Genomic DNA, 56,218 nt, shown 5'->3' with positions numbered 1-56,218 from the left:
GGGCTTTCGAAATGAAAGGCATGGCCGGATGGTGCGGAGTGGCTGCATAAGGTGCAGGCCGCAATCAGGACGGCCGCCTTGCTCCCAGTTGCACCAGCACTTCCTGCGCAGCACGGATGCGCTCGCTGGCACCGGGCAATTCCAGCAGCACCTTCAGCTTGTCCTGGCCGTCGAGCTTGTACACGCGCGGCTGGCTCTGGATCAGGCGGATGATGGCCATCGGATCGACTTCCGGCTTGTCGCGGAAGGTGATGCGGCCGCCGTTGGCGCCGAAGTCCAGCTTGCGGATGCCCAGTGGCGTGGCCATCAGCTTGAGCTGGGCCACCGCGAACAACTGCTTGGCAGGATCGGGCAGCAGGCCGAAGCGGTCGATCATCTCCACCTGCAGATCTCGCAGGTGATCCTGGTTGCGTGCGCTGGCGATGCGCTTGTAGAGCGTCAGGCGCGTGTGCACGTCCGGCAGGTAGTCGTCGGGGATCAGCGCCGGCAGGTGCAGCTCCACTTCGGTCTCGTGTTCGCTGGAAAGGTCGAAGTCGGGCACCTTGCCGGACTTCAGTGCGCGTACGGCACGCTCCAGCAATTCCGTGTAGAGGCCGAAGCCGATCTCCTGGATCTGGCCGGACTGCTCGTCACCCAGCAGTTCGCCGGCGCCGCGGATCTCCAGGTCGTGCGTGGCCAGCGTGAAGCCGGCACCCAGCTCTTCCAGCGAGGCTAGTGCTTCGAGGCGCTTCTCCGCGTCGGCCGTCATCGCCTTGCGGTCGGGCACCACGAGATACGCATAGGCGCGATGGTGCGAACGTCCCACGCGGCCGCGCAGCTGGTGCAACTGCGCGAGGCCGAAACGGTCCGCACGGTTGATGATGATGGTGTTGGCCGTCGGGATGTCGATGCCGGTCTCGATGATGGTGGTGCACACCAGCACGTTGAAGCGCTGGCGGTGGAAGTCCGCCATCACGCGTTCCAGCTCGCGCTCGGGCATCTGGCCGTGGGCGATGCCGATGCGCGCATCGGGGATCAGTTCCGCCACCTCGCGCGCCGCGCGTTCGATGGTGTCCACTTCGTTGTGCAGGAAGTACACCTGGCCGCCGCGTTGCAGCTCGCGCTGGAACGCCTCGCGGATCAGCGCGGGCTCCCAGGTGGAGATGAAAGTGCGCACGGCCATGCGATGCGCGGGCGGCGTGGCGATCAACGAAAGATCGCGCAAGCCGCTCATCGCCATGTTGAGCGTGCGCGGAATCGGCGTGGCCGTCATGGTGAGCAGGTCGACTTCGGCACGCAGCTTCTTCAGCTGTTCCTTCTGGCGCACGCCGAAACGTTGCTCCTCGTCCACCACGACCAGGCCCAGGTCCTTGAAGCGGATATCCGGCGCGAGCAGCTTGTGCGTGCCCACGATGACGTCGATCTGGCCGTCGGCGAGGCGCTTGAGCGCTTCGTTTACTTCCTTCGTCGACTTGAAGCGTGACAGCACATCCACGCGCACCGGCCAGTCGGCGAAGCGGTCCGCGAAATTGCGGTAGTGCTGCTGGGCGAGCAGGGTGGTGGGCACCAGCACGGCCACCTGCTTGCCGGCGGTGGCGGCGGCGAACGCAGCGCGCAGTGCCACTTCAGTCTTGCCAAAGCCGACGTCGCCGCAAATCACGCGATCCATCGCGCGTGGCGCGGCGAGGTCGGTGAGCACGGCGTTGATCGCTTGTTCCTGGTCAGGGGTTTCCTCGAACGGGAAGCTCGCGCCGAATTCCTCCACCAGCTGGCGGTCGATAGGCAGCGATTCGCCGCCGCGGGCTTCGCGCTGTGCATAGATCCCGAGCAATTCCGCGGCGACGTCGCGCACCTTCTCGGCAGCCTTGCGGCGTGCGCGTTCCCACGCGTCGCCACCCAGCGAGTGCAGCGGCGCAAGTTCGGGCGCGGTACCGGTGTAGCGGCTGACCAGGCCAAGCTGGGCCACCGGCACATAGAGCTTGTCGCCCTTGGCGTATTCGATGGTGAGGAACTCGCCCTCCATGCCGCCCAGTTCCATCGACACCAGGCCCTGGTAGCGGCCCACGCCATGGTCCACATGCACGATGGGCGCGCCGATGGTCAGCTCGGTGAGGTCGCGGATGATGCTTTCAGGGTCGCGCGCTGCGCCACGACGACGCTTGCGCTCGGTGCGCACGCGTTCGCCGAATAGCTCGCGCTCGGTCAGCACGGTGAGCGCGGGCTCGGTCAGCGCGAAGCCCTGTTCCAGCGAGGCGATGGTGATGGCAAAGCGCAGCTTGTCGCCGCCGGCCACAAAGGCGGCCCAGCCATCCACCGTGTCGGGCTTGAGGCCCGCACCGGCGAGTTGCTCGATCAATGCCTCGCGGCGTCCCGCCGAATCGGCGGCGATCAGCACGCGCCCCGGATAGCTGCCGAGGAAATGGCGCAGCGAGGTGCCGGGTTCCTCGCCCTTGCGGTTGAGTGGGAGCTCGAGCGCCGGTTGCGTGCCGCTGGGCTGCGCATGCTCGTGGCCACTGTCGACGAGCTCGATGCGCAGGCGCTTGTTGAGCTGCTCGCGCAGTTGTTCGGGCTGCAGGTAGAGCTCTGCCGGCGGCAGCACCGGGCGTTCGATGTCATGCGCGCGCTGGTCGTAGCGCTCGCCGGTCTGCGTCCAGAACTGCTCGGCCGATTCCATGGCGGACTCGCCCAGCAGGAACACGGCGTTGTCCGCGAGGTAGTCGAACAGCGTCGCGGTCTGCTCGAAGAACATCGGCAGGTAGTACTCGATGCCGCCCGGCGTGACGCCTTCCTTCATGTCCTGGTAGAGCGGACAGCGGCGCACGTCGATGGGGAAGCGTTCACGCAGGTGTGTGCGGAAGTCCTTGGCCGCGCTTTCGGTAAGCGGGAATTCGCGTGCCGGCAGCAGCTCGATGCGTTCCACCTGTTGCTGCGAGCGCTGCGTTTCCGGATCGAAGCTGCGGATCGATTCGATCTCGTCGTCGAACAGCTCGATGCGGTAGGGCTCCGCCGCGCCCATCGGGAAGATGTCGATCAGCGCGCCGCGCACGGCGAAGTCGCCCGGCTCGGCCACCTGCGGCACGTTGCGATAGCCGGCGGCTTCCAGACGTCGCTGCTCGGTGGCGAGGTCCAGCTTCTGGCCCTTCTTCACCATCAAGCCGCTGCCGGTGATGTGGCTGCGCGGGGCGATGCGCTGCATCAGCGTGGCGATCGGCACCACCAGCACGCCGCGCTGCGTGTTCGGCAGCTGGAACAGCGTGGCGATGCGTTGGGAGACGATGTCCGGGTGCGGACTGAAGACGTCGTAGGGCAGGGTTTCCCAATCGGGGAAGTGCAACACGGGCAGGTTGCCGGCGAAAACCCGCAGCTCCTCCTCCAGCGCGTGTGCCCGCTGGGTGTCGCGCGTGACGGCTACCAGCAGGCCCTGGTGCGTGCGGGCGGCTTCCGCCACCAGCAAGGCGCGCGAGGATCCATGGGGCGACGTCCAGAAACGGCGCTGCTTGGGGCTGGTGGGCAGGGGCGGATGCGGAATCGTCTGGGCCATGCGTACGCGTGATCGAGGGGCGGCTTCGTCGAACTGCGCCGGGAAAGCGGGCAAGTGTAACGCGAGCGCCCCGGACGAGCCGGGGCGCTGGTTCTCATCTCTTGTTGGGGCGCGTAGCTCGCGCGACAACCCTTCCGCCGTACGCGGCGAGGGTCACAGCTGCAGCGAGATCTGCGTGGTGCCGGGCTCGTCGGGGGACAGGCGGCGCACGAAGCCCAGTTCCTTGCACAGCTGCAGCATCGGGCGATTCTCCAGCAGCACGTAGCCCCAGATTTCGCTCAGGCCGCGGCGGCGGCAGTCGTCGACCAGGCGCTGCATCAGCAGGGCGCCGAGGCCCTGGCGGGCCCAGTCATGCTCCACCAGCACGGAGAACTCCGCATTGTTGGCGGCCTCATCCACAAAGATGCGGCCCACGCCGCGCAACTCGGCAGGGCGCACCGTTTCGTCCATCAGCACGTAAGCGGTTTCCATCGCCGGGTCGAGGCGACACAGGCGCTGTGCCATGGGATCGGGAAGCTCGCCCATCGAATGCAGGAATCGGCGACGGATGTCTTCTGGCGACAAGCGGGCGAACTGACGCTTGAGGGCCGCCACGTCACCCGGCTCGATAGGGCGCAGGTGCAACTCGCGTCCATCGTGGGTACGGACTACCTCGCCCTTGGGACGGGGCAGCTCAACCAGGCGCGGACGGTTGAAGCGTTCGCTGGTGCGCGGGGGAAGCGCACGCCGGGGATGGGTGAGGTCGATGGCGGGAGTCATGGCCATACTTTACCGTATTGTGTGCGCCGCAACATGAACAAAAGCCCTTGTGGACAGCCATCTTAGGCGGCTCTATGTCGCACCGCGCTGCCTGCTGGCTGCGTCCCTGGGACAGGCGCGCAGAAGGCCGTGGCCCGGAGCAGAATGCTCCATCCCGGATATCGGGGCGTCGAGGGTGGATGAAGAGCATGGCAAAAGCAGCCAAGAGCATGACGGCAGCCCAGTTGGAAGCCCTGTGCGGCCATTGGCCCGGGGTGACGCGGGACATCAAGTGGGGTGCCGACCTGGTCTTCAGCGTGGGCGGCAAGATGTTCGTGGTGACGCCGTCCGATGGCAGCGAAGGCGGACGGCTGTCCTTCAAGGTGCCGGACGAGCGCTTCCTGGAGCTGACCGACCAGCCGGGTATCATCGCCGCCCCCTACATGGCCCGCGCGCACTGGGTGTCGGTGGTCGAGCCGCAGCGCTTTGCCTCCGCCGAACTGGCTGACTTCATCCGTGCCTCCTACGGACTGGTGCGCGCGAAGCTCACCAAGAAGCTGCAGGCGGAGCTGGGTCCATGGCCCTTGCCGACGGAGAAGACGAAGTGAAGCAACATATCGGAAGCATTGCGCTGGTCGTGGCCGACTACGACGAAGCCCTGGCCTGGTACACGACGGTACTGGGTTTCCAGTTGATCGAAGACACTGACATGGGTGGCGGTAAGCGCTGGGTGGTCGTCGCTCCGCCAGGCGCCGCCGAGACGCGCCTGCTGCTGGCCAAGGCGGCCACGCCGGAGCAGTCGGCACACGTGGGCAGCCAGGCCGGTGGGCGCGTATTCCTGCTGCTGCACACGGATGACTTCTGGCGCGACTACGAGCGGATGCGCGCCGCGGGTGCGGAGTTCTGCGAAGAGCCGCGCAAGGAAAGCTATGGCACCGTGGTGGTGTTCAAGGATCTGTACGGCAACAAGTGGGATCTTTTGCAGCTCGCCGCGGCCTGAGGAGTGGGGGCTGCTTTTCCGCAGAAGCTCACTGGGCGGTCTGCATCCCGGGCGTAGCGGTCGCGCACAGCGGCCGGGCAGGGCCCAGTCAGCAACGTTGGCAAAGCCCGCGCCGAGGGCGAGCAGAGTCGCCTTCAGCGAATTGGGGACCGCTGGCTGCGGGCGCGGCTAGTGGACCACGCCCACGCCGATGCCGAAGCTCACGTTGGACTTGCCGCTTTCCATTTCGGCGGACGTCCATACGTGCGATTGCGCCACGCTCACCGTGGGAAACACGTAACTTGCTTCGCCCACGGTGCCGCTACGGCTGCCGGTGATATGGCCGGTGAGCGTGATCAGCGAGCCGGACGGGTAGTCGAATGACTCGACATAGCCCGGGACCACGGCGACGAAGCGTCCCCAGCCGCCACCATTGTCAGCCTTGGGCCGCTGCGAGCTGTCCAGCGGATAGCCGAGGATCTCGATCTCGCTGTGGTCGTGGAAGTTGTTCACCTGCACGATGCGGCCGCCCCAGATCACATCCGCGTTCATGAATCGGTCTGGCGACTGCGCGACCCCGTTGGGCGGGACCGCGATCGTGTTGGTCGAAGGTTTGTAGATCGGTGCCGGGGCGCATGCGGCCAGTGCCGCCAGGCCGGCGATTGCCATACCGCGAAGCAGATAGGAAGCGAGACGGGCGGGCATGGCGGACTCCGGCGTTCCAGACTGGGTTGCCATGAGCTTAGCCGGCTGGCGGCAAGGGTGGTAGGCGACCGCGCTGCGTGTCGCCCGGCGTTCAGTCCTTGGCTTCTTCCACCAGCCAGTCCAGGCGCCACTCGGCCGGCCGTTCCTGCGACAGCAACGGTGCCATCGCACGCAGCGAGTCGCGCAGCGCTTCGTCGAGCTTCCACGGGGCATTGAGGATGACCATGCCCGAGCCGTTGAGGCGCAACGGCGAATCGTCGGGGTGCACCAGCAACTCCGCGCGCAGCACGCGGCGTGAACCGCAACGCTGCAACCAGCGGTGGAACGGCTGTACCTGGCTGCGCAACTTGATCGGATACCACACGGCATAGACGCCGGTAGGCCAACGCTGCAATGCGGCCTTGAGCGCCTGCTCGATCACCCGGTACTCGGCATCCTGCGCCTCGTAAGGAGGATCGATCAGCACCAGACCACGCTTTTCCTTGGGCGGCAACAGCGCCTTCAGCGCTTCATAGCCGTTACGCTCATGCACGTGGACGCGATGGTCGTGATGAAACAGATCGCGCAGGCGCGAGGCCTCTTCGGGATGCAATTCGCAGAGCTGGGCGCTGTCGCTGTCACGCATGGCGTTCGCCACCTGCAGCGGCGACCCGGGGTAGAGCCGCAATCCGTGTTCATTGCCGGGCATGCGGACGATGGTGTCCAGCCAGCGGCGCAGCAGCGACGGCAAGGGCTGGGTACGCGCGCTGCCGGCATGGAGGTCGGGGAACAGCAGGCGGTTGATGCCGTCCTTGTACTCCCCCGTCTTGCCTGCCTCGACACCGTCCAGCGCATAGCAGCCACTGCCGGCATGCGTGTCGACGAAGGCGAACGGCGTGGCCTTGGCCTGCAGCGCCTCGATCAGCGCGAACAGCACCGAGTGCTTGAGGACATCGGCGAAGTTGCCAGCGTGGTAGGCGTGACGATAGTTCATGGTCGGGAATGCGCCGGACGGCAGGCGATTATACGGCCCAGGCGGCTTCCCTGTAGGAGCGCACCCAGTGCGCGATGGGCGCTGATTCACCCATCATCGCGCACTGGGTGCGCTCCTACAGGGGTATGGCATAGCCGATGGAGCCATCTCCAGAGTTGAGCCCGCGGCACGCTCGTGGCTATGCTCCGGTCATGACCCGCCACCTGTTCCGCCATCTGCGTCGTTGCCGCGCCCTGTTCGCGCTGGCTTTGTGCGCGTGGTTGGCGCTGGCCAGCGTGGTCTGGGCGCAGCCTGTGGACTGCTGCGCGCCGATGGCGGCCTCAATGGATATGTCCATGCCGCATGCGCCCGCGCCGCACGACCACGGTGCGGATCACAGCATCAGCATGCTTCCCGATGGCTGCTGCGCGCATGCCACCATGACCGTGCCGCCTTCGATGTCGGGCCACGTGATGCGCGTGAAACCCTCCAGCGAGGCTTGGTTGGCACGCCGCGAGGCAGCGCCGCAGCCGGTCTACGAACCGCCTTTGCGGCCGCCGGTCGCCTGATTCTCCGTTCGATGCAAGGGGCCGAGCGATCGGCCGATGTGACGCGCCCGCCTCGCGGGCACGACTGACGGAGCAGGACCATGAGCAAGCAGGTACCGCGCGGCTTTCAGCTGCCGCGTCGGCGTTTCGTCCAGGGGCTGGCGCTGGGAGGCGTGGCCGCTGGCCTGGGGTTGTGGCGCGGCAACGCGCTGGCACAGATCGCCACGCCGCGCGCCGAGCTGCGCGGCAATCATTTCGAACTGGAGATCGGCGAACTGCCGGTCGACTTCACCGGGCGCAAGCGCATCGCGACCGTGGTGAATGGGCAACTGCCCGCGCCACTGCTGCGCTGGCGTCAGGGCGACACGGTGACCCTGCGCGTGCGCAATCGTCTGCGTGAGACGAGCTCCATCCACTGGCACGGCATCGTGTTGCCGGCGGACATGGATGGCGTGCCCGGCCTGAGTTTCGATGGCATTCCTCCTGGCGGCGAATACGTCTATCGCTTCACGGTGAACCAGGCCGGCACTTACTGGTACCACAGCCATTCACGCTTCCAGGAGCAGACCGGGTTGTATGGCCCCATCGTGATCGAGCCGCGCGACGGCGAGCGCCATCCTGCCGAACGCGACTACGTGGTGCTGCTCAACGACTGGACCGATCTCGATCCGGAAACCATCTACGCCAACCTGAAGAAGCAGGGTGGCTATTACAACGTTGGCAAGCGCACGGTGGGCGACTTCCTGCGCGATGCGGGGCGCGACGGACTTTCGGGTGCGCTTGCCGAGCGGCGCATGTGGAACCAGATGCGCATGGATCCCACCGACCTGGCCGACGTTTCTTCCGTGGCCTACACCTACCTGGTGAACGGGCAGACGCCCGCCGCCAATTGGACGGGCCTGTTCGATGCGGGCGAGAAGATCCGGCTGCGCTTCATCAATGGCTCGTCGATGACGTTCTTCGACGTACGCATACCGGGGCTGAAGATGACCGTGGTCGCGGCCGACGGGCAGGCGATCGAGCCGGTGAGCGTGGACGAATTCCGCATCGGTACGGCCGAAACCTACGACGTGATCGTGCAGCCATCGGCCGACCGCGCCTGGACCATCTTTGCGCAGAGCATGGATCGCACGGGCTATGCGCGAGCCACGCTCGCGCCGCGCATCGGCATGACGGCCGACGTGCCGCTGATCGATCCGCGTCCGTTGCTGAGCATGGGCGACATGATGGGCGCGATGGATCACGGCAGCATGGGGCACGACATGTCGGGCATGGACATGATGGCGATGCCTGGCATGGCCATGTCCATGCACCACGAGCCTGCGCCGTCGCTGAAAACCGGTCCGGAAGTCGACATGCGCGTGGCGACGCCGCGACGCAATCTCGACGATCCGGGCGTGGGGCTGCGTGACAACGGGCGTCGCGTGCTCAGCTATGCAGACCTGCATGCCGTCGATGCGCCGATTTCGCCGCGCATCGATCGCGAACTGACCCTGCGCCTCACCGGCAACATGGAGCGCTACCTGTGGTCGTTCGATGGCAAGCGGGCTTCCGCCGCGGAGCCGCTGCATCTGCACCACGGCGAGCGCGTGCGGGTGACCCTGGTGAACGACACCATGATGACGCACCCCATCCACCTTCATGGCATGTGGAGCGAGCTGGAGGCGCCGGACGGGTCGTTCCAGGTACGCAAGCACACGGTGATGGTGCAGCCGGCGCAGCAGCTCAGCTATCGCGTGAGCGCCGATGCTCCGGGCCGTTGGGCATACCACTGTCATTTGCTCTACCACATGGAAGCGGGCATGTTCCGCGAGGTGGTGGTGGCATGAGGCTGCAGAGGATTTCAGCAATCGCGCTGGCGCTTGGTTCATGCGCGCCAACAATGCTGCTGGCGCAGAGCGCCGACATGGAGGGCATGCCTGGTATGTCCATGCAGCATGCGGAACACGGTGTCCCTGCCGATCCCCATGCGGTTCATCACGCGGTAACGGAGCCGGCCCGCAGCGATCAGGCGCATGACGGTATGGACCACACCGGTCACGACATGTCATCCATCGACACAGCGGCGCTTCCGCCCAATGACCACGTGCCGCCATCTCCACCGCAACACGTGATGCCGGCGATGACGGCAGAGCAGATGCATAAGCTGATGCAGATGAACGATGCGTCGGTGACGGGCATGCTGCTGATCGATCGGCTGGAACGATCGCGCAGCACCTCAGGCGACTACGCCACGAGCTGGGAGGCGGAAGGATGGCTGGGTAATCCCATCGATCGGTTATGGGTGAAGACCGAAGGTGAGCGCGGCAGCGATGGCACCGAAGGGCGCGTCGCGGCGTTGTGGAGCCACGCCTGGACCAGCTTCTGGGATGCGCAGCTCGGCGCGCGGCAGGACTTCGGCCAGGGGCCGAACCGCCAATGGGCTGCATTTGGCGTACAGGGCCTGGCGCCGTACTGGTTCGAAACACAGGCGACGTTCTACGCGGGCGAGCAGGGGCGCACGGCGCTACGGCTCGAGGCCAGTTACGAGCTGTTGTTCACGCAGCGACTGGTGCTGGAGCCCAAGCTCGAACTCAACTTCTATGACAAGGATGACCCGCAACGCGGCGTATCGTCAGGGCTGTCGGATCTGGAAACCGGGCTACGCCTGCGCTACGAGTTCAGCCGCAAGTTCGCGCCCTATGTCGGCGTGAACTGGACGCGACGCTACGGCGATGCCCAGGCGCCTGGCGCGCCGATGTTCCATGCACGTGAAACGACCTGGGTGGCCGGCGTGCGCTGGTGGTTGTGACGCGGGTCCATCCGTAGGAAGCAACGACGGGCGGCCGAAGCCGCCCGTCCAAGCGATCAGTAAGCCACCGTGATGCGCTTGCGGCTGGCGTCGCCCTTTTCGACGCGGTCGAGCAGGGCGACCGCATAGTCGGGCACGCTGATATGGCTCTTGCCATTGGCGTCCACCAGCAGCTGGTCGCCGCCCACGCGGTACTTGCCGGTGCGCGGGCCATCCTCGATCAGGGCGGCTGGACTGATAAACGTCCAATCGATGGTGGAAGGGCTGGCGCGGAACACCGCAAGCGCCTTGCCCTGGCCAGCCGCTTCGGGCTTCCAGGCCTCGGGGAAGTGCGGATCGTCCATCACGAGCACGCCCGGCGCGGTCTCCAGCGAGCCGGCGCCGCCGACCCATGCGAGGCGCTTGACGCCTGCGCCGGGCAGGTTGTCCAGCAGCACGGCGGCATTGGCCGGAATGCTGTCGTTATTGCCGTCGCGGCGCGCGGAGAGGCTGGCTACCACTGCGTCGGCGCCGCGCACCGCACCCAGCCAGGTGTCGGGCTTGCCGACGTCGCCGGTAACGACGGTGAGGCGGGGGTTCTGTGTGGACAGGCGCGAGGGATCGCGGACGATGGCGGTGACGTCGTAGCCGCGAGCCAGCGCTTCGTCGAGGATGGCGTGGCCGATATGGCCGGTGGCGCCGAACAGGGCAATCTTCATGGATGGGGACTCCAGCAGGGTGGGCGAGGTATCGACGGACGATGGCGCGGGTTTCGTGAACGTGTCGCCAGCATCGGGTTGAGGCAAAGCATGCGCTCTTGATCGATACGGATAAACGCATCAAACGGGAATTCACTGTAAAGTTTGACTTGACAGTGAGGTGGCCATGTCCAGCGAAGTGAATCTCAACCGGTTGTCGGTATTCGTGGCGCTGGTGAATGCCGGCTCGTTCACGGCCGCTGCCGAGACGCTGGGCATGACCAAGGCGATGGTCAGCCAGCATCTGGCGAAGCTGGAGCAGGAGCTCGGCGTCACCCTGGTCCTGCGCAGCACGCGGCGCATGACGCTCACCGAAGCGGGTATCGCCTTTCATACGGCCTGCGTGCGCATTCTTGCCGAGGCTGAAGCGGCCATCGAGCAGGTTGGCAGCAATCAGGAAAAGCCCACTGGTACCTTGCGCCTCACGGCCACCACCGACTACGGCACCTCGGTCGTGGCGCCCGCTTTGGCCGATTTCATGCGGGCCCATCCGCAATTGCAGACCGACCTCGTACTGACCGATCACGTGAGCGACCTGATTGCGGAGCGGTTCGATCTTGCGATCCGCATGGGTTCGCTGCGCGACTCGAATCTGCGTTCGACGCGCCTGGGCAGCTTCCGACAGCTGCTGGTGGCGGCGCCAGGTTATCTCGCTGGCCGCGGGGAACCTCGTAGCCTGGCGGAATTGCCGTCACTGGGCTGGGTGGCCCTGGCGTTGCTGTCGTCGCCGTTGCGCTGGACGTTCACCGCGCCCGACGGCTCACGCCGCACCGTGCGCATGAAGCAGGTGGCGCAGGCCAACAACGTGACGGCGGCGCACGCGCTGGTACGCCATGGCGCGGGTATCAGCGTGCTGCCGGATTATCTGGTTACCGACGACATCCGCGAAGGAAGGCTCGTGCCGCTGCTGGCGCAGTACCGGCTGCCGGAGTGCGGTATCTATGCGGTGTATCCGGGGCGCCAGCCGCCAGCCAAGGTGCGCGTCTTCATCGAGCACCTGCGCGCATGGCTGGCCGCGCAGGCATAAGCCTTATTCCACGACGTTGTGGCTTTCCGCCGTGCCCAGCAGTTCGGGCTGCGTGGTCTTGCCTTGCCGGCGGCTGAGCAGCGGATGCATGAAGACGGCAGCGAGAATCACCGCCACGCCTGCATAGAACCAGCCGTCCAGCTGGCGTTGTTCGCCAAGCATGAGCATGGCCAGCACGATGGCGTAGACCGGCTCCAGGTTCGTCACCATCTGCGTACCGAACGCGCTCATGTGGCGCAGGGCTACCAGGGCAAGCGCAAACGGCAGCAGCGTGCAGCCGAACGAGAGCAGCACCAGCAACGCGGCATCGTGCAGGCTGGGCAACACGAAGGCCGGGCCGACGTGTGGCAGCAGGGGTGCCAACAGGGTAAGGAACAGCGTGCCGGTGCCCAGTTCGATGCAGGTCACCGTGAGCGGGTCGCCGTGTTCCACCAGGCGCTTGTTGTAGGAACCGAACAGCGCCACCAGCAATGCGGAGAACGCGCCCACGGCGATGCCAACGCGCATGTCGACCGGAACGCCCCCCACGACCATCGCCACGCCGGGCACGACGGCCACGCCGATCAGCAGCTCGCGCGGATCGAACTTGCGCTTGGCGATCCAGGGTTCCACCAGCGCCAGGAACACGGGACCCAGCGCAATGCAGGTGGCGGCCACCGAGGCGTTGGCGAGCTTGATGGCGGCATAGAAGGTCAGCCAGTGCAGCGACACCAGTACGCCGATACCGGCGTAGGACCAGCGCAACCGCGCGGGCATGGCCTTGAGGCCGCGCCGGACGCGGGGCATGAGCAGAAGCGAGCCGGACACCAGCAGCATGCGCCACCACACCAGTGGCAGGGCGGGCAGGGTGATCAGCTTGCCCAGGATGGCGGTGAAGCCCCACAGCAGGACGCAGAAGTGGATCTGCCAGCGGGCCTTGGTGACGGAATGCATGGACGTACATCAACGGGAACAGGGCGGCGCATTCTAGCGTCGCCCGCGTACCGGTTGTGCAGAATCAATGGGTTTGTGCCGGTTTCGGCGCGTTTTTGGTGGAAGCCGGCTGCTTGGCCTGCGACGGACTGCGCATCTGGTCCAGCACGGTGGCGCAGGTATTGTCCGGCTCGCCCTTGCTGGTGGCCACCAGCGGCAGCAGTGCCGCCACCGGCGTGGCGAGCACGCCCAGCGCCAGGGCGCCGCCGCCACGGAGAATCAACGGGCCTGGCTGGACACCAACGTCGGGATTCTTCAGTGTGCCCTTCACGTAGAGCGGTGAGCGTAGCGACAGCAAGCGCAAGCCCTTCGAGTTCGGATGGACGTCCAGGTCCAGCTTTTCGTTGGCGAAATTGACCGTGCCGTCGATGCGTATCGTGGCGTCCTCGGTGTCGAACACGAACAGGCGCGTCTGGAACAGGCCATGGGTGGCGGTGAGATCCGACGCCGCGCAATTGATCTTCACCGTCTTGTCGCCGAACAGCTTGCTGATGATGATGTTGCCTACGTTGAGGCCGGCCGTTTCCAGCAGCGCCTTGCTGATCGCGCCATCGTTCATCAGCAGCTTCACCTCGCCGCTTGAAGTGCCCAGCAGCTCGCTCACCGAATTGCCGCGCGCATCGAGAGCGGCATCGCCATTGATTTCGCCGAAGCTGGTCTGCATCGGTTCGAAGGTCGGGAACAGCTGCTTGAGCTTGAGATGGCGCGCACCAAGCCGGATGGTACCCTGCATCGGCGTGCGGCTGCCGTCGAGACGAAGATTGCTGTTGACCTTGCCGCCGGCCAGGTCAAAGGCCAGCGGATCCAGCCGAAGCACGCCGTTGTCCATGATCACATGAGTGGAAAGCCCATCGATGGGCAGCGACTTTTCGCGCACGATGTGCGCGGCGCTGAACGTGACATCGGCATCCATCGCGCGCCAGCGGTCCGTGCGGAACGGTTCGACCGGGAGCACCTTGTCCGCGGGTTGCGGCGTGGCATCGCCGCGCTGTTGTTTCTCCGCATTGCTGTCGGCACCGATCAACGGGGCGAGATCGGCGAAGCGCAGCACCTGTGATTTCACGTCACCGCTCAGCTTCGGCCGAGCGCCGCCGGTGTCGAAGGTGACATCGCCCGCGATGTCGCTGCCGCCGACGCGCCCGCGGAAGTTCTCGTAGGAGAAGTGGCTGCTGCCGCGCCTGAGGTTGGCTTTCAGGTGACCCTGCGTGGCGAAGGGTGGCGTATTGGGCAGGGTGACGCCGATCAGCGGGTAGAGCTTGGCCATGCTGGTGCCGGAGAACCACAGCCGAATATCGAGGGCGGCCAGGTGCAGCGGGTCGGTGAGCGTGCCCACCAGGGCGATATGGCTGTCACCGACGTGTACGTTGGCCTGCAACGGGAAGGGCTGGTCCGCCTGCTGCAGCGCGAGCACGCCGCCGATCTTGCCGCTGCCTGTCGCAGGCGCCCCTTGGTAACGGCCGTCGGCCTGCCAGGAGAACTGATAGGTCGCGTTCGTGCTGCCGGGCTGGCTTTCGTTCTTGGCGTTGGCCTTGGCGAGGGCCTGGCGCGCGCCGGCGCCTGCGGTCCTGCCGGCCTGTTCCAGCGCATCGGCGGACTGCTGCGCCACGATCTGGTCATAAGGGATCGACTGCTGCAGCGGTTCCACGGTGATCTTCAGGTTCGCCTTGCTCATGGCATCGTCGAACGTGATCTCCGAATGATCGAAGCCGATGGCGCGCAGGTCGAGCGTCCAGCTGGAGGGCTGGTCGTTGTTGGCCAGATTGAAATCCCAGGTGGCACGTCCCTGCGCATCACGCTCGAGATCGATCCTCGGACGCACCACATAGAGCGTGGGGATCTCGACGCGATGGAACAGCAGGCGCAGCGGCGCGAGGCGAAAGCGAACGGCGTCCAGTTGGGCGAATTGCAGCTGCTTGGCCCAATCCGGATTGCCGATGACGATGTCGCGTGCTTCCAGCGTGGGCCATGGAACGAGGGCTGCCATGCCACCTTGCCCCGGTTCGCGCGCCCAGCCGACGCTGATGTCGCCCTGGACAATGAACGGACGGCCAATCGCCTGGCTCACGCGCTCATTGATGGTTGGCTTGAGGCGGTTCCAGTCGAAGGTGAGGACAATGAAGACCGCCACGGCAAACAACAGCAGCACGAACGCCACCGGTGCATACACAAACCACCTGAGCCTGCGGCTGCGCCAGGACATCATTGCCTCCTGCAATGACCGGCCGGTGCCGGTCGACGCTGCCACTCATAACCGTGTCAACGGCAAATTTTCGTAGTGATGATGCTTTTGCGCTCAGCGGCAGTTCATGCCATTCACGCTTCCTCGTCGCTTCCGCCAGCTTTCCAGTAGCCTGTGGCACGCACCCATTCCTTCGGAACGCCGCGATCATCGGATAGGTGCTGGCGCATGCGGCGTGCGCGGGAAGACTCCGCTGCAATCCACCAGAAGGTGTCGCCGGCCGGTGTGGGCAAGCGCTCCAGCGCATGTTCCAGCAACTGGCTTGTCGCGGCGTCCTGGTTGTTGCGTTCGAACCAGGTGAGCTCGACCTGTGCACGCGATTCCAGCATCTGCCGGTCCGCGCTGCCGGGGATTTCCACCAGCACGGTCGCTCGTACGCCGTATGGCAGTTCTTCCAGCCAGCGACCGATCGCCGGCAATGCCGTTTCGTCGCCGATCATCACGTAATGGTCGAAGTCATTCGCCACCACGAACGAGCCGCGCGGGCCACCGGCACCGATATGTTGCCCAGGCTTTGCCTGCTCGGCCCACGCCGAGGCAGGGCCGTCACCGTGCAGCACGAAATCCACCGTGAGTTCGTTGAATTCATCGTCGTAGCGGCGAGGCGTGTAGTCGCGCATCGGCGAGGGCTCGACACCCTCCGGAAATTCGAGGCGCCCCTGGCCGGACGTGGGAAGCGCGAGCTGGCCCTGGGGATTGGGGAAGAACAGCTTCACGTGGTCGTCTGGCGAGGCGCTGAGGAAACCGCGCAGCGCGGCACCGCCGAAGACGACGCGTTGCATGTGCGGCGTCAGGCGTTCGGAGCGAAGCACTTCGATCTCGCGCAGCACCACGGTGTGTCGCTGCATCTGGTGGGCATGTCGGGTCATGGGGATCATCTCGACGGGGGATTCAATCGTTGGATTCGTTGGCTATCTCGCGGGCGGCGTGTTCCAGCAACGCGGCAACGCGTCGTGCTTCCGCTGCATTCCAGGCCGAGCCGCGCGCCATCAATGCGTGCTTGATCTCGTGCATCGCATGTCGCACGGCAGGGGGAAGCGCCATCTTGGCCGCCGTGCGAGCGGCATGCCGCGTGCGCAGGGTCATCGCATCGACGGCTTCCTGGTTGTCCGACAGGAAGCGGCGACCCGCAGCCGTGACGGCATAGAGCTTGCGCCCGCCGTGCTCCTGCTCGACCTGCAGCAATCCCAGCTCTTCCAGCATGGTCAGGGTGGGATAGATCGCGCCGGGGCTTGGCGTGTAGTGGCCATGGAACATGTCGGCGATGCGTCGGATCAATTCATAGCCGTGGCTGGATTGCTGTTCGACCAGGGCGAGCAACAAGAGCTTCAGGTCGCCATGTCCCAGCAGGCGCTGGCTGCCGCGGCGGTCCTGGTCGCCACGTGCGGCAGGCTTGGAGGGATGTGTCCGGTCTCGCATGCTTGGGCTAATTTCGATATATCTAAATAAAACGATATATCGAAATGAGATGCGTGGCAAGTCGAGGCCATGTCCTATGGCAGACTCAACCCAAACCAGGGTCCAGGAAGGGATACCATGACTGTGCGCAAGTGGATGTTTGCGGTGTTTGCCGTGCTGCTGCTGGCCGGCTGCTCGAAGAAGCAGGAAGTGGGGCCGGGGACGTTGACCGGCGAGAAGGCCAAGGCGGGCGCGAAGCTCGCGTACGAACACAGCGTCAACGTGGAGCTGCCGGAGGCACAGATTGCCGGCAGGATGGCTGCCATGCGCGATGCGTGCGAGTTACAGCGTTTTGGCGCCTGCAATGTCCTGCGCATGCAGCAGGGCGAGTGGCGTTCATCGCTGGTGGTGCGCGCGGTACCCGGCGCCATCGAACCCCTGGTAAGCATGGCTGGACAGGGCGGGCGACTTTCCTCGCGTGAAACGCACGCGGAGGACCTTGCCGATGTGGTCAGCGACAACCAGCGCAAGCAGGTGCAACTGGATGCCTACGCGAAGCGGCTGGACGAGCTGGCCTCGCGCAAGGACCTGGCGGTTGCCGATCTGATCACGCTGAGCCACGAGCAGGCGCAGGTGCAGCAGCAGCGCGAGTCATTGCAGGGCGAGGCCGTCATGCAGCAGCGTCGGCTCGACACCAATGTGCTGACGCTCGATTTCCACGATGCCGAGGCTGGTTCGCGCGCGCATCGGCTCGGAGAGTCGTTCCGCGGCTTGCTCGATCGCCTGATCGATGGCCTCGGCGATGCGCTTTCCGCATTGGCTTACGGCCTGCCGTTCCTGCTGCTTGCGTTGCCGTTGGCATGGGCCTGGCGATGGGCGTGGCGCCGCATCACCAGGCGGGTAATCAAGGCTCCGGCGTGAATCACGCGAAGACGCAGCTCAAGGCTGCGTCTTCGCCTCGCGTGCGGGGACGCTGATGCTGCACAGGTCGATCTTGCCGGCGGGATTGCGATAGAAGTCGTCGCGGCGGTTGCGCTTGGCTTCGATCAACGCGGCAAAGGTAGCGCTGTCGGTACGCAGTACTTCAATCTTCGGGCGTTGTTCCGGCGGCAGTTCGGAGGCGAGCTGGATGGCGCTGATGCCCAGGCGCTGCTCGGGCTTCTCGTAGAAGCCCAGCGGGCCCGTGCCGCGCGGCAAGCCGGACAGGTATTCCATGCCCTGCAGCACGCGGCCAACGACGGCGAGGTTGCGATCGAGTCCGCGCGGTGCCTGGCCGATCGCCACGTACAGGGAGGTGCCGCTACCGGTCTCCGGATCGACATCACGTGCCACGCCGACCATGCCGTAGCAGTGCGTGAGCCATTCCTGTCCGTGCGCCTTGTCGCGACCCACCGGGAAGCCTTCGGAGAAGCCGACCTCCGGCGCGTAGACGTCGCCGTCGGGCAGTCGCGTGAACGGCAGCCTGGTGTCGAACGGGCGGGTGTATTCCGGCGGCAGCTTGGCCTTGGCGCTGCCCAGCGGCTTGAGCTTGCTCTTGTCGCCGTTGTCGTCGTCTTCCGGATCGCCCCACTGGGTCACGAAGTTGTCCTGCACGCGCACGATGGCGAGTCCGTCGAAGTAGTGCTCATGCACCAGCGTGCGGATGTTGACGACATGCTGCGGGGTGAAGTCCGGGGCCAGCTCGATCAATACCTGGCCCTGCGGCAGCTTCATGATCAGCAGGTTCTGCGGATCGGGCGTGCGCCACTCCTGCGGTTGCGACTTGCTCAGCAGTTCCTTCGGCGTCGGCGTGTGCGCCGGTGTCTGGTCAGCGGCCAGGCTGATGGCAGGAAGGGTGGTGGCGAGTGCGATGGCAGCAGCAAGGCAATGGCGCAGCATGGGGTCCCCCGACGTTGGAAAGACCTCACGTTAACAGAGCGATGACGAGTCCATAAAGCACACGAAGCGAGCAATGCATCGGTCGCGCGTAATTGTTGCGTTGCATGATCGCTTTCGAGTGCCGGGTGTCACGCGCGGAATGCCGACTCAGGCGGCGTTACTCGATGAAGGTAGCAAGGGCTCAAGGCGATCCAGCGATCCTCCGCTCGCATAAGCCACGGCATCGTGCGGGTGCAGGCTTTCGTGATGCGCGACGCGTACCTTGAACCCCGTAATGGCGGCATCGTTTTCGAGTGCGCGCTGTATGCGACGTGCGGCGTCTTCGCAGAACATCAGGTTGCCGCCGTTGGCGAGGGCGAAGGCCTGTTCGTCCTCGCGTTTCACGGCTGTCTGTACCGGCGTGCCCAGCACGTGTTCGACGCGATCAAGCAGGGCGATCAGCTGAAGCGGTGCGCCGTGCGCATACCGGACGCGCAGGCATGCCGTGCTGCGTTGCGCATGGGGTGTGGCGACGATGCCTTGCTCGCTGCCCAGCCATGCCAAGACGCTGGCATGGTCCAGCGGATGGCCGGCAGGAAAATCCTCGGCGAACTGGCGCTGGATGAGCTGGCGCGAGAGCGCCGCGGAAGCGGGGCACGTGGACGAATACACCACTTCCGTGCCCAGTTCGAACTGGAAGCCTTGTTCCGAGATGCTTGCTTCCAGGCTGACCGGATACGCGCGCCAGCCCTGGTTGTGGCTGCGCAGGGCGGGGCGGCGAACCAGGTGATCGAAGCGGATGCGAACGTGCGCACGATCAGCGAGGCCTTCGTGCGAATGCAGGAAGGCCCGGAGCAGCTTCTCCAACGATGGCGCATCGACGGGGTTGCGATCCAGATGTGCTTCCGCCAGCAGGTAGAGGCGCGACATGTGGATGCCGCGTTGTTCTGCGCGAACGAGATTCACGAAGGCGTCGACTTTCGCAGCGGAGCGCTGTGCGTTGCCGTCGCCGGCATCGAAGCACACCGGCAACGCGATGCCTTCCATACCCACCCAGTCGAGCTGGCCGGCCGGACCGGGCGTGACGTGCGCGCCGATATCAGGGAGAGGGCAAACCGCGCTGTCTCTGTTTTTCACAGGAGCATCCATGAGGGCGCGTGGCAGCACGCGATGTCAGTGCGAAGCCGGGTGCTGCGCCTGCAGCGTGCTGACGGCGGAGGCGGCGTTCACCTGCAGCTTGCCGGCGGTGGTCTTGCTGGTGCGCAGCAACAGATCGTGCACCGAGCGGGCATCGAGTTTCGGCGCGATGGCCAGCAATAAGGCGACGATGCCGCTCACGTGAGCGGCAGCCATCGAGGAGCCCGTGGTGAAGTCATAGCCACCACCGGGCTGGGTGGTGAGGATGTCGTTGCCGGGCGCGCTGAGGACCCCGGGTGGCGCCTGCGATGGAGCGCTCACACGCACCACGATGACGCCGGGCGCGTCGTTCGGAAACCCGCCGTTGTTGCCTTCCGGTGGCATGGCTGCAACCACGATGCGCCCTTGCCGCAGCAGTTCACCCAGCAGCCGGTTGAGCAAGGGGTCGGCCGGGCCGCCCAGGCTGAGGTTGACGATGCGTGCATCGGTGTCGATCACCGCGGCCAATGCCTTGGCGAGCGTGAAGGAGTTGCAGTGCGCGCCGCTGTCCGTGCCGGGCAGGTACCAGCAGGCCTTGTAGACATTGAGCATCGCCTTGGGCGCCATGCCGACGATGCCCAGGTGGTTGTCGCCGATGGCCGTGATGATGCCTGCCACTTCGGTGCCATGGCTGTCGGCGTTGAAGGCCGCGACGTTCGCGTCCACCAGGTTGCGTGCCTGGGCGATGCTGCCCTGGATGTCGGGATGCATCATGTCCACGCCGGTATCGACGATGGCCACATGCACGCCGTCGCCCTGCGTGACACTGTGCGCAACCGCCGCTTCCGTTTCGACGAAGCCGCGCTGCAGATTGGCGTACGGGTCGTTGTACTGGTGCGCTCCCTTGGTGGTGTCGGCGTAGACGGCATAGTCCTGCAGCGGTTGTGCGAGCGCCACGCGACTGTCCTTCGACAGCGTTTCGAGCATCGCTTCGCGGGTCATGCCCGGTGGTGGCTCCAGCACGATGCAGTAGAGGTCCAGCGACTTGATGGGCCAGCCGGTGATTTCGCGAATGCCGTAGCTCTGCTTGAGCGCGGCGAGCGTGGACACGGCGCGCTGGCCGGCACCGTAGGCGCCAGCGGGCGCGTAGCCGAGCAGGCTGGAGCCGGCGTGCGTGGCCGGAGGATCGAGCGGATTGGCCACGGCCAGCACGATGTCGCGACGCGTATCCATCGCCTGCACATGGGCGATCGGACCCTGCGACGGATCACCGTTTTGCGGCGCGGTGGGGCGGGGTGGCGTGCAGGCACCCAGCATCAACGCTGCCAGGATCAACAGCGATACGAGGACGCCTTGCTTCATGGAGTGTTCGCGACGGGCTCCGCGAGGCGGATGCCGTGGGTGGTACGCAGCTTCTGCAGCGTGTCCCTGGACGATGTGGATCCGTCCGAGGCGACCACGGTATAGGCGCCGACCTCGTTGGGGCCGCCAATGACCTGCAGCCTGAAGGTATGCAGCAAGGTGTCCCAGTCGGCCAGCTTCATGGTGTCGTCGGGCACGACATGCATGGCACCCGTTGGCAGCGGCGCGGACGCCTGGCTCAGGGTGCGATAGTCCGCCTGGCTGGCTTCCGACCACAGCCGTGCACCGAGAACACCGATGCCGATGGCCTGCACCAGCACGGCGGCAACCAGGGCCCGCGTGACCCAGCTCGTGCGGCTACGCTGGCGCGCAGCGCGCGTGTCGGGCGCGTCGATGCGCGCCAGCAGACGTCGAAGCCCGGCGTCCACATCGACGGGGACGTCCTGCGGCAGCGAAATGGCCAGGCGCAGCCGGCTCTGCAGCTCGAATTCGGAGCGACAGGCTTCGCATTGCGCCAGATGCTGGTTCAGCCACTCGTCCTGATCCCGTGTCGCGCTGTTCTGCAGCGACCAGGGCATGGCATCCCAGGCGCGGGCACAGTCCTTGCCGATGTCCGTCGGAAGCTTCATGGCATGCTCTCTTTACGAATGGGCGGATCTCCCGCAAGGGCCGGCAACGTGTTGCGCAGTTTGACCCGGGCGTGGAACAGGCGCGCCTTCACCGTGCCCACCGGGCACTGCATGATGACGGCGACGTCATCCAGGGTGTGGCCCAGGCCGTACACCAGTTCGATCACTACGCGCTGGTCCGCGGACAGGCGGCTGAGGCCCTTGGCCAGCCAGTCGCGCAGTTCGCGGTCCTCATCGGGGCAATGGGCCGGGAACCGGTCTTCCGACAATGCATCGTCATCCACCGGCTCGTCGCCATGCTGGCGCAGCGCCTTGAGCCCACAGCGGTAGGCAATGCCGATGATCCAGGTGGAGACCCGCGAGTCGCCGTGGAAGGTGCCGGCCTTTTGCCAGGTGATCCACAGGCAGTCGTTGATCACTTCCTCGATGACGTCGGAACGTCGCGTCAGCCGGGAAAGAAAGCGACATAGGCGCCCGTGGTAGCTGCGATAGAGCACAGCCAACGCGGCACGATCGCCCGCCGACATGCGTTGAAGCAGCATGCGGTCTGTCGCGTCTGCGTCGATGTCGGCTTCGGTCATGGCCGTCTCATAACGATGGTGGGTCAGCCCGTGAGTGCCGCTCTGGCACCAAAAGGTTGCCTGCGGGCGTCAGAACGACCATGAGACAGTGGCAACCCAAGGGGCTGTGTCCGGATAACCCTGCATATGGGGGAGACCCGAGGTTGCGATGCGGTCCATTTCCACACGCCAGGGGCCGTAGTTCCATAGCAGTCCGGCATGGCCATAGCTATAGGTCTCCAACCGGTTGTACGCGTAGTACTCGTTCCCATAGTACGCGTACTGGACAAAGTTGGACTGGATGATGCCGAGGCCGGCGGACAGCGAAAAATGGTGGGGCAGCGGCCAGTGGAAGCCGATGTCCGCGGCGCCGTGCAGCTTGTGTTCGGCCTTGCCCACGGGATAGATCGCCGATACGCCCAGCGTGAGCACGTCCCGGTAGATCCAGCTCACCCCGGCTTCGGTGCGATCGAAGCTTTGCGTGTGCTGGCTGACGGGATAGTCGTAGTAAGCGAGGTTCGCCTGTATCTGCCAGTCCGGCGACAGCGACCACGACTTGGCCGCCTGGGCCAGCGTTTCGGCGAAGCGGTCGGGCTCGCGCGCTTCGACGCCCGCGGAAATCCCAAGCAACCATCCCTTGGCGAAGGACCAGGACATGGCGCCCTGCAGGATCGGCGTCTGCGGCGTGACGGCCTGGCCCCGGTCCACCAGCTGCGAGCTGAGCGCCACGGTGCCATTGATACTCGATGACTGCGCATGGATAGCCATGGGCAGACAGGCGCCCACCAGCAAGGCGAGGTGGCGTGCGCAGGCTCTGCCGGCGCAGGCTTGGCGGAAGCGAAGGGAAGCTGCGCAGGTGGAAAGGAGCGCGGTCATGGGCGGGTCAGGCCCGCCACCGCTGCCGCCGCGGAAGCTCCACGGTCGGATTCCCGGGGAGAACAGCCGTCAACAGGCCGTCGCTGCCGAAGCTGGTACGACACCTTCGGTGCATGCACCGCTCCCCGGTGTGGAGTTCAGGCGATTCTATACAGTCGGCCGGGTCAAGGTGTGGGGTCAACCGGAGGTGTCGAATCGCGAGGGCAGGTACTCCAGCGGATGCGGTCATCTGGGCGGCTCGTCTTCATACAGGTACCCGCGTTGGCCTGCCTCGCCGGCAGCGACAGATAACTGCATCGCTTGCCCGTTCTCCATGTCCATCGGGCCTTGCCGAAGGGCACTCCGAGCAGCGTGAGGAATGTGCTGCCCATCGGCACGGGTCTCCCATGGAAGGGTAGTGCGTGTCGCTGTACCCGCTGCCGCGCTGCGGGTACGCGAGAGTGAGGCCGCAGATGTACCGGAGCATGCAGGTGAGGCCTGGCTTCTGGTCGATGGGGCTGAAGGCACGAGGGTCAGGGCGGTCATCGCATGCTAGGTGCCTGCAGCGTCGCGAAAGGTTGCATGCGCCTTGCAGCCCCTTTACGGCGACTGCGAGCGCAACCTTTCGCCGGTCAGGCGGCACTCAGCTAACGACATCGTCCTCGAGTGTTTCCGCCTAGCCACCGACATGGAAATCGAACGAATCCAGTTGCAGCAGCATGGCGATGATCGCGGCATGCTCATTTCGTTGGAGCAGGATCTCAACGTGCCGTTCGAGATCCGTCGCGTCTACTACCTGTTTTCCACCAGGTGCGGCGTGCACCGCGGCATGCACGCCCATCGCAATCTCAACCAGCTTGCGGTCACCGTACGCGGCTCGGTCACCTTTCTTGTCGACGATGGCAGGGGACCGTGCGAGGTCGTGCTGAACGACCCGTCGCAAGGTCTGTTGCTGCGGCGCATGGTGTGGCGCGAGATGTACGACTTCACCGAGGACTGCGTGTTGATGGTGCTGGCCGACCAGTTGTACGACCCGGCGGACTACATCACGGACTATGCGTTGTTCCTGCACGAAGTGGAATCGGCTTATCCGGGAGACATGGCAGCATGCCAAGGCCGCTAGTGCTCATCGGAGCGGGTGAGCTAGCGCTGATCGCCTGCGAATACTTCCAGCACGACAGCGACTACGACGTCGCGGCCTTCAGCGTCGAGCGTGCCTTCCTCGACCAGCCCACGCTGGCGGACCGGCCGGTGGTGCCCTATGAGGAACTGGAGAGGCATTTTCCTCCGGCGGACTACGACGCGTTCGTAGCCATTCCGGCGAGCCAGCTCAATCGCCTGCGCACGCGCTTCTACCTGGACGCCAAGGGCCGGGGTTATCGGTTCGCCACCTATGTCAGTTCGCGCGCCTTCGTGTGGCGCAATGCGGAGATCGGCGAGAACAGCTTCATCTTCGAGAACAACGTGATCCAGCCGTTCGTGCGCATCGGCAACAACTGCATCCTGTGGAGCGGCAACCACGTGGGGCATCGCACGGTGCTTCGGGACAACGTGTTCGTGGCCTCCCATGCGGTCATCTCCGGCTATTGCGACATCGGTGACAGCAGCTTCATAGGGGTCAACACCACCTTCAACGACCACGTGAAGGTGGCGCAGGACAACGTGATCGGTTCGGGCGCCCTGGTGACGCGCGATACGGAGGCAGGCAGGGTCTATGTCGGTTCGCCCGCACGTGCAGTACCGGACCGCTCCAGCTTCGACGTGAGGCTTTGACACCCATGTTCGATTGGACCAAGAGGGGGCTGGTTTTCGACACCGCCCGCCAGGGCGTGGGCGGCTGGATGGCGCATTCGGCACTCACGCCGACGCCGTGGCGCATCGATGACGGCCTCATCCGCGTCTATGCGGGCTTCCGCGACGAGGATGGCGTAAGCCGTATCGGTTACGTGGACGTACGGGCCGACGAGCCATCGTCCATCGTGCGCGTGAGTGGTAAGCCAGTGCTGGATGTCGGGCGGGGCGGGTGCTTCGACGACAGCGGCATGATCCTCGGCGATCTGGTGGATACACCCGATGGCCTGCACATGTTGTACGTGGGCTTCCAGCGCGTGGCTCATGCGAAGTTCCTCGCCTTCACGGGACTGGCGATCTCGCGGGATGGCGGTGAACGTTTCGAGCGTGTCCAGGAAACACCCATCCTGGACCGTGCACCGGGGCGCAGCACCATCGGTGCAGTGCATTCCGTGCTGCGTGAAGGTGATCGCTGGCGACTTTGGTACGCGGTGGGTGACGACTGGGAAACCATCGGTAGTCGTTCGTTTCCCCGCTACCACATCCGTTGTGTGGAGACGGACGACCTCACGGCGATAGCTCGCGAGGATCATGTCTGCCTGCGGCCTCGGGGCAGCGAATACCGCATCGGTCGTCCGCGCGTCTATCGATGGGGCGATGGCTACGTCATGTACTTCACGCGAGGTAATGTGACGGGCGAATATTTCCCTGGCGTGGCCTACAGCGCGGATGGCATCCATTGGGAGCGCCACGACGAGTCGCTGGGCCTTTCGCTGTCGCCCAGTGGATGGGATTCGAGGGTCATCTGCTATCCCGCCCTGATCCGGCAGCGCGACAAGCTGCTGATGTTCTACAACGGCAATGACATGGGGGTGGATGGCTTCGGCGTAGCCGAAACCCAGCCGCCGTCAGGCATGGGAGGCAGCCATGCTGGCGGTTAGGCCTTATGCGCCGACGGACGCGGACGCCTGGGACGCGGTGGTCGCGGAGTCCAGGAATGGCGTGCTGCTGCATCGGCGCGGCTACATGGACTATCACGCCGATCGCTTCACGGATCGCTCTCTGATCGTCGAGCGCCGTGGCGTGCCGGTGGCGGTGTTCCCTGCCAACGTACTGGGCAAGACCGTGGTGAGCCACGGCGGCCTCACCTATGGCGGCCTGATCTCCACCCATGCGCTGCGCGCCGAGTCGACGCTGGAGGCATTCGGTCAGATCGGTGAGCTCTATCGCTCGCTGGGTGTCGACAAGGTCGTCTACAAGGCCGTGCCGCACGTGTTTCACCGCTATCCCGCCGAGGAGGACCTGTATGCATTGCATCGGCTCGGGGCGCGGTTGAAGCGCCGCGATATCGCCTCCGTCATCGCCTTGCATGAACCCTTCCGCTTCACCGATGAGCGCAAGCGCGCGGTCAGCAAGGCGCGCAGCAGAGGCCTGGCGATCCACCCGAACAACGACCCGACCGATTTCCACGCGCTGCTGTCCGACGTGCTGCGCAAGCACGACGCCGTACCGACCCACAGCCTGGACGAACTTCGCCTGCTGCAGTCGCGCTTTCCGGAGCAGATCCTGCTCTATGAGGTACGCCACGAAGGACGCCTGCTGGCGGGCTCGGTCGCGTACGACTTCGGCCGCGTGGTGCATACCCAGTATCTGGCCACCTCGGATGAAGGGCGTCGCGAGAATGCACTCAGCCTTCTGCTGGCCGAGCTGATCGCGTTCTATGCGGGACGCCACTACTTTTCGTTCGGCATCTCCACCGAGCAGGAGGGGCGGGTGCTCAATGGAGGGCTGGTGGCGCAGAAGGAGTACTTCGGTGCGCGTGGCATCGCGCACGATTTCTACGAGTGGGTGCTCTGATGAGCGTCCCCTTCCTCAGTGCCGGCGAAGTGAATGCGCGCCATGCCGACGAGCTGAAGGCTGCCGCTGCACGCGTGATCGATTCAGGCTGGTACATCCTGGGCGAGGAAGTCGCGGCGTTCGAACGCGAATTCGCCGCCTATTGCGGCGTGCGGCACGTGGTGGGGGTGGGCAACGGATTCGATGCACTGTCGCTGATCCTGCGTGGCTACAAGCAGCTCGGTGCGCTGCGCGAGGGTGACGAGGTGATCGTACCCGGCAATACCTTCATTGCCAGCTTCCTCGCGATCACAGAGAACCGCCTTGTCCCCGTGCCGGTCGAGCCCGACCCCACGACCTTCAATCTCGATCCCATGCGCGTGGAAGACGCCATAGGGCCACGCACACGCGCCATCATGGCGGTGCACCTGTATGGCCAGCTGGCGGACATGCCCGCGTTGTCCGCACTTGCCAGACAGCACAAGCTGCTGCTGATCGAGGACGCCGCGCAGGCCCACGGCGCGGTCGGGTCGGGGAGAAAGGCCGGTGCGTGGGGCGATGCGGCGGGGTTCAGCTTCTTTCCGACGAAGAACCTCGGGGCGCTGGGCGATGGCGGCGCGGTGGTCACCGACGACGATGCGCTCGCCAGGTGCATTGCGGCGCTACGCAACTACGGTTCGGAGGTGAAGTACCACTACCCGTACCAGGGCATCAATTCGCGTCTCGACGAAATGCAGGCCGCGATGCTTCGCGTGAAGCTGAAGTACCTGGACGAAGACATTGCGCGGCGGCGCGAAGTGGCGAGGCGTTACCGTGAGGGTATCCACCACTGGAACATCCTGCTTCCCACGGTGATCCATGAAGAGGGGCACGTCTGGCACCTGTTCGTGGTGCGCAGCGATCGCCGGGACGAACTGCATCTCCATTTGGAGAGCCATGGCATCCAGAGCCAGGTGCACTATCCGCTGCCACCGCACTTCCAGCCGGCTTATCCCTCGCTGCATGACATCCGGCTGCCGCTCACCGAACGCCTGCATCGAGAGGTGCTGAGCCTGCCGATGGGGCCGACGATGGACGCGCAAGCGGTCGCGCAGGTAGTGCAGGCCTGCGAGACCTTCGGGGGCGCGCGGTGAACATCATGCGCGCGAGCTTTTACACGGCGGCCTCCACCGCCGCGCGCCTGCTTGCCGGATTGGTGGTGATCAAGCTGGTGGCCTCGTTCGCTGGGCCCGAGGGCGTAGGCAAGTTCGGCCAGTTCATGAGCTTGATGTCGTTGCTCGCCGTGCTGGCCGGCGGCGGTATCAGCGCGGGCATCGTCAAGTACGTGGCCGAGTATCGCGACGACAAGGTGCGCCTCACGCGCCTGCTGGGAGCGGCGCTGTGGTACGCGCTCGGCGCTTCGCTGCTGATGGGCGTGGTCACGCTGGTCTTCAGCCAGCCGCTTGCGCAATGGCTGCTGGGCGACAGCCGTTACGCCAGCCTCATCCGCACCCTTGCCGTGGCACAGTTCGGCATCGCCCTGGCCAACTACGTGCTGGCCGTGATCAACGGTTTCATGGACGTGCGCCGATTGGCGCTGGTGCAGGTCGCGGGCTCCATTCTCAATGTCGCGATGGTGGCGTGGCTTTCGCACTGGCTGCATCTGTACGGGGCGTTGCTGGCCCTCGTGCTGGGCCAGGCGCTCTGGCTGGCAGTTGGCCTGCCAGCGTGGTGGCGCAGCCCGTACTTCCGGCGCGGCATGCTGCGGCTGCGCTTCGACGGCGACATGATCAGGCGGCTGGCCCGTTTCTCGGTGATGACACTGACCGCGGCCTTGCTGTCGCCGCTGGTCAACATCGCGGTGCGAGACTACCTGGCCAGCGAGTTCGGTTGGGAGCAGGTGGGTTACTGGCAGGCGGTGAGCAAGGTATCCGACGCGTACCTGCTGTTCATCACCACGGCCATCAACGTCTATTACCTGCCCAAGCTCGCCTCGATCGACGACCGCGCATCGCTCGTCATGGAGCTGCGCAACGCCTACCGGTTCCTGTTGCCGCTGGTGGTCGTGCTTGCCCTGGCGGTGTTCATCGCGCGTGGCTGGGTGACCCTGCTGCTCTTCAACGAAGGTTTTGCCTCCGCCAACGTCCTGTATGGGCCGCAACTGGTGGGCGACGTGATCAAGATCGCGTCCTTCGTTCTGTCCTACCTGATGCTGGCCAAGGCGATGACGCGCCTGTTCGTCGCGTCCGAGTGCGTGTTCGCCGCCAGCTACCTCGGACTGGTGTACGCCTTCACCGCGTACTTCGGGCTGGTGGGGGCGATGTACGCGTTCACGGCCAACTACACGCTGTACTTCCTGTTCAACGTATGGGTCGCGCGTCGATTCCTCGGAGGGTTGGGGCAATGGTCGCCGCAATACCCATGAGCGCGCCGGCCTTGCCGCTGGTCTCCATCCTCATCCCGGCGTTCAACCACGAACGCTTCATCGAGCGTTGCCTGGACAGTGTGCTGGAAGATCCGTATCCGGCCAAGGAGCTGGTGATCATCGATGACGGTTCCACCGACGGTACCGCTCGGCGCATCGAAGCCTGGATATCACGGCACCGGCGGGACCTGCCCGTGGAGTACGTGCGCCGCGACAACCGTGGCATCGCGGCGACCTTGAATGAACTGGCCGCGCGGGCACGGGGCGAGTTCCTGCGCCTGGGTGCAAGTGACGACTATCTGCTGCCCGGCGGTCTCGATGCACTGGTGGGTTACCTGCTGGCTCATCCGCGCAAGTGGGCGGTAATCGGCGATTCCGTGGTGGTCGACCAGGACGACCGCAGGTTGCATGAGAGCGGGATGCGCGATCTCCACCATGCGGACAAGCGCCTTTACGCATCCGACGATGGCATACGCTTGGCCGTGATTACCCAGTGGGCCGTCGGCGGACCGGTCGCGCTGATCCGCAAGCGCGCGTTGGAGAGCGTGGCCGGCTGGAGCGAAAGCCTGCGCATCGACGACTGGGACTTCTTCCTGCGACTCGCGGCGCATGACGCCATCGGTTTCATCGACGTGAATGTCTGCGCATATCGCATCCACAGCTCGAACCTGAGCCGGACGCGCGACGCCCGCGCGCGGATTCTCAACCTGATCGAGGCGCAGAACGTCGCAATCCGTCGTGAATGCCTGTTCCAGGAGCCGTACCGGTCCCTGCTGAAGGCGCAATCCCACTATCTCGGCGCCAAGATTTCCTTCCTGCAGCGGCGGTACGGCTCGGTGACCGTCCACATGGTGGTCTATCTGTCGCTGTTGGCGGCCTCGCGCATCAAGCTGCGCGCCGCTATGCATCTGGCGGAGGGCGCATGAGGGCACTGCTGCGACTGCCGTCGGCCTACCTCTGCCTGCCCATGCTGCTGACCTGCGGGCTGACGGTGTTCGTCTACGACCTGCCGGCGGACTACATGGAAGGCATCGTCCTGCTGCTGGCCACGTCGACGACTATCCTGCTGTTCGACGTCATGGCCGGTCTGCGCCTGCCGTCGCCGGGGCGGTTCCGCGAGTGCAGCTATGTCGGTAGCCGCCAGGCATTTGTGGCGCTGACGTTCGCGGCGCTGATCATCCTGTTCTGCGTGCTCGACCTGACGCTGTACCCGATACCGCTGATCGATGCGCCATCCTCGTATGCGCGCATGGAAAACGGGCGCGATCACGTGCGCCATATCTCCGACATGTGCTGGGTGTTGCCACCGATCGGCATGCTGTGCACGCGTAGCAAGTGGTTGCGCACGACGCTGATGCTGATCGGCTTCGTGTTTCCGGTGCTGGTGATCGATCGCAACCGTATCTTCGCGGCGCTGTTTGCCACGGCCCTGGTGATCGTGTTTCGCCGGGACGCCGCCCGTCCTTTGCCGTGGAAGACGGTGGGCCTGCTGGCCATCATCGGCGCCACGGTGTTCTCGGTGCTCGGCGTGCTGCGCTCGGGCACGTTGGAGACGGTCACGCTGCCTTTCAGCGACAGCTACCGGTCGATGCCGGTTGGTGTCCGCTGGCTGCTGCTCTATGCGAGTGCCGGGCCCTACAATTTCGCCTCGCTGCTGGCCAAGCACTATGCCAACACGACGTTCCTCATCAACCAGATCGTGCCGATGGCTGGCTCGGTCGCCACCGCCGGCACGGGCATTCCGCTGGACGCGTCGAACATCAACGTAGGGTCGGAGTTCCTGCCGTTCCTGCTGGCGCTGGGTCCCATGGGGGCGATCTTTTCGATGGTGGCGCTGTATGCGTCGCTGCGCTGGAGCGTGGCCCGCCTTTTTCCACGGGTGTCGCTGTTCCCACTCCTGATTTTCCTGCGCATGGCCTACGTGTGCCTGATGTCGCCGTTCGCACCGCAGGCGTTCACCTGGACCAATGCCGGCTTCATCGGTGTCTGCCTGCTGCTGCAGGCACTCGTGGTCCTGCTTCCCAACCGGCGCGAAGCCGCCGCTGCAATCGGGCTATCGACATGAACTTCAACAAGCCGGTGACCATGGAAAGGGACGAGATCTACCTGATCGACATGTGGCGGATCCTGGTTCGCGAGTGGAAGTGGTGCCTGGCCGTGCTGGTGCTGGTGCTGGCCGGCACCTACGCGTTTGCGCACCTGGCGAGGCGGCAATGGGAGGCTTCGGCGTGGATCCTGATTGGCCAGGTGGGGCAGGTACCTCAGGGGCAGGATCCCAAGGTGGAACCGATCGCCCGAGTGCTGGAGCGCTTGCAGACGACGGCGTTCCAGAACGACGTCACCGGGAGCCTTGGCCTTGCGCCGGCTTCGCGGGAGGCGCAGCTCTATCGCAAGAGCCTGAAGCTGGAGCCGCTGCCCTATGCGGGGCCGATGGTGCGCGTGAATGTGCGTGGCGAGTCCCCGGCGCAGGCCCGCCAGTTCGCCGAGGCCACGGTGGCGCAGTTGCGCGCCGTCCACCGCGGTATGGAAGCCACGCCATTGTCGTTGGCGCATGCCCGCCTGGACGAAGTGCAGACGGAATTGAAGGAGGCGCTGGCCGATCGCGATCGCCTGCTGCAGGCAGCCCGCAAGGACGATGCGGGCGGGAAGGATGCCTCGCTGGTCAGCGTGCTGCTTGCCAGCAAGAGCGAGGACATTCGCAACCTTCAGATGCAGCAGAGCGATCTGGCGATGCGGTTGAGCCCCAACTTCACCTACGAGACCTCGTTGCCCTGGCCCGCGTACGTGCCGGAGCGACAGGCCTTTCCCAATCCCGTGTTGACCTATGGCATCGGCCTGCTCGCCGGACTGGGGCTGGGCGCGTTTGCGGGTGTCGCGCGCAATGCGGCGCGCCGCAGAGGCTAGGTCCCACGCCGCGAAGGAGATGGCCCGGCTCGCGCGAGCCATTCAACCAAAGGTCTGCGCAAAAGCACTCACGTCAAGGATGGTTGCGCCATGCGTGGCGATGCGATGCACGAGTGAGCAATCAGTCGATGGCAGCAGGTCGGAGCGTGAATGGACATGAGCGGACAGCACGGATTGGGTAGCGGGCAGGAGGGCGCCGTCGTGCGGATGGAGCGCCGGGCTGTCTGGACGTCGCCGCTGGATGAAGGCCAGCTGCTCGATACCCAGCGCGCTTTCGACAGCGTGGCAGCCGACTACGACGGGCCGCGCGGCAACAACGAACTGATCCAGCGCATGCGGGTTTCCCTGTGGGAGACCGTGCTTGAAAAGATTCCCGTGGGTTCCAGCCTGCTCGACCTCGGCTGTGGCACCGGCATCGATGCCATCGAATTCGCGCGGTGTGGTTACCAGGTGGCCGCCACCGACTGGTCCCCTCAGATGGTCGGGCGCACGAGGTCGCGTGCCGCCGTTGCCGGGCTGGAGTCCCGGGTGACGGTCGCGCACCTGGGCATACAACAGCTCGGCCAGCTCCAGGAGCAGTTCGATGGCATCTACTCGAACTTCGGACCCCTCAATTGCGTGCCCGACATGCAATCCGTCGCGGGTGAATGCGCTCGATTGCTCAAGCCTGGCGGCCACCTGGTCTTTTCTGTCATCGGTCGCATCTGCCCGTGGGAAGTGATGCATTACGCGTTGCGCGGTCGCCTCAAAAGGGCAGGCGTGCGTGCCAGTCGTGGCGCCACCGCGGTGGGCATGAATCGCCACACGATCTGGACGTACTACTACCTGCCACGCGAGTTCTATCGTGCCTTCGCCGAACACTTCGCGCTCGATGGCTACCGCGCACTGAGCTTGTTCCTGCCGCCACCGTATCTGGTCGACTACTACCGCCGCCATCGCCGCTGGTGCGAGAGGCTGGGGTGGCTGGATGACCGCTTGGGTGGCCTGCCGCTGCTGCGCGACATGGGCGACCATTTCCTCATCGTGATGCGTCGGCGGTGAGCCGATGGACACCTTGCCGCCGACACCAAGCGTCAGCCTGCAACGTGCGGGGATCGTCCTTCCGGGCAGCGTTTCGCGTGCGCCGCTGTCGATTCGCGAAGGTCGCGTAGCATCCTCGCCGGCATCCTGGGCTTACCGGGTCGACCTGCGCGGTCACCTGGTGTTTCCCGGCCTGATCAACGCGCACGATCACCTGCATGTCAACGCGGTGCCACCGCTGGCGCACGATGCACCGTTCGCCAACAGCTACGCCTGGATCGAAGCCTTCCAGTCGCATTTCGAGCAGGCGACGGTGGCCGCCGTCTTGCGGCATCCCAAGGCTCTTCGCATGCGGCATGGCGCACTGAAGAACCTGCTGGCCGGCACGACGTGCGTGGCGCATCACGATCCATGGCACCCGGTGCTGGATGCCGCCGATTTTCCCGTGGCCCTGGTACGAGGGCATGGCTGGAGCTACGCGCTCGGCTGGCCCAGCTACGGACCGCCGGTGAAGGACAGCTTCGCGGCGACGCCACCCGACAAGCCGTGGATGATCCACCTCGCGGAGGGCACCGACGAAGCCGCACAGTCCGAGTTGTCCCTGCTGGACCAGCTGGGTTGCCTCGCGGCGAACTCGGTGCTGATTCATGGGGTGGGCCTGCATGAGCGCGACATCGAACGTATCGTCGAGGTGGGTGCGAGCGTGGTGTGGTGCCCGTCGAGCAACCTCAACCTGCTCGGCGCCACGCTCGAGCCACGGCGCCTGCACGCTGCGGGTTGCCTCACGCTGGGCACCGATTCGCGCTTGAGCGGTGCACGCGATCTGCTTGAAGAATTGCATGTCGCGATGGCGCAGGGGGAGCTCTCCTCGGCGCAGCTGCTTGCACTGGTGACGACCGAGGCATCGCGCCTCCTGCGCCTGGGCTCGCGCGGAAGCCTGATGCCGGGAGCGCCCGCGGACATGTTTATCGTGGAGGACAAGGGTGGTGCCGCCGCCGACAGCCTGCTCGGCATCGATCGCAGCAACATTCGAGCCGTGGTGCGCGAGGGCCTTCCGCGTATTGCCGATCCCGACTTTGCCGAGTGGTTCGATGCCGCGGGCATCGATGTCGTTCCGGTCATGCTGGATGGACGGCCCAAGCTGATTGCACGCGAGCTGGCGGAGCCTGCGCTGATGGCGATGGAGCCGGGACTCGAAGCGGTGCCTGCACGCCCAGGCCAGGTGTATGACCTGAGGATGGAGGTGCAGCAGTGATGTCGCGTCCACCGATACTCGATCCGCTCGAAGCGTATGCGTTGTGGGCACCGAATTATCCGGCGCGGGCCCACAACCCGGTGATGCTTGCGGAAGAGCGGGCGATGCTTGCCCTGCTGCCCGCACGCCTGGAGGGCTATTCCGTGCTCGACGCTGGCTGCGGCAGCGGCCGGTACATGTTGCATGCGCTGCGCCGTGGCGCGACACGCGTCACCGGCGTGGATGCGTCGCCGGCAATGCTCGATCGTGCTGGCGAGGAGCTGGCCGGTGTGCGGGGCGATGCCGTGATCGAGCTGGTGCAGGGCGATCTTGCCGCCTTGCCGATGCCGAACGCCTGGGCCGATCTCACGTTGAGCGGGCTGGTGCTCGGACATATCGACAACCTGGAGCGCCCGCTGGCGGAACTGCGCCGCGTGACGCGTCCCGGCGGTCTGTTGTTGTGCAGCGACGTGCACCCGATCGGGCACGCGCTGGGTTGGCTGCGCGACTTCAAGTCGGGTGGTCAGCGTTACGCGATACGACACATCACCCATCTGTACAGCCATTGGCACGCAGCCTGTGCGGCGCTCGGCCTGGAGATCGAGGAGGTGGTCGAACCCATGCTCGACCCCTCGGACGTACCCGACGGAGCGCGCTTCGACCCGATGGCACTGCAGGTGCCTGTGACCATCGTCTTCCAGCTGAGGCGGCTGCCCTGACGGTTGCCCGGATCACGCCCATGACCAACACACTGCTGATCAACCCGACCATCACCTCCCGCTCCAGCGCGCGATTCCCGCTGTCGCTGCTGAACCTCGCCGCGACGTTGGACCGGACAGGTCGCAGCCGCATCGTCGACGGCAACGTCGACCGCGATGTGGTCAACGAAGCGCTGCGCGCGATGGAAAGCGAGCGCTTCCATGCCGTGGGCATCAGCGTGATGGGTGGCCCGCAGCTGGCGCCGGCCATCGCGCTGTCCAAGGCCATCCGCGCGCGCCATCCCCGGGTGCCGATCACCTGGGGAGGCTATTTTCCGACGCTCAACACCGAAGCGGCGCTCGCGGCGCCGTATGTCGACTACGCCATCCGCGGCCAGGGCGAGCAGACCTTCAGCGAACTGGTCGCGGCGCTGGGCAAGGCGGCGGTGCCCGATGTCGCCGGTATCGATGGACTATCGTGGAAGCGAGGTGGTGCCACGATCCACAATGCACCGCGCCGCTTTAGCCATGCCGACCCCGGGCGCGTGCTGCCCTACGAAAAGCTCGGCGATCCACGTGGCTATCTCGCACGCACTTATCTCGGCAGACGCACGGCAGCGCACCAGGCCGCGATCGGTTGCCGGTTCCGCTGCACGTTCTGTGGCGTGGCGGCGATGTTCGGTGGCACGACGATGCTGTCGTCGGCAGAGCGGCTCGACCGCGACCTGAGTTATCTCAAGTACGAGTTGGGCGCCGACTCGGTGCAGTACTTCGACCACAATTTCTTCGACCGCGAGGAAGACATGATCCCGCTGCTCGAAGTCATGGCGCGCCATGAGATGCCATGGTGGTGCTATGCACGCTCCGATGCCTTGCTCAAGCTGTCCGACCGGGCCTGGAAGCTGGTGCGCAAGAGCCGGCTGCGCATGGCCTACATCGGTGCGGAATCGCCCAGTGGCCAGATGCTCAAGGACATCCGCAAGGGCACGCGACCCGATCAGACCGTCGCGGCGGTCGAGGCGTGCCGGCGAAACGGGGTGATTCCCGAGCTGTCCTTCATGGTCGCGCCCCCGGAAAACACCGAAGAGGAAACCGAACATACCTTCGAGTTCATCCGCGAGTTGAAGAAGATCAATCCGCACAGCGAGGTCGTGGTCTACGTCTACACGCCGCTGCCGGAATTCAGCCGCAACGAAAAGGACCGCGCCAGGCGACCCTCGGCGCCACTGCTCGATCTCAACGGCGAGCCTGTGGTTTTTCCCACGACCGTGGAAGAGTGGGCCCAGCCGCGATGGGTCAATTACACGTGCCATGCCGATGCGCCGTGGCTGACCGACCGCATGCGCCAGCGCATCCATGATTTTGTGACGGTGCTGCGTTGCCGCTATCCCACCGTGCAGGACATGCGCTCGCCACCGTGGGCCAAGCGGGCGCTTAGCACGGCGGCGGCGTGGCGTTATCGCTACCGCCGCTACGACCGCCCATGGGAGCTCGATCTCGCCAACCGTCTGGTGCGGCTGCGCATGCCGCAGGTCTCGGGACTCTGAATCGGTGGGCTCCGTGCATGTTGCGCAGATCAATTTCGTGGTCCCTCCACTGGAATGGGGGCCGGACGAGGTGTTTCATCACTGGCCGTCGTTGCCGAACGTGGCCGAGGCGGTGTGTGCCAGCGGCACGCGTGTTTCGGTGATCCAGCTGGCGCTGCGTTCGGAGCGGGTGGAACGGCACGGTGTCGACTATCGGTTCGCCAGCATCGATGGCGCGAAGCGGCCTGTGGATCGTGGTCACCTCGTGGCCCGTCTGCTCGAAGCACTGGATGTCGATGTGATCCACGTGAACGGGTTGGGGTTTGCAGAGGAAACCTTCGCCCTGGCCGGGCACCTGCCACAGGTGCCCATCGTGCTGCAGGATCATGCCAATCGTCCGCCGCGCTGGTGGCGGCGACCACTATGGCGCCGCTGGTATGGAGTGGCTTCCGGCGTGGCGTTCACCGCACTGGAACAGGCGCGCCCGTTCATCGAAGCCGGTTTGTTCGGGACGTCGACCCCGCTCTTCGCCATACCCGAGTCCAGCAGCCACTTCACGCCGGGCAGCCAGGCGCAGGCGCGACTGGCGACGGGTCTGTACGGCGATCCCTGTGTGCTCTGGGTGGGTCACCTCAATCGCAACAAGGACCCATTGACCATGCTCGAAGGCATCGCCCAGGCGGTGCCTCACCTGCCGGAGCTGCATCTGTGGTGCGCTTTCGGCAGCGCGCCGTTGATGGAAGACGTGCGGCGCTGCATCGACGCCGATGCGCGACTGGCGGGTCGCGTGCACCTCATGGGCAAGGTGGCCCACGCGCTCGTGGAATCGCTGATGCGCGCTGCCGACCTGTACATCTCGGCCAGCCACGTGGAAGGTAGTGGCTACGCGCTGCTCGAGGCGATGGCCTGTGGCGTCAGGCCGGTGGTCACGGACATTCCGTCATTCCGCGCATTCACCGCGAACGGCACGGTCGGACATCTGTGGCCACGGGGCGACGCATCGGCCCTGGCTGCCGCGTTGATTCGCGCTGGCACGAATGACCTGCCGCGTGACCGCGTGCGCGCCCATTTCGATGCATCGCTATCGTTCGATACCGTGGGGCGCCTGTGGACGCGCGCCTATGCGCAAGTCATCCAGCAACGGTGGCGGAGGGCCTCGTGAAGCTCGCGCTGGTGGTGCCGGGTGGCGTGGACCGTACGGGCGAGTTCCGCGTGATTCCCGTGCTGCTGGCATTGATCGAGCGGCTGGCCCGCGTGCATGAAGTCCATGTCTTTGCGCTGCGTCAGGAGCCGGCGGCGGACCGCTGGGGCTTGTCCGGTGCCACCGTGCACAACATTGGCGATGGCTGGTCGCGTATCCGTGCGATTGCGGCGATCCGCGAGGAACATCGCCGCGGACCGTTCGACCTCGTGCATGCGATCTTCTCCGGATCGTGTGGACTCGTGGCGGTAGCGGCGGCGAGGCTGCTGGGCCTGCCCAGCCTGGTGCATGTCGCCGGCGGGGAACTCGTGGCGATGGACGAGATCGACTACGGCGGGCGTCGGCGCTGGAAAGGCCGGATGCGGGAGGCCGTGGTGCTGCGCGCTGCGGACATCGTCACCGGGGCAAGCCGGCCCATCGTCGATTCGCTGCGGAAGCTGCGTATCCAGGGACGCCGCGTACCGCTCGGCGTCGATCTGCGTTCCTGGCCACCGTTGTGTCCGCGCGAGCGCCATCACGGCACCGCGAAGCTGATTCACGTCGCCAGCCTCAACCGCGTCAAGGACCAGGCGACCCTGCTGCGCGCGCTCGCCGTGTTGGCGCGAAAGGGCGTTGCGTTCAGCATGGATATCGTCGGCGTGGACACGCTGCATGGCGAGGTTCATCAGCTGGTTCGCCAGCTTGACCTGGAACGCCATGTCCGCCTGCTCGGCTTCAAGACACAGCGCGAACTGCGTCCGCTGATGGAGCGGGCCGACCTGTTGGTGATGTCGTCATGCCACGAAGCGGGGCCGCTGGTACTGCTCGAGGCGGCGGCTGTCGGGGTCCCTACGGTCGGCACGGAGGTGGGGCATATCGCCGAATGGTCGCCCAAGGCAGCGCTCGCGGTGCCGGTTGGCGACTGGTCGGCGCTTGCAGGCGCCATCGCGCGGGTGCTCACTGACGAACCGCTGCGATTGCGTATGGCCCTGGCAGCACAACGCAAGGCCATGCTGGAAGATGCGGACTACACCGCGAAGTCGTTCGAGACGCTGTACCTGCAGTTGCTCACGGGCGGTCTCGACGGCTGACGTGGTGGATCAGGCTGCAGAGGGCTCCAGGGCAGCGCGCACCGCATACATCGTGTCCATGCGCGGCACAGGCTGGGTCAGCCAGGTCAGCACGCGCCGCTTCTGTGGTGCGGTGACCCATGGCTGGTCCCTCAGCCACAGTTGGGTACGTGCCATGTCATTGCGTTCGTTGACCGCTCCCTGGGGCGGGCGGATACGGTTCCTCAGGTAGAGCGTCACTTCGGTGAGCGAGCGCGACCATTCGATGCCGGAGAATGCATGCAGCCACAGATCGGAGCAGGACACCTGCGTGAGGGTCTGATGGCGCGAGATGATCCTCAAGATCGATGGGCAGGTGGCGTGCAGCCGTTCCAGAACGGCCTCGGGAACAACGCCCTGGTAATAGCGCGCCACCAGCGTCAGCGGCGGTAGCGCCCACCATGCCGGTCCCGAGAGACGTTCGTCGAGACAGTTGTGCCAGTCATCAGGTGTCATGCGCGTCGATAGAAGGGCGATGTCGTGCATATGAAGGAGGCGGAAACTGCGATTGCAGATATTTCCCGCCGCGTGCAGCAGCAAATGACTCATCAACGCAGCGGTCGATGGATAGGCATTCAGACCAGCGTGAGGCTGAGACGGATGGACCCGCCCCGAAATGTCTACCGGAGAGACGGGAAGACGTTCCTGGATACGGATATGCAGCTCGACATTGATCGGCGTGTCACGGTGTTCACCCAGCACGGCCCGTGGCTCAGCCCCATGCGGCTTGAACACACGGTGCTTCCACGCATTGAACGATTCCACATAGCAAAGATCCTGCAGCAACCGCGAAGCTTCTGCCGCATCGGCTTCGCGCACCAGCAGGTCGATATCGGCCATGGGGCGTTCGCCAGGCACGTAGAGGCCCATGGCATGCAGGGCGCTGCCTTTCAGCGGAACGATGGCCACGCCTGCGGAGCGCGCAGCCAGGTCGATCTGTTGCAACAGCGTCGCAACTCGCCGGTGTCGCTGCTCGACATGCTCGCACTGTGCTGCGAGAAACGGCTGCCAATCCGGTGCCTGCCACGTGCAGCGTTGGCTGAGCAGGGGCGATACACCGTGCACCACGGCCGACACCGAGGCCAGTCGCCATTCGAGCGCATTCCAATCGGGCGTTGGCGTGCCCGGTTTTGCCAGCTCCGCCGCCAGTGCCTCGGTGGTGCGATGCAAGCCGTTCTTGATGGTCTTGAGCGGGGGCAGCATGCGTCGGCTCTCAGAGCGATGCCTGGGCCTTGCCCTGCGGAGCGATCAGCGGCATGACCGGCGCGCCCTCCGTGCGGTGCTCGACTTCCGTGGCGATCAGCATATCCCAGCGAGCCTCAAGCGCCATCCTTGTGCGCTCGTCCTGTCGTTGCCCGGTGGCCATGGCTTGTTGCAAGGCGACCTGTTCATGCAGCAGGTCGCGGAAGCTGCGATAGAAATCGGAGTCGTAGGCGCCGCGGAACATCATCGCCAGGTCGTTGCTTTCGCGCCAATGCGTCTTCTCGCCAAGCTGCGCCTTCACCTGCTCGTAGAACTTGGTTCCCGGCAGCGGATACGACACGCTCACGCCGATGTCGTCCGGCGCCGCCCGTTCGATCAGCTCGCGTGTCGCCAGCAGGTCGACCAGTTGTTCGCCCATATAGCCAAGCTGGATGAAGAAGCCGACGCGGATGCCGAGTGCACCGAGGCGTTCGCGAGCGGCGATCAGGTCGGCGACATGGGTGCCCTTGTTCATGCGATCCAGTACGCGTTGGCTGCCACTTTCGGCGCCCAGCCATGCTTCCGCGCAACCCGCCTGTTTCAGGGCGGCAGCCATCCGTTCGCTGATCAGATCGGCACGCGTCTGGATGGTGAAGGGGACGGAGCCATCGACTGCGGTGAGGTGCTGCGCGAACTCCTCCACCCAGTTCACATGGAAACCGAAGATGTCATCCGCCATCCAGATATGGTCAGGATGGAAGGTCGTCTTGAGATGACTCATCTCCTCGGCGACATCCTGCGCGGTGCGGCGGTTGTAGTGGTTGCCCCAGATCGGCTTGGCGCACCAGTTGCAACGGAATGGACATCCGCGCGAAGCCGCCATGTTGAGGCTGAAATAGCCGTGCCGCTCCTGCCACATCGTACGGTAGCGATCGACGTCGACCAGGTCCCACGCCGGATGGCCGACGATACGTGGATCGGGCGGCAGCACGCCCACACGCGTAAGGCGCGTTTCGCCGCTGTCCAGCGAAGCCACGCCGGCAATGCCGGATACCCATGACGGGGTGTCGATGGCCGGGTTGCGTTCGAGTCGTTCCATCAGCTCGATCAGCGGCGCGACGCCTTCGCCGATGAGCACGGCATGCGCGCCCGCGGCGAGGAAAGCCTCGGGTTGGTCGGAGGCATCGGACCCCGCGACGATCACTCGCGCACCGGTGGCGCGGGCATCACCGATCATCTGGCAGGCCGCCTCGCGCATGCGCGCGAGACACATCTTGGTGAGGTAGTTGAAGTTGTCTTCGTAGAGCACGACGACATCGGGCTGCTGCGCATGCACGTTGGCCGCAAACGAGGCCTCGCCTTCTGCGAGCATGGCGTCGAACAGGGCTACGGCGTGCCCCATCCGCCGCAGCAGGGCCGCGACCTGGATGGTCGCCAGTGGCGGGTAGGGCTTGCCACGCTCCCACTGCTTCCGGTCGAACCTCAGGTAATAGGAGTGGCCGACCTGGATCTTTAGCATTGCGGGGAAGCCTCAATCGGGTGTCGGCGGGCGCTGGAGTCGGCCTGGCGGCCGTCCGCGCTCATCGCTCAGTTGGATGTGAGTGCCTTGTCACGAGGCGAGGGTTGCCCTTGCGCTCAAAAATATTTGGATGTCCGTTTGCACGGTGATGTGCTATCACGGGCGACGGAATTTCCAGGGCGCGACCATGGCCACGACCTCGCTTCCCGGTATCAGTGAATCGAGCCTGGACCCCTTTCAGGAACGGGTCGGCGAGCGCGACGTCGTGCTTGCGAGCCTGATGGGTGGCGATTTCCGTTTCGAGAGCGACAGCCCCGAACTGCTGCAGTTGGTACGGATGGCCTATGCGGGATTGCCGGCGCATCGGTTGCCGGTATCGGCTCCGGAGTTCCACATCGAGCTGCGTCTCGTGCCGGGTCGGTCAATGACGACGACCGGCGAACCACCGGCCGTGCGCGCGCAGTCGGGCGCAGGGTTGCTGTGCGGCGTGATGGACGAACGCAACTATGTGGTGATGTCGCCCGAGCAGGGAAGGGCGCTGGTGGTGGTCTCGCGCGACATGCTGGCCTTTCCCTATCACCTGCGCTACGAACTCATCGAATTCGCGGTGTTTACCATGGCCACGTGCCGGCTTGGCCTGGTGCCTTTGCATGGCGCCTGTGTCGGGCGGCATGGACGCGGGCTGGTGCTGCTTGGCGCGAGCGGTTCGGGCAAGTCGACGCTGGCTCTGCACAGCCTGCTGCATGGGCTGGACTTCCTTGCCGAGGATGCCGTCTTCGTCGAACCCCAAAGCATGCTAGCCACCGGCGTCGCGAATTTTCTCCACGTGAAGGACGATGCACTCGGCTTTGTCAGCGGTGACTCCGCGCGCTCATGGATACGCGATGCGCCCGTGATCCGCCGCCGCAGCGGTGTGGTAAAGCACGAAGCGGATCTGCGGCGGGCGCCGATTTCGATGTCTTCCGGTCCGCTCGAACTCGTCGGGGCGGTATTCGTTTCCGCCCGGAAAGCGGACGACCCCCAACACCTGTTGCAAGCGCTGCCGCTCGAGACTGTCGCCGGTCGATTGATCAATGATCAGCCCTACGCCTCGGGTCAGCCCGGCTGGTCGACCTTCCAGCAGACCATCACGCGACTCGGAGTGCATGAGCTGCGCCGCGGGGTGCATCCCCAGGCTTCGGTGGATGCCCTGCTGACGTTGCTCGCCTGACGGGCAGGCAACCGTTTGGGCGGAACCGGGCACTCACCGCCAAGGCCATTTGACGGGCAACGGAATACTCGGCGCGGCCCATCACGTCCTATCGCAGCGTGGGTGAGTGAACATGGCGGTCCATCCCTCTCGGACGAACGACCGGAGCCATGACACCTGGCGCCTGGTATGGGCCTCGCTCACGCGCGCCGACGTGGCGGGGCTGGCCGTCTACGTCGTGCTGTCCCTCGCGGCGGCACTGGCGGGCGGCATCGCCGCCGTGGCGCTCGTGCCGCTGATCCAGCCGGATCAGCCGCTGCGCATCGCCTCTCATCTGCCCGGCATGGGTGCCAGCATGGGCATGCGTATCGTCGTCTTCGCCATGGCGATGGGCAGCTTCGCGGTCCTGCGTTGGCAGGCCGCGCGATGTGGCGCGCGCCAGGTCAGCAGCTATGGCATGCGTTTGCGGCGGCAGGTACATGCGCGTCTGATCGATGCCTCGCTGGCATCGCTGGCCGATGCCACCTCCGCGGAAATCGCCAATGTGCTCACCCACAATGTCGAGGTCATCGTGCAAGGCCTGAGCGCGTTGCAGCAACTTCTGGTGACGGGCCTTACCTGTGCCGTCAGCCTGGCGCTCGCGTTATGGGTGTCGCCGACACTCGCATTGGCGGCTCCCCTGTTGGCAGGTGTGGGCCTGTTGGCATCGCGCCTGTTCGGGCGCGAGCAGTCGGAAGTGGCACGTCGATATGTGGCCGACATGACCCAGTTGTTCTGGCATAGCGAAGATTTTCCCCGTCGTCTTCGACACGTGCGATCGTTCGGTCGCGAAAGTGCGGAGAAGGCCAGCTATGCAGATATTTCCGCGAGCCTTGGCCATGGCTATCGGCGGCAACTGGAGCTGGTGGCGAGCGGACGCTTCGTACTGGAACTGCTGGCGGCTGGCGGCATCACGGCCATCTTCCTGCTGGCGCAGCGCTGGCGCGGCGTGAACCAGGCTTCGCTTATCGCGATATGCCTGCTGCTCGGGCGCCTGCTTCCCTATCTCGTTTCCACGCGCCAGAGCTTCCAGCAACTGCGTTCGGCTGGACCCGCGCTGGAACTGCGCGAGCGCTATATGCGCATGGCGCCGGCGCTTGGCTCGTTGCCCGTGGCACCGGCCAGCGTCCGGCGCGATGCCTTGCATATCGCGCATCTGTGCGTCACGCCTCCGTCTGCGGGCGTCACGGTGGACGGGCTGTGGCTGGTGCCTGGCGAGATGACGCTGGTGTCCGGCGATTCCGGCATCGGCAAAAGCAGCCTGATCGATGTCCTGGCTGGCATGTCCCAGCCTCAGGCCTTTCGTGCGCAGGCGACGGGTCACGACATCGACTTCGATGCGTATCGACAGCGCGTGCGCAACGGTGCCTATGTGAGCCAGAACGTGCGTCCCTGGCAGCGAACGGTGCGCGACTGCCTGCATTGGGCCGACCCGGACGCCAGCGACGCAATGCTGCACGACGTGCTCAGGGACGTGGGGCTGGATCAGCGCCTTGCCGCGTCGCAGCGCGGACTCGATACCGACCTGCACAGCTCATCCTGCCGCCTGTCCGGTGGTGAGCTGCAACGCCTGCTGCTCGCCCAGGTGATCCTGCGCCAGCCCTGCATCGCGCTCCTGGACGAGGCCACCAGCGCGCTGGACGCCGTCTCCGAGATGCGCGTGCTCGCGACACTCAAGGCCCGGCTTCCGCACACGATCCTGGTCGTCGTCTCCCATCGGACCAGCGTGGCATCGCTGGCAGACCAGCAGATCGACATTGGTGCCGATCTGACCGGCGTGCTGGCGCGGCGTGTGCCGGTGCAGGTGCAGGGGGAGGCGACGCAGGCGGACAGGCGGGTGCTGCGTTCGTGAAGGGGCCTACCGCACGCCTCCCGGTGCGTTGGCGCTGCAGGGCTGCGCCGACTCTGCTCCCGGGCAGCCATCATGGATGGCGAGACGAGGTCTCCACGATCCCATCCATCTTGCTGACAGGCCTGCGGCTGGTTTCTGAAACGGCTTGTGGCGCCAGTTGGCTTGGATAGTCCACGTTCCAGTCGACGCGATTACCCGCCTCGCCGTTGAGTCGTTCAGGGATGACCTTGGCCTGCAGGGCTGCGTGGTAGGTCGCTACTGCCGGCTGCTGCGCGGCATCGTCGGCCATCGCAAAGCCGGAGGCGCCGAAGGCCAGGGCACCGAGCAACCATGCCTTGATAGACGGGTTGCGGAAGGAAAAGGTTTTGATCGGAAGCCGGACGTTCATGGTGATCTCCAGGAATGATGGGGTGTGATGGGTGGATGGCGGGCGCACTCAGGCGAGCGTGATCGCGACGTCGATGTTTCCTCGCGTCGCCTTGGAGTACGGGCAGGTCTGGTGCGCGGCATCGATCAGCGACTGCGCCACGTCACGATCCAGACCCGGCAGCGATACCGTGAGATGCGCCTGCAGGAAGTAGCCCGACTCGCCATTGCCCAGGCCGATCTCGGCGGACACGGCGGTGCCGGCGGGCAGGGCGATCTTGCTGGCGCGGGCCGCATGGGTCATGGCGCCGATGAAGCAGGCCGACCAGCCTGCGCCGAACAGCTGCTCCGGGTTGGTGCCGGCGCCGGCGGAACCGGGCGTCGAAAGCTTCACGTCCAGGCGACCGTCGTCGCTGCGGCTCTGGCCCTCGCGGCCGCCGGTGGTGTGGGTCTTGCCGGTGTAGAGGATGGTACTGGTCATGGCGGTTTCCTTGGGAGGCTGGGGTCAGGGCTGGTGATCAGCCGGTGTGCATAGGAAACCGTCGGCGCGTATCCCCGATGTGTCCCGCGACGCGCCAAAACGCATCGCAATGTGTCGCGACGGGCGCTTGATACATTCCGATACAAGGCCGCCGCGCCGGGCTTCGCGGGCACCCTGGGGCGCTTGTACAAAACGATACAAAAAGCCGGGTCGGGCGACATGTCCGGGATAAACGGGGTTGTTCCAATGCATGCACACGGGAAGCGCACCACCGCGCGCCCACTGCCTATGGAGACCCCATCATGCTTTCCCTGCGTTATGTCGCCGCCACTCTTTTCCTCACGGCAGCCCTGTTCGCCGCCTGGCCCGGTACCGGTATCGGCAGCATCGTCAACGCGGGAACGCCGGTTGCCCAGGCACCGGCCCCCGATTTCGACGGCGCCACGCGCTGGTTCAACTCGTCACCGCTGTCCATGGATCAATTGAAGGGCAAGGTGGTGCTGGTCGAGTTCTGGACCCGCGAATGCATCAACTGCCTCCATGTACTGCCGCACACCGAGGGGCTGTATGAGCGCTACGCGGGCGACGGCCTGGTCGTGGTCGGCGTCCACACGCCCGAGTACGACGAAGAGCGCGATCCGTCCGCCCTGAAGGCCGCCATCAAGCGCCTGGGCATTACCTACCCGGTAGCCATGGACAACGAGCAGCGCGTATGGAGCGCCTATGGCAACCAGTTCTGGCCGGCCATCTATCTGATCGACCGCAACGGACAGGTGGTGTATCGCCACGCGGGTGAGGGAAACTACGAGCAGACCGAGGCCGCTGTCCGCAAGCTGCTGGGCAAGGCCTGAAGCATCCCCACCGCACGCCATCCAACCCACGGAGACGGCATGGAACATGTCGATCACATCCTCGTCGTCGATGACGACCACGGCATCCGCACCGGCATCGTCGACTACCTGCGCAAGAACGGACTGCGCGCGAGCCCGGCCAGCGATGGCCGGGACATGTTCGCGCAACTGGACACCTCGGCCTTCGACCTGATCGTGCTCGACATCATGATGCCGGGCGACGATGGCCTGGTGCTCTGCCGCAACCTGCGCAGCGGCAAGCATCGCCATGTGCCGGTGGTGCTGCTGACCGCGCGCGATGACGAGACTGACCGCATCATCGGCCTGGAAATGGGCGCCGACGATTACGTCACCAAGCCGTTCTCGCCGCGCGAGCTGCTGGCCCGCATCAAGGCGGTGATCCGCCGGACGCGCATGCTGCCGCCGAACCTGCGCGTGACCGAGAGCAGCGAAAGTATCTCCTTCGGCCGCTGGCGCCTGGATACGTCGGCACGTCACCTGCTGGACGAGGACGGCACCGTGGTGTCGTTGAGCGGCGCGGAGTTCCGCCTGCTGCGCGTATTCCTCGATCATCCGCAGCGCGTGCTGTCGCGCGACCAGTTGCTCAACCTAACGCAGGGCCGCGATGCGGAACTGTTTGATCGTTCCATCGACCTGATGGTGAGCCGCCTGCGCCAGCGCCTGCTCGATGGCGCCAAGGATCAGGCCTATATCAAGACCGTCCGTAGCGAAGGCTACGTTTTCAGCATGCCGGTGATCGTGCACGGACCGGACGCATGAGCACGCCCGCCACACCACGCCGCCACTGGCTGCCACCCAGCATGGCGGCGCGCCTGTATCTCATCATCTTCGCCGGACTGATGCTGGCGCAGGGCCTGTCGTTCGCGCTGCTGTATGCGGAGCGCATGCAGAGCGCCACGGCGGTGATGTTCAACACGCTGGAGCAAGACGTCGGCACGTCCGTCGCCGTGCTCGACCATCTTCCCGCGGACCAGCGCCCGCGCTGGCTCAATCGGCTGGAGCGCGACAACTACTTCTACATCCTGGGCGCGGGCGAACCGGGGCACTCGCTGACGACAGCGCGTTCGCGCGGTGCAGTCGACATGATCGCGCGCGAAGTCGGACCGGCTTACCACGTATACGGCAACACCATCGGCATGTCGCCGGAGCGCTACCAGGTGCACTTCACCCTGCACGATGGCACGCCGCTGACGCTGGAGATCACGCCGCACATGAAGCCCGTAGCGTCCTGGCTGCCGTTCGTGTTCGTGCTGCAGGTGATCCTGGTGCTGCTGTGCACCTGGTTCGCCGTGCGATTGGCCACGCGCCCGTTGGCGACATTGGCGGATGCCGCCGATGCCATGAAGCCGACCGCGGACGGCCCGCGCATGTCGCAGGACGGACCGACCGAAGTGGCGCGGGCGGCCCAGGCGTTCAACACCATGCAGGACCGCATCGCCCAGCATCTGAAGGAGCGCCTGCATATCCTGGCGTCCATCTCGCACGACCTGCAGACGCCGATTACGCGCATGCGCCTGCATGTGGAGGCGCTGGACGAATCGATCGAGCAACGCAAGCTGCTCGACGACCTGCGCGAGCTGGAACATCTCGTGCGCGAAGGCCTCGCATACGCCCGCAGCGCGCATGGCGGTAGTGAGAAGCCTGTACGCATCAATCTCGGTTCCTTCCTGGAAAGTCTCGCGTTCGACTACCAGGACGTCGGCCAGCCGGTGTCGCTGTCTGGGCCCGTCGACGGCACGCCCACGGTGCGCGCACAGGCCCTGAGGCGCGTGCTCGGCAATCTGGTGGACAACGCGATCAAGTACGGCGGCTCGGCGGAGATCGGTGTACAGCACGACCCGCAGGGTGCGTTATGCATCACCGTCTCCGATCGTGGCCCCGGCATTCCCGACGAGGAACTTGAGCGAGTGTTGCAGCCGTTCTACCGGCTGGAGGCTTCTCGTAATCGCGATACGGGCGGCTCGGGGCTCGGACTGGCGATTGCCGCACAGCTGACCAGCGCCATTGGCGGCCGGCTGCAGCTTGCCCGCCGTGATGGTGGCGGGGTCACTGCCTCGGTTTTTCTACCTTGAGAACGATGCGCTTCGCTCGGGGAGTGCACCGTTGCAGGCGCTGTCGGGTCATCGGCGCAACGACCGAGCCATAGACGTCAGCACCAACTGGGCGCATTCATTGACCAGTCGATCGAGTCTCCATGCGGATCGCCGGGATGCCTCGGGTACCGTTGCCTCGCGGGGGCGCCCGGGTTTCATCCACGGCGGCAGGTTTCTTCTTGCGTCCTAACGTACGCAGCGACACGGCGGTGATGCCGCCCGCCGAACCGGCACCGCCGAGGACGAGCAGCAGGGTTCCCATACATGCAGGGCACATGGCGCGTCCTCCTCAGTGGTCGGAGCAGCAGGACGGCTTCTTCGCGACGTGCGGCCAGTCGCCGACGCCGCCGGGAAGCATGTCGAAGAAATGCCAGAGCGAGCAGAAGTCGTCGCCGGGACTGAAACCGGTGTCCGACACGCGCTGGATGGCATCGCCTTCGCGCCGGAATACCGATACGCCCGGTAACCATCCGCCGCTGTTGGAGACATAGCCCATGTCGGCGGCGAAGTTCGTGCCTTCGTGGCTCACGATGGGAAATTTCCAGCCGCGGCTTTCGGCGAACTTCTTCTGCACGCCAGGGCGGTCGGGGCTGGTGACGACAAAGCCCGCCCGCGAGACGACATGCTGGTGGATGCCGTTGTAGCCGTCCGCCCATAGCGTGCAGTACGAGCAGGCGGCGCCCATGTTGTGGATGAGGATGAGGTCTTCGTGGTCGCCGAACAGCTCCGAAAGGCGCACGCTGCCGTCGAAGGTGCTGAACGCGTAGTCCTTCACTTCCTGTGGTTGAACGGTCGCGAGCGTCTCGCGCATCTTCTCCCGGATATCGGAGATCTGCCGGCGGTAGTCGGCGAGCTTGCCGTTGACGTCTGTATAGTTCATGACGATGTCCTCGCGGATCAGCTTTCGTAGGCGATGCGATGCCTCAGCCACGCCATCGGATAGGGCAGGTCATCCTCGTCACGTCCTTTGGGTGCGATGTCGAGGTAGTGATAGGCAGTGTTGAACATGTCCACCCCACGACCATAAGTCGAATAGGTGTGGAAGATCTCGTCACCCTGCTTGATGAAGGCACTGACGCCGGGCATTTCAGGCCCTTTCACCGTCATCGACCCGTAGTTGTACGGCGTGCCGTCGTGCTCGGGTGAGGGTGGCGGGAACGACACGCCATAGTCGAAGTTGAAGTCGCTGCCGGCCGAGGACACCCATTTGAAGGTCCAGCCGAACTTGCGCGCCTGCTCCTGCAGTTTGTGCAGCGGGCCGCGCGAGATGGCCACCATCGACACGTCGCGGTGGTTGAGGTGCGGGATGATGCCGTTGAAGTTGTCCGCCCAGAACGAGCAGCTGCGACAGCCGATCTCCCAGTCAGGCGCGTACATGAAGTGATAGACGATGAGCTGGCTGTGCTTGCCGAACAGATCGGCAAGCGTTTCCTTGCCGTGTTCGCCTTCGAACACATAATCCTTGTCGATGCGTTCCCAGGGCAGTTCGCGACGTTCGCGACTCAATTCGTCGCGAAGACGGGTGAATTCCTTTTCCTTGGCGAGAAAGCGCTTGCGCGTCTCGATCCAGTCTTCGTGATTCACGATTTGATGCATGGCCATGACAACCTCCAATGGGGTAGGGGAGGCCGGCGCCGGATCCGTGGGGACCGCGCGCAGCGCCGGTCATTGCTTGCGGGGTGTGCGTTTCTTGGCTTGCTTGCGAGTCGGGGCGGATTTCGGCGAGGCGGCTTTGCGCTCGTCGATGTCGGCAAGCGTGGCGGCGAGCAGGTCGAACTGTTGCTGCCAGTACTTGCTGTAGCGATTCATCCAGACGGCGGCATCGAGCAGGGGGCCGGCGTCGAGGCTGCAACGGCTGATGCGTCCGGTGCGTTCCTGTTGGATCAGCCCGGCGCGCACCAGCACCTGGATATGGCGAGATACCGCCTGCAGCGACACGTCGAACGCCGCCGCAATCTCGGACACCAGCAGCGCCTGGCCATCGAGCTGCTCCAGGATCTGTCGGCGGATCGGATCGGACAGGGCAAAGAACACCTGGTCGAGGCGCGACTGCGCCTGTTCCGGATCAAACCCGGTGTCGTTAACGACCTGTAGCGGCTGACGGATATTCACCATGGTTGTTTAATATCAACATATCGATTGACTGTCAACAAGTATGTTGATTGATTCGCAGCGTGCTCTGCCAAAGGCCTTTCCTGCCGGCGCAGCGCGCTCAGATCGGCAATCGACTTCAGCCTGCGCGTCGTGACATTCCGTGGCAGCGGAATCGGTTTGGGCGGGGGCACAGCACATGGGCGACGCTGATCCGACCCCAGGGGGAATGCTCCTATCGCCCCTTTAAACCAATCTTTGAACAAACGGTACCTACGTGGGTGTCATGCCCAACCAGCGAACCCATCCGTGCCGCTGGCACGGTGACGTGTTTCGTTGCCCCACGAAATAGCAGTGCATCAGGCGCAAGAGTTCCGGAAGAGCTCTTGTCACTCCGCCCAGCGCACCGAGGAGCTGGACGATTGATTGCCGGCCGTTGCTCCAGCGGCGGCCAGGCGAAGAAGTAGGAGCGCTATGCGTACGTTGCGGGAATCGCTCGCGGTTGTGTGGAGACGCCTGCTCATCATGGTTGCATTACTGGCCATGGGTTCTTCGGCGTTCGCCCAGCAAGCGCCATTGACGAGCGAGGACGGCGCGAAGCTCACTCAGAGCGATATTGATCGCATGCTTCCCCCGACCGATATGGGAGCGGGGCGTCATGCGGACAGGAGTGCGTCTGCCTCGTCGGCGTCGATGAGCACGGGTCCAGCCACGCCTTTCGATGCGGCGCGTATCCCCGCTAACCCGGCTGCACCCAACGCCCAACCGGTCGGCGCGAAGACCTGCAATGCCTGCCACGCGCTGGAAGATCTCCACGCCTCGCACGCCATGCACGTGCAGTCGTTCCAGATGGGGACGTCGAACACCGGTCCTCAGGCCGCGTGCGAAGCATGCCATGGCCCCGGTTCCGATCACGCCAAAAACCCTACGGCCAAAGGCTCGATCATTGCCTTCACGCACGGCAGTGCGAGCACGCCGGAGACACAGGCGACGGTGTGCCTCGGCTGCCATGCCGGTGGCGCCAGGCAGCACTGGCTGGGATCCGTGCACGAGGCGCGCGGCCTGTCGTGCACCGACTGCCACAATCCGATGGTGCGCAACTCCGCGGAAGGCGCGCTGGCGAAGTCATCCATCAACCAGGTGTGCGCTACCTGCCACCAGGACGTCCTGGTCAAGTTCAATCGACGCTCGCACATGCCGCTGCCCGAAGGGCAGATGGCATGCACCGATTGCCACAATCCCCATGGTTCCATCACCAGGCCGCTGCTGAAAACCGACACGGTGAACGAGACCTGCTACACCTGCCACGCCGAGAAGCGCGGGCCTTTCATTTTCGAGCACGCGCCGGTACGCGAGAACTGCCTGAATTGCCACGATCCGCATGGATCGAATCAGCAAACCCTGTTGGTGCTGCCGATGCCGATGCTGTGCCAGCAGTGCCACACCATGAGCGGACACCCCAACGACCTGCAGACCCGGCAGAGCATGCGCAACGGGCTGACACCGGACGAACGCCTGATGGGGCGCTCCTGCGTGACCTGTCACACCAACATCCACGGCTCCAACAGCCCCAGTGGATCCATGTTCCATCAGTAGCGATCGGCTGGGCGAGGAGGCGGCAATGCCGAAACAACATCCGCTAGCCACGGGACTCGTATGGTGCGTTACCGCATCGGCGGTCGCGTTGCCCTGCGTGTCATCGGCGCAGTTCGATACCAGTGACACCCAGCGTGTAGGCAACACGCAGTTCGGCAATAACCTGGACCCCACCGGATGGTCGTCGTTCCAGACGCCTGACCCCATGGGCATGTCGTATCTGCATCCTGACCAGCTGCGGACGCCCACGGGCTCGCTGTATCCCTATCCGTCACAGGCACCCGCGGAAGCGCCCATGGGGCAGGGCGACTGGACGTATCACTGGCTTCTGCAGTTCGGTTACATCCACACCAGCGGCGATCGCAACGCGGAATTCTTTCAGCAGTACGCGGCCTGGAAGGATGCTGGTGCGTTGGGCGCTTTTGACTTCAGTGCGCTCAATCGCAAGACCGGCCAATACGTCGAGTTCCGTGGCAGTCGCATCGACGAGGACAACCAGTATTACCGGCTGCGGATGGGAACGTACGGCAGTTATCGCGTCGAAGCGTTCTTCCGGGACATTCCCCATGTACTCAGTACCGACGCCTATCCGCTGTGGAATGGCGTGGGGTCCACCAGCCTGACCCTGCCGCCGGGCCTCACGCCCGGCGCGAGCAGCCAGGCGCAGGTCGCTGCCGTGGAGGCGGACCGTCCCCGCCGCACGCTGCAAGTGACGCGGGAAAGCGAGGGTGTGAGCTGGGAGGGCATGCTGGGCAAGGACTGGATCGGATATGCCGGCGTGACCAACGAAAACCGCCACGGTGAACGCGACTGGGGCGGGTCGATGTTCTTCAGCTACTACTACACCGCACCGGGCCCCGGTGGCATCGGCACGCCGGGCATACAGGGAACAGGCGGCGGGCAGAATGAAACCGTGCGTCCCGTCGATTTCACCACGACGGACATCAACATCGGCATGCGCAACAAAGCGGGCGCTGCCGGTTGGCGATTCAACTTCAACATGAGCGCATCCTTCTTCCGCGATCACAAGGATTCACTCAGCTTCTCCGCGCCGTTTTCCCCTGTCCCCGGATCGGCATCGGTCATTACCGGCGGCACCTGGTCGCTGGAGCCGGACAATAACTACTACAACGTGCGACTGGAAGGATCGCACCCGCTGTCCTTGTGGCGCGGCGAATTCTCCGCCACGGCGTCCTACGGAAGCATGCGGCAGAACGATGCGCTGCAATCGCCGCTCGACCCGGCGTTCTGTCCCACCGGGCAATTCATCGGAACCACCGGTATCGCCTGCGCGAACTGGAACACGACTGCCGCGCTGTCACAGCAGAGTGCCGACGCCCGCATCGACACCGGGCTGGTGAACCTGCGCGCGAGCTTCCGGCCGCTGACGGACTTGACCGCGTACGTCAATTTTCGGTGGCGTGGCGAGAACAACATGACGCGCTACACGATGTACAACCCGTTGACCGGGCAGTACGGCTTTCTTCACGAAAACGGTACGCAGACGCTCGTTGTCGGCAACCTGGAAGCCGGTCTGTTCCAGGCAGGCAATCCGCTGTATCAGTCGTATTTCACCCAGTTCGCGAACATTCCCTACAGCTACAACGACCGCCAAGCCGAACTGGGGGGCACCTACCAGGTGAACAACCACAATTCACTCGGGCTTACCTACACGTTTGACCGGCAGACGCCCCAGCAGCGCGAACGCACCTATCTCAACGACCAGCACCTGAAACTGACCTGGGACTCGCAGGCGCTGGGCCAGAGCACGCTCCGCTTCAGTTACGAATACGAGAAGCGCACCGGTGGCCCGTACAACTACTTCCCGTACATGCCGTGGTATTCGCCGTCGCTACCGGGATACGTCCAGAGTGAGCTTGGCATCCTCGCCTACACGGTGAGCCAGATGTACAAGTACGACATGAGCGACCTCGAGGCGAGCAAGCTCAAGGCGATCATCACGACGCCACTGGGAAATACCGCGACGCTGACCACCACGTTCTACGGCAACCGCAACCGCTACGGCGCCGACATTGGCCGCCAGTCCGCCAGCACGACCGGTGCCGACGTGTCGTTCGACTGGACGCCTTCCGCCAGCACCACCTTCAACAGCTATCTGAGCATGGAGTCCTCGCGGATCAAGCAGGGCAACGTGGCGGATAACGAGTCGCTGATGGATCAATCACCGGAGCAGGCCAATACGCAGTTCGGCGGACCGATGTACCCCTATGCCAATTTCTGGACCGCCACCGATACCGAGAAGGACGCCAACGTGGGCGCGACCATCAGCCATGTCTTCACGCCGCGGGTCAAACTCGACGTCGGCTACGACTACACCTATTCGCGCGGCGTAAATGGTTACGACTATGCCAGCATGGGGGCCATTACACCGGGTTACCTGGCCATTCTGACGACGGCGTCCATCGGCAACAGTTTTCCCGCGAACATCTATCGGCTGCAGACCCTCACGGCCAACCTCAACCTGGCGCTGACGCAGCGGGTAGGGCTACGGCTGTACGGGCAATACGGTTATGGGCGGTACGCCGATTGGCATTACACCGGGTTCGATGCGCCTGGCGACCTCGTGATCGGCAACCGCGTCTATACCGATCTCGGCCCGCAGACGCGCTGGCACGCGGCCGTGCTGGGCGCTTTCGTCACGCTGAAGCTATGAGGAGGCGTGACATGACTACGCTGAAAATCCTTGGCTTGATCGCGTTGGCGATGGCCAGCGTTGCCTGGATGCCGGCTTTGCACGCTGCGACGGACATACCGGCAGCAGCGGGTACGACTGCCAAGCCCGCACCTTTCCTGGACGTGCGCAGGCAGTCACCGAATGATGGCAACGCGCACGATGGTGCGGGAAAGGCGACGGTATGTGCCGCTTGCCATGGCCCCAAGGGCGTTGCGGTCGCACCGAACTTTCCGAATCTGGCGGGCCAATCCGCGACCTATCTGTACCTGCAGCTGAAGCAGTTCAAGGGTGGCCAGCGCGGCGACCCGGTCATGAGCGGGCAGGCGGCCAACCTCAGCGATACCAACATGCGGGACCTCGCGAGCTATTACGCGTCACTGCCGCCCAAGACGCCGGGATCGGACGAAACGCAGTCGGCGGGGGCCCAGTTGTTCCTGAGCGGCGATCCGGCGCGCGGCATCCCGCCATGCCAGGGCTGCCATGGTAGCGATGCTACGGGTCCTCGCTACGAAGCGAGCGGCAAGCCTCAGCCACCTTGGGCAACCTTCCCTCGTTTACGCGGCCAGTCGCTTGTCTATGTGACCAAGGCTCTGAACGACTTTCGATCAGGCGCGAGAAGCGACAGTTCAAACGCCAGGATCATGCAATCCATTGCGGGCACGCTGAGCGACGACGATATCCAGCATTTGAGCACGTATTTGTCATCGCGCTGAGCGGTCGGGCCAGCCTGCCAGCATCCGGAAGCCTTCGCGGCACGATACCGTTGTGGCGAGGTGGCAGCTAAGACTTCCATACCACCATATTCAATCGTCCTACACATGGGTCGGCGCAGGCTTCGTGAGCCGTTATGGGCGACACGGGTATGGGAGAACATCATGGTAAGTCACAGCAAGTTCCCGGGGTGGCGACGGACAGGTTTGGCCTTGGCACTCGTCCTGGCCTCTGCTGCCGCGATGGCAGCCCAGGATTCCCCTCCGAAGCCGGACTCGATGAGCAGTCAGCAGGGCATGGAAGGCATGAAAGAGGGGCACGCCAAGGTGCAAGGGATGCACACGATGCCTGCCACGGTATCCGCCGTGGATACCAAGACCGGTGTCGTTGACGCCACCGCCGGTGGCATGGCCCTGAAGGTCCATTTCCCACCTGCAAGCGTGGCGAATCTGAAGGCGGGTGATCAGATCACCTTGCATCTCGCCTTCAGCAAGCCGTGATAGGTTCGCGGGTGCCTCGACGCTGAGGTACGGCACATCGATGGATGAGCCGGAACGGCCACGACCTCATGGGGCGTACGGGCGAGTGATGTCGGCGGGTTTGAGGTACCGGGCGTTCTACCTCATGCATCGCCATGCCCCTGGAACGACCGTCGACCATGTGCGAAAGAAGTTTCTTCCCGCCCACGATCGGCCGAGGGCCGTGGGCGTCCCTCTTTGGCTCAAACGTGGCGTTTCCGACATCATGAAAGAATCTATGGCTCAGTTCGCTTCAAAGGAATCCGTCATGCCGCAACTTCGTTCCTTCACGCTTGGCCTTGCCGCCGCCGCGGCATTCCTTGCCAG

General features: G+C 64.9%; 54 protein-coding genes (1 of these 54 only partly in view). 32 read left to right on the top strand and 22 right to left on the bottom strand.

Annotated features, from left to right (window positions below; translation table 11 throughout):
• Positions 1–64 precede the first annotated feature (64 nt).
• Positions 65–3,520: a transcription-repair coupling factor gene (gene mfd / locus EPB08_RS08135; RefSeq protein ID WP_130618544.1), complete on the bottom strand. Its 3,456-nt coding sequence runs from the start codon at positions 3,518–3,520 to the stop codon at positions 65–67.
• A 153-nt stretch (positions 3,521–3,673) separates the two neighbouring features.
• Positions 3,674–4,279, bottom strand: a complete 606-nt coding sequence (locus tag EPB08_RS08130) for a GNAT family N-acetyltransferase (RefSeq protein WP_130618543.1) — start codon at positions 4,277–4,279, stop codon at positions 3,674–3,676.
• 188 nt (positions 4,280–4,467) lie between these two features.
• Between EPB08_RS08130 and EPB08_RS08125 the strand changes: the two genes are divergently transcribed.
• Complete coding sequence (locus EPB08_RS08125; RefSeq protein ID WP_130618542.1) at positions 4,468–4,866, top strand: MmcQ/YjbR family DNA-binding protein; 399 nt, start codon at positions 4,468–4,470, stop codon at positions 4,864–4,866.
• A complete protein-coding gene (locus EPB08_RS08120) occupies positions 4,863–5,258 on the top strand; it encodes a VOC family protein (RefSeq protein WP_130618663.1) in 396 nt (131 codons plus the stop codon). The genes EPB08_RS08125 and EPB08_RS08120 overlap by 4 nt, the downstream gene beginning before the upstream one ends.
• 168 nt (positions 5,259–5,426) lie before the next feature.
• On the opposite strand, the gene EPB08_RS08115 is transcribed toward EPB08_RS08120, so the two are convergent.
• On the bottom strand, positions 5,427–5,942 hold the full coding sequence (locus EPB08_RS08115; protein WP_130618541.1) for a Slp family lipoprotein: 516 nt from the start codon (positions 5,940–5,942) through the stop codon (positions 5,427–5,429).
• 91 nt (positions 5,943–6,033) lie between these two features.
• Positions 6,034–6,915, bottom strand: a complete 882-nt coding sequence (locus EPB08_RS08110) for a 23S rRNA (adenine(2030)-N(6))-methyltransferase RlmJ (protein WP_130618540.1) — start codon at positions 6,913–6,915, stop codon at positions 6,034–6,036.
• Positions 6,916–7,106: 191 nt separating this feature from the next.
• Here EPB08_RS08110 and EPB08_RS08105 point away from each other — a divergent pair, with 191 nt between their 5' ends.
• The 3 genes from EPB08_RS08105 (at position 7,107) to EPB08_RS08095 (ending at position 10,233) form a co-directional block, all read left to right on the top strand.
• On the top strand, positions 7,107–7,463 hold the full coding sequence (locus EPB08_RS08105; RefSeq protein ID WP_130618539.1) for a hypothetical protein: 357 nt from the start codon (positions 7,107–7,109) through the stop codon (positions 7,461–7,463).
• Positions 7,464–7,543: 80 nt separating this feature from the next.
• Positions 7,544–9,271 carry a copper resistance system multicopper oxidase gene (locus EPB08_RS08100; protein ID WP_130618538.1) on the top strand — a complete coding sequence of 576 codons (1,728 nt, stop codon included), beginning with the start codon at positions 7,544–7,546 and terminating at the stop codon, positions 9,269–9,271.
• A 95-nt stretch (positions 9,272–9,366) separates the two neighbouring features.
• Positions 9,367–10,233, top strand: a complete 867-nt coding sequence (locus EPB08_RS08095; RefSeq protein WP_229238256.1) for a copper resistance protein B — start codon at positions 9,367–9,369, stop codon at positions 10,231–10,233.
• Between the two features lie 56 nt (positions 10,234–10,289).
• Here EPB08_RS08095 and EPB08_RS08090 read toward each other — a convergent pair whose 3' ends face one another.
• Positions 10,290–10,931 carry an NAD(P)-dependent oxidoreductase gene (locus EPB08_RS08090; protein ID WP_130618537.1) on the bottom strand — a complete coding sequence of 214 codons (642 nt, stop codon included), beginning with the start codon at positions 10,929–10,931 and terminating at the stop codon, positions 10,290–10,292.
• A gap of 166 nt (positions 10,932–11,097) precedes the next feature.
• On the opposite strand from EPB08_RS08090, the gene EPB08_RS08085 reads away from it, so the two are divergent.
• Entirely contained in the window at positions 11,098–11,997 is a 900-nt protein-coding gene (locus EPB08_RS08085) for a LysR family transcriptional regulator (RefSeq protein WP_130618536.1), read from the top strand.
• 3 nt (positions 11,998–12,000) lie between these two features.
• Here EPB08_RS08085 and EPB08_RS08080 read toward each other — a convergent pair whose 3' ends face one another.
• The 4 genes from EPB08_RS08080 to EPB08_RS08065 form a co-directional block, all read right to left on the bottom strand.
• The gene (locus tag EPB08_RS08080) at positions 12,001–12,930 is read right to left on the bottom strand and encodes a DMT family transporter (protein ID WP_130618535.1); all 930 of its coding nucleotides are present in this window, start codon (positions 12,928–12,930) and stop codon (positions 12,001–12,003) included.
• 64 nt (positions 12,931–12,994) lie between these two features.
• Positions 12,995–15,169: an AsmA family protein gene (locus tag EPB08_RS08075; RefSeq protein ID WP_130618534.1), complete on the bottom strand. Its 2,175-nt coding sequence runs from the start codon at positions 15,167–15,169 to the stop codon at positions 12,995–12,997.
• 113 nt (positions 15,170–15,282) lie between these two features.
• On the bottom strand, positions 15,283–16,077 hold the full coding sequence (locus EPB08_RS08070) for a siderophore-interacting protein (protein WP_130618533.1): 795 nt from the start codon (positions 16,075–16,077) through the stop codon (positions 15,283–15,285).
• Between the two features lie 22 nt (positions 16,078–16,099).
• On the bottom strand, positions 16,100–16,627 hold the full coding sequence (locus EPB08_RS08065; RefSeq protein ID WP_130618532.1) for a PadR family transcriptional regulator: 528 nt from the start codon (positions 16,625–16,627) through the stop codon (positions 16,100–16,102).
• Between the two features lie 117 nt (positions 16,628–16,744).
• Between EPB08_RS08065 and EPB08_RS08060 the strand changes: the two genes are divergently transcribed.
• Positions 16,745–17,527, top strand: a complete 783-nt coding sequence (locus tag EPB08_RS08060) for a DUF4349 domain-containing protein (protein WP_130618531.1) — start codon at positions 16,745–16,747, stop codon at positions 17,525–17,527.
• An 18-nt stretch (positions 17,528–17,545) separates the two neighbouring features.
• On the opposite strand, the gene EPB08_RS08055 is transcribed toward EPB08_RS08060, so the two are convergent.
• The 6 genes from EPB08_RS08055 to EPB08_RS08030 all read right to left on the bottom strand — a co-directional run bounded on the left by EPB08_RS08055 (position 17,546) and on the right by EPB08_RS08030 (position 22,898).
• Positions 17,546–18,484 carry a peptidylprolyl isomerase gene (locus EPB08_RS08055; RefSeq protein WP_130618530.1) on the bottom strand — a complete coding sequence of 313 codons (939 nt, stop codon included), beginning with the start codon at positions 18,482–18,484 and terminating at the stop codon, positions 17,546–17,548.
• 147 nt (positions 18,485–18,631) lie between these two features.
• Positions 18,632–19,600: a GTP cyclohydrolase FolE2 gene (gene folE2 / locus EPB08_RS08050; RefSeq protein WP_130618529.1), complete on the bottom strand. Its 969-nt coding sequence runs from the start codon at positions 19,598–19,600 to the stop codon at positions 18,632–18,634.
• 36 nt (positions 19,601–19,636) lie between these two features.
• A complete protein-coding gene (locus EPB08_RS08045) occupies positions 19,637–20,941 on the bottom strand; it encodes a S8 family serine peptidase (protein WP_130618528.1) in 1,305 nt (434 codons plus the stop codon).
• Entirely contained in the window at positions 20,938–21,570 is a 633-nt protein-coding gene (locus tag EPB08_RS08040; protein ID WP_130618527.1) for an anti-sigma factor family protein, read from the bottom strand. Before EPB08_RS08040 ends, EPB08_RS08045 begins: the two co-directional genes overlap by 4 nt.
• Complete coding sequence (locus tag EPB08_RS08035; protein WP_130618526.1) at positions 21,567–22,151, bottom strand: sigma-70 family RNA polymerase sigma factor; 585 nt, start codon at positions 22,149–22,151, stop codon at positions 21,567–21,569. The genes EPB08_RS08040 and EPB08_RS08035 overlap by 4 nt, the downstream gene beginning before the upstream one ends.
• Positions 22,152–22,220: 69 nt before the next feature.
• Positions 22,221–22,898 carry a TorF family putative porin gene (locus EPB08_RS08030; protein ID WP_130618525.1) on the bottom strand — a complete coding sequence of 226 codons (678 nt, stop codon included), beginning with the start codon at positions 22,896–22,898 and terminating at the stop codon, positions 22,221–22,223.
• Between the two features lie 775 nt (positions 22,899–23,673).
• On the opposite strand from EPB08_RS08030, the gene EPB08_RS08025 reads away from it, so the two are divergent.
• From EPB08_RS08025 to EPB08_RS07955, 15 genes are all read left to right on the top strand, one after another.
• Positions 23,674–24,108, top strand: coding sequence for a sugar 3,4-ketoisomerase (locus tag EPB08_RS08025; protein WP_130618524.1), 435 nt, complete (start codon positions 23,674–23,676; stop codon positions 24,106–24,108).
• The gene (locus EPB08_RS08020) at positions 24,093–24,758 is read left to right on the top strand and encodes an acetyltransferase (protein ID WP_130618523.1); all 666 of its coding nucleotides are present in this window, start codon (positions 24,093–24,095) and stop codon (positions 24,756–24,758) included. Before EPB08_RS08025 ends, EPB08_RS08020 begins: the two co-directional genes overlap by 16 nt.
• Positions 24,759–24,763: 5 nt before the next feature.
• The gene (locus EPB08_RS08015) at positions 24,764–25,717 is read left to right on the top strand and encodes a glycoside hydrolase family protein (protein ID WP_130618522.1); all 954 of its coding nucleotides are present in this window, start codon (positions 24,764–24,766) and stop codon (positions 25,715–25,717) included.
• Complete coding sequence (locus tag EPB08_RS08010) at positions 25,704–26,633, top strand: GNAT family N-acetyltransferase (RefSeq protein WP_130618521.1); 930 nt, start codon at positions 25,704–25,706, stop codon at positions 26,631–26,633. Before EPB08_RS08015 ends, EPB08_RS08010 begins: the two co-directional genes overlap by 14 nt.
• Entirely contained in the window at positions 26,633–27,745 is a 1,113-nt protein-coding gene (locus EPB08_RS08005) for a DegT/DnrJ/EryC1/StrS family aminotransferase (protein WP_130618520.1), read from the top strand. The genes EPB08_RS08010 and EPB08_RS08005 overlap by 1 nt, the downstream gene beginning before the upstream one ends.
• Positions 27,742–29,016 carry an O-antigen translocase gene (locus EPB08_RS08000; protein ID WP_130618519.1) on the top strand — a complete coding sequence of 425 codons (1,275 nt, stop codon included), beginning with the start codon at positions 27,742–27,744 and terminating at the stop codon, positions 29,014–29,016. The genes EPB08_RS08005 and EPB08_RS08000 overlap by 4 nt, the downstream gene beginning before the upstream one ends.
• Positions 28,995–29,942 carry a glycosyltransferase family 2 protein gene (locus tag EPB08_RS07995; RefSeq protein WP_130618518.1) on the top strand — a complete coding sequence of 316 codons (948 nt, stop codon included), beginning with the start codon at positions 28,995–28,997 and terminating at the stop codon, positions 29,940–29,942. Before EPB08_RS08000 ends, EPB08_RS07995 begins: the two co-directional genes overlap by 22 nt.
• Positions 29,939–31,081 (top strand): hypothetical protein, encoded by a 1,143-nt coding sequence (locus EPB08_RS07990; RefSeq protein ID WP_130618517.1) that lies wholly within the window; start codon positions 29,939–29,941, stop codon positions 31,079–31,081. Before EPB08_RS07995 ends, EPB08_RS07990 begins: the two co-directional genes overlap by 4 nt.
• Positions 31,078–31,920: a Wzz/FepE/Etk N-terminal domain-containing protein gene (locus tag EPB08_RS07985; protein ID WP_229238255.1), complete on the top strand. Its 843-nt coding sequence runs from the start codon at positions 31,078–31,080 to the stop codon at positions 31,918–31,920. Before EPB08_RS07990 ends, EPB08_RS07985 begins: the two co-directional genes overlap by 4 nt.
• A 207-nt stretch (positions 31,921–32,127) precedes the next feature.
• Positions 32,128–32,961, top strand: coding sequence for a class I SAM-dependent methyltransferase (locus tag EPB08_RS07980; protein WP_130618660.1), 834 nt, complete (start codon positions 32,128–32,130; stop codon positions 32,959–32,961).
• A 4-nt stretch (positions 32,962–32,965) separates the two neighbouring features.
• Entirely contained in the window at positions 32,966–34,195 is a 1,230-nt protein-coding gene (locus EPB08_RS07975; RefSeq protein ID WP_130618516.1) for an amidohydrolase family protein, read from the top strand.
• Positions 34,195–34,893: a class I SAM-dependent methyltransferase gene (locus tag EPB08_RS07970; RefSeq protein ID WP_130618515.1), complete on the top strand. Its 699-nt coding sequence runs from the start codon at positions 34,195–34,197 to the stop codon at positions 34,891–34,893. Before EPB08_RS07975 ends, EPB08_RS07970 begins: the two co-directional genes overlap by 1 nt.
• A gap of 20 nt (positions 34,894–34,913) precedes the next feature.
• On the top strand, positions 34,914–36,419 hold the full coding sequence (locus EPB08_RS07965) for a B12-binding domain-containing radical SAM protein (RefSeq protein WP_130618514.1): 1,506 nt from the start codon (positions 34,914–34,916) through the stop codon (positions 36,417–36,419).
• Positions 36,420–36,432: 13 nt separating this feature from the next.
• A complete protein-coding gene (locus tag EPB08_RS07960) occupies positions 36,433–37,560 on the top strand; it encodes a glycosyltransferase family 4 protein (RefSeq protein WP_130618513.1) in 1,128 nt (375 codons plus the stop codon).
• A complete protein-coding gene (locus tag EPB08_RS07955) occupies positions 37,557–38,669 on the top strand; it encodes a glycosyltransferase family 4 protein (protein ID WP_130618512.1) in 1,113 nt (370 codons plus the stop codon). The genes EPB08_RS07960 and EPB08_RS07955 overlap by 4 nt, the downstream gene beginning before the upstream one ends.
• 9 nt (positions 38,670–38,678) lie before the next feature.
• Here the strand turns inward: EPB08_RS07955 and EPB08_RS07950 are convergent, their stop codons facing one another.
• Positions 38,679–39,890, bottom strand: a complete 1,212-nt coding sequence (locus EPB08_RS07950; RefSeq protein WP_130618511.1) for a nucleotidyltransferase family protein — start codon at positions 39,888–39,890, stop codon at positions 38,679–38,681.
• A gap of 10 nt (positions 39,891–39,900) precedes the next feature.
• Positions 39,901–41,388 (bottom strand): B12-binding domain-containing radical SAM protein, encoded by a 1,488-nt coding sequence (locus EPB08_RS07945; RefSeq protein ID WP_130618510.1) that lies wholly within the window; start codon positions 41,386–41,388, stop codon positions 39,901–39,903.
• Between the two features lie 148 nt (positions 41,389–41,536).
• Between EPB08_RS07945 and EPB08_RS07940 the strand changes: the two genes are divergently transcribed.
• Entirely contained in the window at positions 41,537–42,598 is a 1,062-nt protein-coding gene (locus EPB08_RS07940; protein WP_130618659.1) for a phosphoenolpyruvate carboxykinase (ATP), read from the top strand.
• Positions 42,599–42,710: 112 nt separating this feature from the next.
• Positions 42,711–44,468, top strand: coding sequence for an ATP-binding cassette domain-containing protein (locus tag EPB08_RS07935; RefSeq protein WP_130618509.1), 1,758 nt, complete (start codon positions 42,711–42,713; stop codon positions 44,466–44,468).
• A gap of 70 nt (positions 44,469–44,538) precedes the next feature.
• On the opposite strand, the gene EPB08_RS07930 is transcribed toward EPB08_RS07935, so the two are convergent.
• Together EPB08_RS07930 and EPB08_RS07925 are read right to left on the bottom strand one after the other, a co-directional pair.
• Complete coding sequence (locus tag EPB08_RS07930) at positions 44,539–44,856, bottom strand: hypothetical protein (protein WP_130618508.1); 318 nt, start codon at positions 44,854–44,856, stop codon at positions 44,539–44,541.
• Positions 44,857–44,904: 48 nt separating this feature from the next.
• A complete protein-coding gene (locus EPB08_RS07925; protein ID WP_130618507.1) occupies positions 44,905–45,315 on the bottom strand; it encodes an organic hydroperoxide resistance protein in 411 nt (136 codons plus the stop codon).
• Positions 45,316–45,617: 302 nt separating this feature from the next.
• Between EPB08_RS07925 and EPB08_RS07920 the strand changes: the two genes are divergently transcribed.
• From EPB08_RS07920 to EPB08_RS07910, 3 genes are read left to right on the top strand one after another with little or no spacing between them, the layout of a single operon-like run.
• Positions 45,618–46,166, top strand: a complete 549-nt coding sequence (locus tag EPB08_RS07920) for a redoxin family protein (protein WP_130618506.1) — start codon at positions 45,618–45,620, stop codon at positions 46,164–46,166.
• Between the two features lie 39 nt (positions 46,167–46,205).
• Positions 46,206–46,946: a response regulator gene (locus tag EPB08_RS07915; protein ID WP_130618505.1), complete on the top strand. Its 741-nt coding sequence runs from the start codon at positions 46,206–46,208 to the stop codon at positions 46,944–46,946.
• Positions 46,943–48,259, top strand: coding sequence for a sensor histidine kinase (locus EPB08_RS07910; protein ID WP_130618504.1), 1,317 nt, complete (start codon positions 46,943–46,945; stop codon positions 48,257–48,259). Before EPB08_RS07915 ends, EPB08_RS07910 begins: the two co-directional genes overlap by 4 nt.
• 310 nt (positions 48,260–48,569) lie before the next feature.
• On the opposite strand, the gene EPB08_RS07905 is transcribed toward EPB08_RS07910, so the two are convergent.
• From EPB08_RS07905 to EPB08_RS07895, 3 genes are all read right to left on the bottom strand, one after another.
• A complete protein-coding gene (locus EPB08_RS07905) occupies positions 48,570–49,160 on the bottom strand; it encodes a DUF899 family protein (RefSeq protein WP_130618503.1) in 591 nt (196 codons plus the stop codon).
• A 17-nt stretch (positions 49,161–49,177) separates the two neighbouring features.
• Positions 49,178–49,882 carry a DUF899 domain-containing protein gene (locus EPB08_RS07900; RefSeq protein WP_130618502.1) on the bottom strand — a complete coding sequence of 235 codons (705 nt, stop codon included), beginning with the start codon at positions 49,880–49,882 and terminating at the stop codon, positions 49,178–49,180.
• A 63-nt stretch (positions 49,883–49,945) separates the two neighbouring features.
• The gene (locus tag EPB08_RS07895; RefSeq protein ID WP_130618501.1) at positions 49,946–50,395 is read right to left on the bottom strand and encodes an ArsR/SmtB family transcription factor; all 450 of its coding nucleotides are present in this window, start codon (positions 50,393–50,395) and stop codon (positions 49,946–49,948) included.
• 669 nt (positions 50,396–51,064) lie between these two features.
• Between EPB08_RS07895 and EPB08_RS07890 the strand changes: the two genes are divergently transcribed.
• The 5 genes from EPB08_RS07890 to copC form a co-directional block, all read left to right on the top strand.
• A complete protein-coding gene (locus EPB08_RS07890) occupies positions 51,065–51,967 on the top strand; it encodes a DmsE family decaheme c-type cytochrome (RefSeq protein ID WP_229238254.1) in 903 nt (300 codons plus the stop codon).
• A gap of 25 nt (positions 51,968–51,992) precedes the next feature.
• Positions 51,993–54,641 (top strand): MtrB/PioB family outer membrane beta-barrel protein, encoded by a 2,649-nt coding sequence (locus EPB08_RS07885; protein ID WP_130618499.1) that lies wholly within the window; start codon positions 51,993–51,995, stop codon positions 54,639–54,641.
• An 11-nt stretch (positions 54,642–54,652) separates the two neighbouring features.
• The gene (locus EPB08_RS07880) at positions 54,653–55,375 is read left to right on the top strand and encodes a c-type cytochrome (protein WP_130618498.1); all 723 of its coding nucleotides are present in this window, start codon (positions 54,653–54,655) and stop codon (positions 55,373–55,375) included.
• Between the two features lie 210 nt (positions 55,376–55,585).
• On the top strand, positions 55,586–55,873 hold the full coding sequence (locus EPB08_RS07875; protein WP_229238253.1) for a hypothetical protein: 288 nt from the start codon (positions 55,586–55,588) through the stop codon (positions 55,871–55,873).
• Positions 55,874–56,159: 286 nt separating this feature from the next.
• Positions 56,160–56,218: the beginning of a copper homeostasis periplasmic binding protein CopC gene (gene copC, locus EPB08_RS07870; protein WP_130618496.1), read on the top strand. It continues 322 nt past the right edge of the window; the window shows 59 of its 381 coding nt (coding positions 1–59); it begins with the start codon at positions 56,160–56,162; its stop codon lies beyond the right edge, outside the window.

The sequence above is a fragment of the Dyella amyloliquefaciens genome, assembly GCF_004296575.1.
GTDB classification, from domain to species: Bacteria; Pseudomonadota; Gammaproteobacteria; order Xanthomonadales; family Rhodanobacteraceae; genus Dyella; species Dyella amyloliquefaciens.
The sequence above is the reverse complement of the archived record's forward strand: the minus strand, read 5'-3'. Positions and strand labels throughout refer to the sequence as shown.

Excerpts from the sequence above, each read along its gene's own strand:
- EPB08_RS07895 (WP_130618501.1), bottom strand. The coding sequence starts at position 50,395 with ATGGTGAATATCCGTCAGCCGCTACAGGTCGTTAACGACACCGGGTTT.
- EPB08_RS07965 (WP_130618514.1), top strand. The coding sequence starts at position 34,914 with ATGACCAACACACTGCTGATCAACCCGACCATCACCTCCCGCTCCAGC.
- EPB08_RS08035 (WP_130618526.1), bottom strand. The coding sequence starts at position 22,151 with ATGACCGAAGCCGACATCGACGCAGACGCGACAGACCGCATGCTGCTT.
- mfd (WP_130618544.1), bottom strand. The coding sequence starts at position 3,520 with ATGGCCCAGACGATTCCGCATCCGCCCCTGCCCACCAGCCCCAAGCAG.
- EPB08_RS08110 (WP_130618540.1), bottom strand. The coding sequence starts at position 6,915 with ATGAACTATCGTCACGCCTACCACGCTGGCAACTTCGCCGATGTCCTC.
- EPB08_RS08080 (WP_130618535.1), bottom strand. The coding sequence starts at position 12,930 with ATGCATTCCGTCACCAAGGCCCGCTGGCAGATCCACTTCTGCGTCCTG.
- EPB08_RS08090 (WP_130618537.1), bottom strand. The coding sequence starts at position 10,931 with ATGAAGATTGCCCTGTTCGGCGCCACCGGCCATATCGGCCACGCCATC.
- EPB08_RS08100 (WP_130618538.1), top strand. The coding sequence starts at position 7,544 with ATGAGCAAGCAGGTACCGCGCGGCTTTCAGCTGCCGCGTCGGCGTTTC.
- EPB08_RS07990 (WP_130618517.1), top strand. The coding sequence starts at position 29,939 with ATGAGGGCACTGCTGCGACTGCCGTCGGCCTACCTCTGCCTGCCCATG.
- EPB08_RS08030 (WP_130618525.1), bottom strand. The coding sequence starts at position 22,898 with ATGGCTATCCATGCGCAGTCATCGAGTATCAATGGCACCGTGGCGCTC.
- EPB08_RS07890 (WP_229238254.1), top strand. The coding sequence starts at position 51,065 with ATGAGCACGGGTCCAGCCACGCCTTTCGATGCGGCGCGTATCCCCGCT.
- EPB08_RS08060 (WP_130618531.1), top strand. The coding sequence starts at position 16,745 with ATGACTGTGCGCAAGTGGATGTTTGCGGTGTTTGCCGTGCTGCTGCTG.
- EPB08_RS07985 (WP_229238255.1), top strand. The coding sequence starts at position 31,078 with ATGAACTTCAACAAGCCGGTGACCATGGAAAGGGACGAGATCTACCTG.
- EPB08_RS08055 (WP_130618530.1), bottom strand. The coding sequence starts at position 18,484 with ATGCTGCGCCATTGCCTTGCTGCTGCCATCGCACTCGCCACCACCCTT.
- EPB08_RS07975 (WP_130618516.1), top strand. The coding sequence starts at position 32,966 with ATGGACACCTTGCCGCCGACACCAAGCGTCAGCCTGCAACGTGCGGGG.
- EPB08_RS08020 (WP_130618523.1), top strand. The coding sequence starts at position 24,093 with ATGCCAAGGCCGCTAGTGCTCATCGGAGCGGGTGAGCTAGCGCTGATC.
- EPB08_RS08015 (WP_130618522.1), top strand. The coding sequence starts at position 24,764 with ATGTTCGATTGGACCAAGAGGGGGCTGGTTTTCGACACCGCCCGCCAG.
- EPB08_RS07920 (WP_130618506.1), top strand. The coding sequence starts at position 45,618 with ATGCTTTCCCTGCGTTATGTCGCCGCCACTCTTTTCCTCACGGCAGCC.
- EPB08_RS07885 (WP_130618499.1), top strand. The coding sequence starts at position 51,993 with ATGCCGAAACAACATCCGCTAGCCACGGGACTCGTATGGTGCGTTACC.
- EPB08_RS08085 (WP_130618536.1), top strand. The coding sequence starts at position 11,098 with ATGTCCAGCGAAGTGAATCTCAACCGGTTGTCGGTATTCGTGGCGCTG.
- EPB08_RS07900 (WP_130618502.1), bottom strand. The coding sequence starts at position 49,882 with ATGGCCATGCATCAAATCGTGAATCACGAAGACTGGATCGAGACGCGC.
- EPB08_RS07980 (WP_130618660.1), top strand. The coding sequence starts at position 32,128 with ATGGAGCGCCGGGCTGTCTGGACGTCGCCGCTGGATGAAGGCCAGCTG.
- EPB08_RS07880 (WP_130618498.1), top strand. The coding sequence starts at position 54,653 with ATGACTACGCTGAAAATCCTTGGCTTGATCGCGTTGGCGATGGCCAGC.
- EPB08_RS08070 (WP_130618533.1), bottom strand. The coding sequence starts at position 16,077 with ATGACCCGACATGCCCACCAGATGCAGCGACACACCGTGGTGCTGCGC.
- EPB08_RS07910 (WP_130618504.1), top strand. The coding sequence starts at position 46,943 with ATGAGCACGCCCGCCACACCACGCCGCCACTGGCTGCCACCCAGCATG.
- EPB08_RS07945 (WP_130618510.1), bottom strand. The coding sequence starts at position 41,388 with ATGCTAAAGATCCAGGTCGGCCACTCCTATTACCTGAGGTTCGACCGG.
- EPB08_RS07935 (WP_130618509.1), top strand. The coding sequence starts at position 42,711 with ATGGCGGTCCATCCCTCTCGGACGAACGACCGGAGCCATGACACCTGG.
- EPB08_RS07940 (WP_130618659.1), top strand. The coding sequence starts at position 41,537 with ATGTGCTATCACGGGCGACGGAATTTCCAGGGCGCGACCATGGCCACG.
- EPB08_RS07915 (WP_130618505.1), top strand. The coding sequence starts at position 46,206 with ATGGAACATGTCGATCACATCCTCGTCGTCGATGACGACCACGGCATC.
- EPB08_RS07970 (WP_130618515.1), top strand. The coding sequence starts at position 34,195 with ATGTCGCGTCCACCGATACTCGATCCGCTCGAAGCGTATGCGTTGTGG.
- EPB08_RS07905 (WP_130618503.1), bottom strand. The coding sequence starts at position 49,160 with ATGAACTATACAGACGTCAACGGCAAGCTCGCCGACTACCGCCGGCAG.
- EPB08_RS07930 (WP_130618508.1), bottom strand. The coding sequence starts at position 44,856 with ATGAACGTCCGGCTTCCGATCAAAACCTTTTCCTTCCGCAACCCGTCT.
- EPB08_RS08115 (WP_130618541.1), bottom strand. The coding sequence starts at position 5,942 with ATGCCCGCCCGTCTCGCTTCCTATCTGCTTCGCGGTATGGCAATCGCC.
- EPB08_RS08095 (WP_229238256.1), top strand. The coding sequence starts at position 9,367 with ATGTCCATGCAGCATGCGGAACACGGTGTCCCTGCCGATCCCCATGCG.
- EPB08_RS07950 (WP_130618511.1), bottom strand. The coding sequence starts at position 39,890 with ATGCTGCCCCCGCTCAAGACCATCAAGAACGGCTTGCATCGCACCACC.
- EPB08_RS07995 (WP_130618518.1), top strand. The coding sequence starts at position 28,995 with ATGGTCGCCGCAATACCCATGAGCGCGCCGGCCTTGCCGCTGGTCTCC.
- EPB08_RS08045 (WP_130618528.1), bottom strand. The coding sequence starts at position 20,941 with ATGAAGCAAGGCGTCCTCGTATCGCTGTTGATCCTGGCAGCGTTGATG.
- EPB08_RS08010 (WP_130618521.1), top strand. The coding sequence starts at position 25,704 with ATGCTGGCGGTTAGGCCTTATGCGCCGACGGACGCGGACGCCTGGGAC.
- EPB08_RS08130 (WP_130618543.1), bottom strand. The coding sequence starts at position 4,279 with ATGACTCCCGCCATCGACCTCACCCATCCCCGGCGTGCGCTTCCCCCG.
- EPB08_RS07925 (WP_130618507.1), bottom strand. The coding sequence starts at position 45,315 with ATGACCAGTACCATCCTCTACACCGGCAAGACCCACACCACCGGCGGC.
- EPB08_RS08065 (WP_130618532.1), bottom strand. The coding sequence starts at position 16,627 with ATGCGAGACCGGACACATCCCTCCAAGCCTGCCGCACGTGGCGACCAG.
- EPB08_RS08105 (WP_130618539.1), top strand. The coding sequence starts at position 7,107 with ATGACCCGCCACCTGTTCCGCCATCTGCGTCGTTGCCGCGCCCTGTTC.
- EPB08_RS08025 (WP_130618524.1), top strand. The coding sequence starts at position 23,674 with ATGGAAATCGAACGAATCCAGTTGCAGCAGCATGGCGATGATCGCGGC.
- EPB08_RS08125 (WP_130618542.1), top strand. The coding sequence starts at position 4,468 with ATGGCAAAAGCAGCCAAGAGCATGACGGCAGCCCAGTTGGAAGCCCTG.
- EPB08_RS08075 (WP_130618534.1), bottom strand. The coding sequence starts at position 15,169 with ATGTCCTGGCGCAGCCGCAGGCTCAGGTGGTTTGTGTATGCACCGGTG.
- EPB08_RS08040 (WP_130618527.1), bottom strand. The coding sequence starts at position 21,570 with ATGAAGCTTCCGACGGACATCGGCAAGGACTGTGCCCGCGCCTGGGAT.
- EPB08_RS08005 (WP_130618520.1), top strand. The coding sequence starts at position 26,633 with ATGAGCGTCCCCTTCCTCAGTGCCGGCGAAGTGAATGCGCGCCATGCC.